Consider the following 57,671-nt stretch of genomic DNA (forward strand, 5'->3'; position numbering starts at 1 on the left):
TGAACGACACCAAACCGTTCAACAGCGGGCAGGACAAAAGCATGCTCACCACCGCAGTGGATGCTATCGTAGCGTTCTAACGCTAAAACAGACCAATGAAGCTGCCCGTAACAACACGGGCAGCTTTTTTTGTTTAAGCGCCGCTATCGCTAGGAGGCGGCTGCGACCGGCACAGCAGAAGCCGCAACTTTGCATCTGCTTACCGCACTAATGAGAGCCTTAATGGAAGCGGTAATAATATTGCTGTCAATGCCTGCACCATACACACCGCTTTTCCCGGACATCGGGAGAACCTCCACAAACGCGCATGCCTGCGCATCGCCACCATGCTTACTCGCATTGATCGAGCGCTCTTCATAACTGCCTACACGAACAGCAATTCCCAAGTGCGACAGCGCATTTACAGCAGCATCGATCGGGCCGTTACCGGCACCCGCCAAGCGGTGATGATGACCATTATACGTCACGAACAATTCGATTCCCTGAACATCGTCTTTCTGGAAAAGCGTATGCGCGTGATAACGTAATACCGACTGCGCCTCCAGATAGGTGCGATCAAAGAGCTCTCTGATAACTGCCGCACTCACCTCACCGCCTTGTGTATCCGCGTGAGCCTGAACGACAGAAGCAAAATCAATCTGCATACGGCGCGGAAGCACAATGCCACTTTCCGCTTCAAGCAAATACGCTACACCGCCCTTGCCTGACTGGCTGTTAACACGGATGATGGATTCATAGCTGCGCCCGAGATCGGAAGGATCGACAGGTAAGTAAGGTACATTCCATAAAGCGTCAGGCTTCTGCACCGCAAATCCTTTTTTGATCGCATCCTGATGCGAACCGGAAAAAGCGGTGAATACAAGGTCACCCGCATAAGGATGGCGAGGATGAACCGGAAGCTGCGTATAATGCTCCACCGTGCGACGGATATTATCGATATCGGAAAAATCGAGTTCAGGCGAAACTCCCTGCGTGTAGAGATTGAACGCCAGCGTCACGAGATCGACATTACCCGTGCGCTCACCATTGCCGAAAAGACATCCTTCCACGCGTTGCGCACCTGCCATCATTGCGAGCTCTGCCGCCGCAACCGCAGTGCCCCGGTCATTATGAGGGTGGACACTCAGAATGACACTATCGCGGTTCTGCAAATGCATATGCATCCATTCAATCTGGTCGGCATAGATATTCGGAGTCGCCACTTCCACGGTAGCGGGAAGATTCAGGATGATCGGATTCTCAGGCGTTACCCCCCAGGCATTCGTCACTGCATTGCAGATGTCCAATGCGAAATCTAGCTCTGTCGCCGTGAACGTTTCCGGGCTATACTCAAGCACCCACTCTGTCTGCGGCATCGTAGCAGCAATCTCCTTCACCAGCTGCACACTGGCAACCGCCATGCCGATCACTTCCTCCCTGTTCATACCGAGCACCATGTCACGGAACGGTTTAGAGGTAGCATTGTATACATGCACAATAGCGCGGCGCGCGCCCCGCAACGATTCCATCGTGCGGCGGATCAGATGCTCGCGCGCCTGGGTCAGCACGGCAATCGTGACATCTTCCGGGATATGATTATTTTCAATCAAAGTGCGTACGAAATCGAAATCCGTCTGCGAGGCCGACGGGAAAGCGACTTCAATTTCCTTGAAACCGATCTCGCAGAGCATGGTGAACATGCGCAACTTCTGCTCCGGTGAAAGCGGCTCGAAAAGCGCCTGATTGCCGTCACGCAAATCCGTGGACTGCCAGATAGGGGGATGAGTGATGGTCTTGTCCGGCCAGGTGCGGTTGATCAATGCCACTGGGGTAAAAGCGTGGTATTTGAATGAAGGCTGCGATAACATAACGAATCTCCTGTATTTAACGATGAGAAGACTTTAGCTCATATCGCGCGCTATTTCTGTGCGTATTCAGCGTATATTTTAATATACATGGCATTATATGCCATATTATATATAAATAATGGAATAATATTTCTTATGGATACATAATGAAAATAGATCGCATTGACCGGAAAATTTTGAAAGTGCTGCAGGAAAATGGTCGCATCAGCAATCAGGAGCTGGCTGAAAAGGTTGGCCTCTCGCCATCGCCTTGCCTGAGAAGATTAAAGGCGCTGGAAGAATCCGGCATCATCACCGGCTATAAGGCGCTGCTGGATGCCAAAGCATTGGGCTTTACGCTCGCCGCCCTGATTCATATTTCTATGGATAAACACACACCCGAGCGCTTCGAGCATTTTGAATCCGAGATACGCAAAATCCCTGAGGTGGTGGAGTGCCTCCTGATCACCGGCCAGCAGGCGGATTTCTGCCTGAAAGTCTATGTCCGGGATATGGAGGATTACCAGGAACTGCTGCTCAAACGTATCACCCGCATCGAGGGCGTGAGCGGCGTGCATACCAGCTTCATACTGCGCCAGCCGAAACACACGAACATGGTTCCGGTGGAAGCATTATAGGGGATACTCTGCAGAATCTCTTACACATTAAAACGGAAATGTAATACATCACCGTCTTGTACCACATATTCCTTGCCTTCCAGGCGCAGTTTGCCAGCCTCTTTCGCACCCTGCTCGCCATTAAGCGAAATATAATCGTTGCAGGCAATCGTTTCAGAGCGAATGAACCCCTTTTCAAAGTCCGTATGGATGACACCGGCTGCCTGCGGTGCGAAACTTCCGCGCGCAACTGTCCAGGCCCTCGCCTCTTTCGGCCCTATCGTGAAGAAGGTAATCATATTGAGCAGCGAATATCCTGCGCGGATGAGCTGCGCGAGTCCTGTTTCCTTGAGCCCCAGCGCTTCGAGAAATTCACGCTTATCTTCTTCGCTCGGCAGCTGCGCGACTTCGGATTCGATCTTGGCCGAAATCACTACCACCGGGGCATCCACCTTTTCCATCACGGCTTTGGAGTAATGATTGCCGGTCGCAGCGCTGGCCTCTTCAACGTTGCAGACATACAGCACCGGTTTCGCCGTCAGCAGCTGCATGTTGCGGATGATCCTGCGTTCCACATCATTCGCCGGAACCACCGTGCGTGCGGGCTTACCTTCGGAGACCGCTTTCAGCAGCTTTTCCATGATCTCCACCTGTTCTTTCGCGTCCTTATCGCCCTTGGCTTTCTTCTGCAGCGCAGGCAGGCGCTTCTCCAGGCTTTCCATATCGGCAAGCACGAGCTCGGTCTCGATGATTTCCGCATCGTCCAGCGGCGAAATACGGCCTTCTACGTGCGTAATATCGCCATCGTCAAAACAACGCAGCATATAGATGATCGCATCCACTTCGCGTATATGCGAAAGGAACTGGTTACCAAGCCCTTCGCCTTTGCTCGCACCGCGCACGATGCCTGCGATATCGACAAATTCAAGCTGAGTCGGAATGATCTGCGCGGAGCCTGCGATTTTCGCAAGCTTGTCCAAACGCTCATCCGGCACGGCAACTCGGCCTACATTCGGCTCGATAGTACAGAACGGATAATTTGCCGCTTCCGCCGCCTGCGTTGCCAGCAGTGCGTTGAACAAGGTTGATTTGCCGACGTTAGGCAGGCCGACAATGCCGCAATTGAAACCCATGGGAAATCCGCTCGATAATTGATGTTATGCAAGGTGTAATAGTGAGAATTCGCTAAAAAGCAATAAAAACCGCCGTCAGGCCGCCTTATCCTGCTGCTCTTGCGCTTCATTCTTGGTGCAATGCGCCTTAAGCAGTTGCTCTATCTTTTCGAGCGGAACGCCGCGATATTCCAGTCCCCACGTGCAAAGCGCCGCAAGGATAGGCTCAAGCCGCTTGCCGATCGGCGTGATACTGTATTCCACGCGCGGCGGCACTTCCGGGTAAACCGTGCGCGTAATCAGGCCGTCACTTTCCAACTCGCGCAACTGCTGCGTCAGCATTTTCTGCGTCACGCCCGCAAGCGACTTGCGGATCTCGCTGAAACGCAAAGTCTTACTGCGCAACTGGAACAAAATCGGCAATTTCCACTTCCCACCGATGATCGCAATGGCGGAAACCATCGGACAGTTGGCCGGATTCTGCACAGGGTCAAATACGGGCATATCGTTTAAAGTCATAGAATTCCTCAATAGTATATTTTTGGGTACTATATAACTTAATAGTGCCTACTTGTCAAAAATATAGCAGGCATATAAATCACACCATGAGTGCGCACTCATATTTGTTCATTTTAACAGGCTACTTTAAGGAGACTAACTCATGACGCAGTGTACGAACGAAAATACGTGCAGCACTGAAAACAACCCGAAATCCAATGAAAATTGTACGATCGCAGAAGACATTCTTTGCCTTGCCAAAAGCGCAAAGCATGAGTTGCTGAAAGAGAAGATGAAAAAAAGCTTCGAAGCAAAGATCGGCAAGAAATTGGATAAGGTTGCCGAAGTCGCCGTGGATGCGGTGCTTGCCTGCCTGCAGCAGAAAATGGCTGCGAAACAGGCATGCGAACAGTATCGTGAAGACCTGATGGCTGCTTTCAAAAGCTAAGCTGTAAGAAAAACGCCTGCTCAACCTCCCCCGGATGGGCAGGCGTTAACTTAAGATTTCCACTCCGTAAATCCGCATTTACCAAATTCTTTGGGGCACTGACGGCCAAGTGAATTGGAGCAGTTTGGATAAAGCTTCGTCGCTTCCACGAGCCATGCGAGCGCCTGAATGAATTCAGGATGCGTACCGAGCGCCGGAACGCGCGTATAGCTGACGACATTGCTCTTGCTCGCCACACGGCGATATTCGATATCGAGCTCCACGAGCGTCTCTGAATGCTCGGAGACAAACGCAATCGGCACCACGACCACCGGCACGCCGTCCAGCCCTGCCCGCTCAATTTCATCCGTAGTGGAAGGTCCAAGCCATTTCTGCGTGCCTACGCGGCTCTGATAGCACAAGGCATAATCTATCGATTCAAGTTTGCGCATGATCGCAGCAACGGTTTTTTCCACCTGCCATTGATACGGATCCCCCTTGTCAATGACACGCTGAGGAAGCCCATGCGCGGAAAAAAGAATGCGCGGCTTGCCGAAACGCTCCGCCTCCTGGCAGGCTTGCCGGATAAGCTGGATATGTGCGCCTATAAACTGGTTATCGAAAGGATAGCAGCATATCGGGTGATGCTCCGCCAGCAGTCCCTGCTGTCTGGCCTGCACATACCATTCAGCAAACGCGCTGCCGGTCGTTGTCGAAGAGAATTGCGGATAGAGCGGCAGCAGCACGACTTTATCCGGATCATATTCTTTTACTTCCGCCACCACTTCCTTCACAAAAGGGTGCCAATAGCGCATCGCCACAAAAACCTTATAATTACCGCGCAGCTCAAGCTCTTCCTGTAGGGCGTAGGCCTGGTCCTGCGTGTGGGCGAGCAGCGGCGACCTGCCGTCTATCTCTTCATAGATTTCCTTGGCTGCGGGCGCGCGGCCGGAAGCAATAAACTGCGCCACAAGGTAACGCAGCGGCTGCGGCAGCGGGATAATGGCCTTATCATTAAACAGGTTGAACAGGAACGGTTTCACCGACTCCAGTGAATCCGGGCCTCCCAGATTAAATAATACGACCGCCGTTTTCATTGCTTTCTCTCTGACAAATTCCTTGTATATATAAACATGATTGGCGTATAAAACCACCCAAATATTCAATGAGGTTGATATGAAAGTATGGCAGAAAGTATTAGTTGCGATGGTGCTCGCGGCCATTGTCGGCTACCTGACAAACAAGAGCGGCCCACTGCATTATGACGGCAAGGAAGTCATGACTTCCTATATCCTGCCATTCGGCAACGCATTCATGAACCTCATCAAGCTCGTTGTGGTTCCGCTGATCTTTTTCGTCATCGTTACCGGCGTCACCAGCATCAATGACGGCGGCTCTTTCAAACGCATTGGCAGCAAGGCAGCCATCTTCTTTATCGCCACCGCATTGATCGCCGTCGTTATCGGCGTGGTATTCGGCGTGCTCTTCCAGCCGGGCCAGGGCGTAGATCTCAACCAGCTGATCTCGCGCGCAGCTCCCCAGCATCATACGGAAGGCGATACCGGGTTCGGCCTCTCCAAATTCATCTCCATCTTCATCGCCGACAATATCGTCGGTGCAATGGCAACGAACGAACATCTCGTGCAGGTCGTCTTCTTTGCGATCTTCATGGGCATCACGATCAATTCGTTCGGCGCAAAAATGCAGCCGATTAAAGATTTCTGCAAACTGGCCTCACAGATATTCTTCAAGATGATCGGCTATATCATGGATCTCGCTCCCTACGGCGTATTCGCGCTGCTCGCGCCGATGGTCAGCACGCAGGGGATCGACCTGCTGCGCGATCTGGCCTATCTCGTGCTGGTAGTGCTGAGCGCGTTCGTGCTGCAATACGCGCTGTTCGCCGTCATACTGATTGTGGTCGGCAAACTCTCCCCCTGGCCGTTCTTCCGCAAGATGGTGGAAGTGCAGCTCGTGGCATTCTCTACCAGCAGCAGCAAAGCGACTCTGCCGACCGCCATGCGCGTGCTCAATGAACGTATGGGCGTGAGCGAAACCAGCACGGATTTTGTCCTGCCGCTGGCTGCTTCCGTCAACATGGTGGGCATCTCCATCTATCTCAGCATCTGCTCGCTGTTCGTGGCCCAGGCTTGTGGCATCCACCTCGCCCCGCACCAGTATATCATTCTGATGGTGACAGCCACGCTCGGCGCTATCGGCGGCGCAGGCATCCCGGGCGGCTCGATCGTGATGATGGGCATGGTGTTCAACTCCATCGGCCTGCCGCTCGGCGGCATTGCGGTAATCCTTGGAATCGACCGCATTCTGGACATGCTGCGCACCGTGCTGAACCTGACCTGCGACTGCTTGATGACCCTGGTCATCGACAAGTCGGAAGGTACGTTCGACATCGTGAAATACAACGATCCGAATCTGTAATCACGGACATCGGATAACAAAAAGGGGATGCATTTGCATCCCCTTTTTTATGCTCAAAACTTGGCAGCGTTACGCAGCAAGGCTTTCACCCTTCAGCACCTTGCTGATCAGATCGGCCGTCTGCTCACGTCCGTAAAGCGCAATGAACGAACCCATGCGCGGCCCCGTGCTCTGGCCGAGCAGGATTTCATACAGCGCACCGAACCAGAGTTTCAAGTCGGTGAACGGGTGGTTCTTGCCGATCTCATAGATCTTGTTCTGCACGTTAGCCGCAAATTCATCCGTCACTTCCACGCAGAGCAGGTAGTCATGCAGTTCCTGAAGTGCAGCGCGTTCCGTGGCATCCGGCGCCCGGTAATGCTTCGTAGGCTTAATGAAGTCATGATAATAAGTGACCGCATAAGCAGCCAGCCTGTCAAGGAACGGACAGGTTGCTGGCGTCGCCTGCGGTATATAACGCGAGATGAATCCCCACAGCACGGATTTATCATGCGGATTGCACACGCTCGCCAGGTTCAGCAGCAGGCTGAATTTCAGGCCGCTTTCCGGCTTAGGCGGATTGCCGTTATGAATGTGCCAGACCGGATTATCAAGCTTCTTGGCTTCGTCCGTTTCCGCTGCAAACTTTTCAAGGAATGTCAGGTAATCGTCCACCTGCTGTGGAATCACGTCGAAATAAAGCCGCTTGGCCTTACGTGGCGACTGGAACATGTAATAAGCGAGGCTTTCCTGCGGCGCATAACGCAGCCACTCATCAATCGTGATGCCGTTGCCCTTGGATTTGGATATCTTCTGTCCCTTCTCGTCGAGGAACAATTCATAGCAGAACTGATTGGGGGGATTGCCACCCGCAATACGGCAAATAGCGCTGTAAAGCTCGGCAGAAGCCAGATGGTCCTTGCCATACATTTCATAATCCACGCTGAGCGCGGCCCAGCGCATGCCCATATCCGGCTTCCATTGCAGCTTGCAATGCCCGCCAGTGACTGGCACCTCTTCCTTGCTGCCGTCTTCTTCCAGATAAACAATGGTGCCCTTTTTAGGGTTCGTCTCAACGACCTTGGCCAGCAGCACCTTGCCGGAACGCGGTGAGACTGGCAGGAACGGGCTGTAAGTCTGCTGGCGTTCTTCGCCGAGCGTCGGCAACATGAGGTCCATCACCTGCTGGTAACGCTCCAGCAGGATCAGCAATGTCGCATCGAATTCACCGCTCTTATACGTCTCCGTAGAGCTTTTGAATTCATACTCAAACCCGAAATGGTCGAGAAACTCGCACAGCCGGTTATTCATATGCGCGCCGAAACTCGCATGCGTGCCGAACGGATCGGGAACAGAGGTGAGCGGCTTGCCCAGATTAGCGGCAATCATTTCCGGGTTCGGAAGGTTTTCCGGCACCTTGCGCAATCCATCCATATCGTCTGAAAACGCGATCAGGCGGGTCGGAATATCCGAAATACGCTGGAATGCATGACGCACCATGCTTGTGCGCGCCACTTCCCCGAACGTGCCGATATGCGGCAAACCCGAGGGACCATAACCGGTCTCAAACAGCACATAGCCTTTGGCGGGCGGAGCTTTTTCATAACGCTTCACCAGCGCTACTGCTTCCTGGAACGCCCATGATTTTGCCTGCTCTGCCAGTGCCTTATCTATCGTCATCGCTTTTCTTTCTTACGTAAAACTATGTAACACGCCCGGAATATAGCTGATTCTCGCGGTTTTTACATATTTTTTTATCATACATCCAGAAACGGCTGTATGTGGTCAGCAGGCTAGTCGCCGGAGGCGTTAGACTCATTGCAAAAGCCAGCTGGCTTTTGCAGGAGTGATATAATAACTAAAAAAAATACCCCGCCGAAGCGGGGTATCCAGGAATTTAGTTAATTACGCCAGATATTAGTTAAAGCGCCAGCGCATCGTGCAAAGCGGGCTATTGCCACCACTGCCTGTATTGACATTATAAGTGTCAGACAATGTGGTAGAGTTAGTGCCCACTGTGCAAGCTGTTGATGACGAGGACGTGGAAGAAGCAGCTGCGTTACCAGAAACAAGTGCTGCAATGATGTCACCCGTGGAACCGCGAGCCTGATTGCTGCCCGTATTCGGCATGCCGTCATCCACCTTCTTGTCCATATTATACGCTTCAAGCGGAGTAATATTGGCTGCCCTGGTCGTATATGCCGCCGTACCTGCAGCACCACCTGTAACCGTCGTCAAACCGGTCATACCATAGTAGTTAATACCGCTATCCGAACCCACGGTAATGTAATTGCCACGCCCTAACTTTGCAGCGGGAAATTCATTAGCGATAGTGATAGTTGCAGCCTGACCGGTCGTAAGCGTAATGTCGCTACCGTAAGAACCATCCATCAGGCTTGCCTGCGAAAGCTGGTACCAGAAAAGCAATGGTTCACCTACAGGAGTATTAGCGCTGTTAGGATCCTGAACTAAACCGTTGCCATCCCCAAGACCGGTAGTACCCGCTGTACCTGCGGTACCGCCGACAAGACCGAAGCTAACGGCTGAAGCCGCGGTAAGGTCACCCGGAATGCCGCTGAACTTGTTACGGAAAGTATTGACCGCCGTATTATATTTTTCGATCTGGGCAATCGTAGCACGCTGTTCAGCCGCTTTGATAAGATCCTGCCCGGTCAGAATACCGCCAACAATAAGGCCAATAATGACTAGCACGATCGAAAGTTCGATCAGCGTAAAACCGCTTTCCGCTTCACGCATCTCTGTGTTGTAATGTAATCCGGCTTTAGTCATAAAATCTCCCTGGTTGAGACTGAAAATTAATTAAAACGAACACGAAGCGAACATGCGGGATTGGTCGCCGTCAAATCATAAGCGGTCGGAGTCGTGGCACTGTTTACACAACCCGCTGTCGAACTGGTATATACAAGCGATCCGGTTGTAAAGCCGCCTGCCGCGTTAAGAGCGGTAGTGGCTGCATCAAGAGCAAAGACAGAACCTGTTGTGGGAATACCGTCATCCGTCTTTTTATCAATATTGTAGGATTCCTGTGCGTTCATGTTGTTCGTTGCAGTATAAACACCCGCAGCAGTAATGCTGGTAATGCCCGCAATAGCGTAGTAATTGATCCCGTTCGCGGAACCAACCGTGATATAATTGCCCCTGCCGAGCTTAGCGAGCGGCAAATAAGTGCTGACCGGAACAGAACCGGAAGTGGCTGTAGTTACACCCGCATTCGTAATATTAGCTGCTGGGACAAATGAACCATCCACCAGACTGGCTTGGGACATTTCCAGCCAGAACATTGCTGGTTCACCTATAAATTTCGTAGCACCGCTACCGCCTGAACCTTCAATTAAGCCATTGCCGTCGCCAATACCGGCAGCGCCTGTAAAGCCAACAGCCCCATCAATTCCGAAGCTGGTCGCACTAGCCGCGGTCAAATCCCCCGGAATGCCCCCGAACTTGTTACGGAAGGTATTGACCGCAGTATTATATTTTTCGATCTGGGCGATTGTAGCGCGCTGTTCTGCCGCCTTAATAAGATCCTGCCCTGTCAGAATACCGCCAACGATAAGGCCGATGATAACCAGCACGATGGAAAGTTCGATAAGGGTAAAACCTTCCTCATTAGCCTGGTTAAAACTCTTTGTATTGTTATGGGATACTGGCATGGGCACTCCTTCACATGAATTGTTCGTTTTCAGAGCATACTGCCGACAGGTAAAGAATTCGTTAATTCATCGCCAGGTTGCAATAATATACCCTCAGATTATAATTGTCTAACGTGCAACACATCTCAAAATCAAATAAAAAACGTTATGAGAAGCCCTCCAATGGGCCGTTTTCGCCACAAGGCTGATTAATAAGCAACAGTCGTCAAATACAACCCTTGCGGAGGCGCGGTCTCTCCACCGGCCCTGCGATCCTTTGCTGCCAGTGCATCCAGTAATTTAACGCTGTCCCATTTTGCGTTGCCTATAAGCCTGAGCGTGCCTACCAGGTTGCGCACCTGATTGTGCAAAAATGAGCGTGCCTGCACATAAATGTGAATTTCTTCACCTATTTTTACCACGTCCAGACGATCGAGTGTCTTAAGAGGGCTCTTAGCCTGGCATATACTGCTGCGAAATGTAGTGAAATCATGATGCCCGAGCAGCAATTGCGCTGCCTCATGCATCGCCCCCACATTGAGCGGCTCGGCAATATGCCATGCACGCGTCAGATCGAGTGCAAGCCGGGACTGCCTATTGATAATCCTGTAAAAATAGCTGCGCGACTTCGCACTGAATCGGGCATGGAAATCAGGATCCGCCTCTTCCGCCGCCACAACAGCCACTTGTGAGGTAAGAGGCTGTAAATGATAATTGATTCCATGCATAACATGGTAACCGGTGAGAGAACGCGTAATATCGACATGCGCCACCTGCCCGGTCGCATGCACCCCGGCATCCGTGCGCCCGGCGCCAGTTACTTCCTGGAATTCTCCGGATAATTTCGCGACCGCTTCTTCCAGATAGCCCTGAATGCTCGGACGGTCCTTCTGCTTCTGCCAGCCGGCAAGGCCCGTGCCGTCATATTCGATCGTCAGCTTAAAGCGCGGCATGTTTCGCGGCGTTTTCCGCTAACAATTTCACTTCACGGGCTTTTTTCATCTCTTCAAAATCTTCGCCGGCATGGTAGGAAGAACGCGTAAGCGGGCTGGAAGCCACCATCAGGAAGCCTTTGGCACGCGCCACACGCGCATAATATTCGAATTCTTCCAACGTCACATACGCTTTGACCGGCGCGTGCTCAGGAGTGGGACGAAGATACTGACCAATCGTAATAAAATCGACATCAGCAGCACGCAAGTCATCCATCACCTGCAGCACCTCATCCTTCTCCTCGCCTAAGCCCACCATAAGACCCGATTTGGTGAAAATGGAAGGATCGATCTCCTTCACCGTCTTGAGCAGATGCAGAGAATTGAAGTAACGAGCACCGGGACGAATAGTCTTGTAAAGCCTTGGAACCGTCTCGATATTGTGATTATACACATCCGGCCGCGCCTTCGCGACCACCGCAATGGAGTCTGATTTGCGCAGGAAATCAGGTGTCAGCACTTCAATCGTGGTTCCGGGCGATTTTGCACGGATTTTTCCGATACATTCCGCAAAATGGGTAGCGCCGCCATCGGCCAGGTCATCGCGGTCTACCGAGGTTACCACCACATGGCTTAATCCCAGTTTTGCTATAGCTTCCGCAAGGTTATCCGGTTCATGCGGGTTCAATGCCCCCGGAACACCGGTCTTGATATTGCAGAACGCACAGGCGCGCGTGCAGGTATCACCCATGATCATTACGGTCGCATGCTTCTTGCTCCAGCATTCGCCGATATTCGGGCACGCCGCTTCCTCGCATACCGTATTGAGTTTGAGGTTATGGATCACCTCGCGCGTAGCATTATATTCATTGGATGTTGGCGCTTTTACCTTGATCCAATTGGGTCTTACGAGCTTTTCTTCGGTCTGTTGCATTTCAGTCATAGGTGCATTCTAGCCACAATTAAGCAAATGTACAGTATTATGGCCGAAACCCTGTGGCAACCACAAAGGTTTCCGCCGAATCCTGCCGCGAAGCCTTCGGCTTGGCGTGCTTCACCGAAACAAAGTGTTTCTTCATACGTTCCAGCAACTTATTTTCCGTACCGCCCTGCCATACCTTGGCAACGAATACCCCACCCGGTTTCAGCACTTCCATGGCAAATTCAAACGCCGCTTCGACCAGCAGCACGATCCGCAAATGATCCAGGCTCGGCTGACCGGACGCGTTCGGAGCCATATCGGACAACACAATATCCGCCTCCCCCATCAGATCTTTCAACGCCTGCGGGGCTGCATCGTCCATGAAATCCATCTGCAGCAGCGTCGCCCCAGGGACAGGCGAAATCTCCAGCAGGTCGATCCCCACCACATTACCTTCCCCGCATTTGGCAACCGCCACCTGCGACCATCCGCCCGGCGCGGCCCCCAGATCCACAACCTGCTTTCCGGCCTTCAGGAACTGGAATTTCTCATCAAGTTCAGTAAGTTTATAAGCCGCGCGTGAACGATACCCGTCCTTTTTAGCCTGCGCCACATACGGATCGTTCAGCTGGCGCTGCAGCCACCGCGAAGACGAAACACTCCGGCCGCGTGCCGTTTTAACGCGCACCGATAGGCCACGGGAAGATTTATCGGATGGTTTCTTGGTCATAGGCTTTATTCATAACATTATTAATCCGGCTTCACAAACCTATCGTTAAGCCGGAGGAGCGAAGCGACGACCCCGCTTTAGCGAGGGGGGCAGCGTAAGCGAAGGGGATGATTTCATCCCCCTTTAGCCAAAAAAAGTCTCACACCTACATTCCTCTTATATCGACAAACGCTTCCCTACGCAGGTTGCGCATATATTTCTGTGCTTCCAGTTCGAGCTTCTCACTAAATATCGCCTGTCGTATCGCCTCATCCGAAGCGGAAGGAACTTCCTCATTATTTTCAGCCTGTTGCTTGGAAACAGGAGCTTCCGCACGTTCGCACAAAGCATAAATCCGCACACCGCTTTCGGTGGCAATAGGAGCGGAAACACCGCCTACTTTAAGCCCCAGCAGAACGTCGCGCACATTCGCTGGCATATCGTTCGACATGCGGCGCATGAACGTAGTGCCCACTTCTATATTACGTGCATCCCCCGCATTAATATTCTTGGCTACGCAAAGATTCGGGGTCTGGGCTGCCGATTTACTGGCCTTCATCAACTGGGCCCGCCAGTTTCCTGCTTTCTGCCTGGCGCTGAGGATAATCTGCCGGAACGCCAACTCAACATTAGATAAAGGCTTGGCAGGAGCGCTCGCAACCGGCGCCGGTTTTGCCTCTTCCTGTTTTTTATCCACATCTACCAGCCGGATAATCTGGTAACCGCTTTCCGTCTTCACAGGTCCACTTACACCGCCTTTTTTAAGTTTAGCAAGTGCGGTGCCGATAGCCGGATCGAGCTGTGAAGCCTCCACCCAGAAAGGCTCCGTTGAACGCGCACCGCGCGCACCCGAGGAGAACTGAGACGCAATCGCATCGAAACTTGCGCCGGCATGAATTTCCTCTGCCAGCTTTTCCGCCGCACGGCGCACGGAAACTTCATTCTTGGGAGAATCGATCGGGAGCAGAATCGTCGCGATCATAACCTGCCCAACCTTGGGGCCTTCCCCATTACCGGCAAGCTCGCCGCTGTTATGGTCACTGCCACTATTCTCCGCCGAGGTTTTGCGCTGCGTATAATGGGCAACTTCCTGGTCACTGATACGGATACCCGGGCGGACTTTCTTCATCACGATCTCTGCCCACGCTGCCTGTGCCTTGATCTGTGCCACAAAAGAGGCCTTGGGAGCGTGCTTATCATCCAGGAACTGCTCCAGACTGCCTGGTGCTTTACCGTTCTGCTTTTCAATACGTGCAATCGTATCGTTCACCTTGGCGTCATCCACGGTGACCCCTTCGGTAGCCGCATCCTGCAACTGCAGTTTCTCGTCCACCAGCTGACGCAGAATCTGCGGGGCAAGACGGGCACGGTTTTCATCCGTATCCGCGATGCCGGTCATCGCCATGACAAGCCGGATACGGTCGTCAAGGTCGATGGAAGAGATAATCTGGTCGTTCACGATAGCAACAACTTTAACGCCGCCACTGGGCTCGCTCCAGGCTGCGGTAGCCGAAAGACCGGCAGCCAGCAAAACCGCCAGGGCTGCAAAGCGCCTCATCTTATGAACAGCGGCATCTTGGGAAAATCCGGACAGGGTAACAGCACGCATAGGATCGCCTCAATTGAGTTGGGGTGGAGTCGTATCGTTAAACAGGGTTTTATCATTAATATCGGAAACAGGCGCAGGTTCATTCACGGGAATGATGCTGCCCGCGCCGGGAGTATAGCTGGGTGTAGAGCCGCCGCCGAAGCTTTGCAGCACCACCATGACCGAGAAGGTTGTGGAAGGCTTGACATCCTGTACGGTGATATAGCTGCGGCCGATGGAAGTATTAACCGTCATGCATTCATTATGGAAAATCAGCCCCGTACCCAGACCGACCGTCCCCTGCGAAGGATTAAGCAGGTTGAAAGCGGAACTGTTCGCGGTGGTTGCGGTTGACGTTGTTGCGTTACTGCCAAGATCCTTACGGCCAGAAACACTCCATGTCCAGTGCTTTGTCAGATCGACGGAAGTATCGCCGAAAATCGATTTACGGTCACCGAACAACGGCTCGTTATGCAGAGAGATAAACGTTGCATTCACGGTAACGGGGGCAAGGGAAAGGCTGGAAACGATTTCGTTGCTGATGGGGCTCAGCGTTTCGCGGTCAAGCCGGAAACTGTATGCCGCGTCGAACCCGCCATATTTCAGCGCAAGCCTTCCCACATAATCGGAATAATGCGCCCGCGTCGAGCTGGCGATCGGGAAAGGATTCTGCGGGTTATCCTCATAAGCCTGGCCGGCCAGCCATTGGATATATTCATCATCTGCAAATTGCAGCTGCCCGCGCGTGCCGTAGGTTCCGCGCATGCCGGATTCAAGCTGGTCCAGCCCGGTAAAACGGTTATTGGAGAACAGATTGATATCGCTCAATTCAGATATCTGGCTATCCTCGTTGGGAATCGTGGTCGGCATATGCCGGTTAGGGCTTGCGGCCGCTTCCACGATCGGAGCGATCATAAGGCTCTTGCCATCCCCGAGCCGGTTAATAAACGGATAGCGCCAGTCGAAATCCACTTCCGGAATCACGCGTGCCTGCGTACCGCTGAAAGTCTCACCTGTCGTGGGATTTACCGTCTGATTCACAATGTTATAGGCATCCCCGCGCACGGACGCTCCAAGATCCATTACTTGCCCATCACGTGTGACGTAAGGCAGTTTCCAGCTTGCCGTGCTGGAGACTCGCTGGTCGCTGTCGCCCACCTGGCGTTCCAGCACGAGCGCACTGCTATCCAGCATCAGCCTGGAATGATTGGAAAACGGCGCGCTTTCAACATGCATTTCGGCCTGAGGCAAGATATAGGGCGATTGGTTGGAGATATCCTGCGGCTGCAGTCCCTGGAACGCCAGACTCTCCACAAGAGCATAATCGCGGTCGTTAATCCGCTCCGCATACAGACGTGAAGTCAGCATGTCCTGCCAGCCGATACCGTATAACGCCAGGAATGTATTATCGCTCGTGCGCTCCATGTCGATGCCGGAATTCCAGTGCTCGCTGAGCTTCATGGTACCGTGCGCGTCGATATAATCGCGTACTTCCGTCCCGGAAACGATATTGCCCGCGGAATCGCGGTTATAGGCGTTAATGATAGCACCGTGGATTTCATAATAGGCGTTCTCGGTCATATGACGGAACTCCGCCTGCAGCATGGGACCGTTTTCGCCGCCGATATACCAGGGCGTGAGCGTCATATCCATATTCGGCTCAAGGCTCAGGTAAACCGGCTGCTTGACGACGTTGCCGATCGTGCTGTCATGGTAGTATTGCGGCATGAGCAGCCCTGACTGGCCGGGAGCGTCCGGTGTCGGGTGCGAGAAATACGGCGTATAAAGCACAGGAACGCCATATACATCCATAAACGCATTATGATACTTCACGCGCTTGATATTCTCATCGATCGTGACATCCTGCGCGGACATCTGCCATAACGGTGACTGCGGCGGCTCTCCGGGCTTGACGGCGCAGACCTGGCAGGGGGAATAAACCGCGTCCTTGAGTTTGGTGACATTCTTGCTGATTTTCTGCGCCTCGCGCGCGGCAAACAGCGAATTATCTTTCAGGCGTGCGCGGAATTCCTTGACGACACCCTTCTCCAGCGATTGTTTGAGCGCCAGTTCCTTGGCAAACAGCACATCGCCGCCTGGCTCCAGCACACTGACATGCCCGGTCGCATAAACCGTGTCCGTGCGCTGATTGTAGGAAACCTTGTCCGCAAGGATAATCGTATCCCCCTGCACCACTTCCACATGCCCGGCCGCCACCGCCGTGCCTGTATGCTCGTCATAGCCTATGGCCTGCGCCGTCAGCATTACCGGCTGTTTATTGGAAACTCCGTAACTCTCAAGTGCACGCGCAGAAACGCTGCCGAAAACGGCAAGGGCAAGAACACAAGCGGATACTACATATTTCTGGCCGACCGACACGCTCAATTTACCGTAGAAACACCCTCAATTTCAGTATGATGACCAGCCGCGTACAAAACGCCGCCACACCCAAGTAAACGTACCATATCGCATGCAGGCTAAATTGCAACAGTAACGCTAAAATAATGGCTTAGCCTGTCAAAACGCTCAGCAGTCACAAAACCGTCACAATTCCCAAATTGTGAGCCATTGCGGGAACTGGTAAAATGAAGCTGTCTTGCTTGCGTTTCTCTGTCCTGGAAACCTATCCGGAAGAAACAATGGCTGAAGCCAGCATAACTGAGTCACTTGCTGGCCCGTATATGCTGGTCGAAAAAGACACGACCTGTCCCACGCTTCGGTGTGGGCGGAAAGCAGGTTACAGTGAAGTCCATCCCGCAGGAATGGAGGCGGCACCTCAGGACGGCGCGAGACGTCGGCCTCTGGCTCCTCCTCGCCGCCAGCGGAGCGGTCGGAATCTACCTCGTGCACCGCAACGACGCCAGGACGATGAGCGACTACGTCGTCATCGCGCTGCTCGTCGGTATGACGGCGCTCGTGGTAAACGTCCCCGGCCTGTTCACGCGGCCCACCAGCAAGCTCGAACCCATTCCCGTCACCTGGGTGTGGATCGGCATCCGCTCGAAGCGAGTGCTGTTCGTGTGCTGGCTGTTCCTGATGCTCATCGGCACGTTCGCCGCCATCCCCGTCGTCGCAGCCTTCATCGGTCTGTGGTGGTGGCTGCGGCGCAAGGAGATCGTCGCGACCATGCCCCCCCTGACCATCTGGCTCAAGGACGGGCAGCCGCACAACTACACCTACGGCGGCAGGGTCGACGGCATGCCGAAGGTCTGCCCCCGGGGCACGATCGTGATGGTTACGGGTGAGGGCGACTACGCCGTCTTCCACCCGGCCAGGCCCCTGGATCTGCCGAAGTCGCTGACTCCGGCGGAACCGACGGCGCAGCAGTAACCGCGCCAGCGGCCCGGTCCTCGTCCCTCCCGCGTGGGGGACAGGGCTGGGCCGCAAGCGATTGCCATTTAATCACACAAATCCCCCCGAATAATTTACAGGAATATACGCTAACTCGTCACAAAACCGTCACAAACCCACGGTTGTGAGCTATTGCGGGAACTGGTAGAATGAAACGGTCTGCCACATTCTACGCTTGGGAAAAATTCCTGAGGAGAATACGGCTAAGGCCAACATACAACTGACTTCGTGTTGGCTTGTCACTGTTGTCGCCTGAAAAAGACAACTATGCCTCACCTAATCGAGATTCAGGTGCAGGCAGAGGAGGAGTTACATCGTGAGCACCACTGAGTCCACGAACGTGGACACGGGCACGGTCGCAACCGACGTGGCGAAGGCGAAGAGGCACCGGATCCTGGCGGCCATCTACTGGGTCGGCGCGATCATCGGCGGCAACCTCGCCATCTACTTCTGGTCCGTCGTGTCGAGCGCCTCGTCCGGCGTCAGCTACGACCCGAACACGGGTGCGCCCATGCTCACCGACGGCAACTCGGCCGGCCCGAACATCACGGCGAACTTCGTGTACAGCATCCTGGGCACCGTGTTCTTCGCCCTGGGCTTCATCGTCCGGTCCGGCTGGTTCCGCAACAAGCCGCGCAACGGCCGGTTCGGCGCCGTCCTCAACCTGGCGCAGACGCTCGGTGTCCGGCGGTTCTACCTCGTCGTCGCGCTGTGCCTGACCATCGTCACGAGCTACGGCTGGCGCGGTCTGACCATGTTCGTCCTGATCGTGGCCGTGTACCACCTGTACAACCGTCTCACGGCGGCCAAGGTGGAGGCGGCGAACACGATCAAGGCGAAGGAGCTGGAGATCGCGGGCGCCAACCTCGTCGTCAAGGGGCTGGACGGCACGCCGACCGGCTACACCTTCCAGGGGAACTTCCCCATGGAGACGGTGCAGAAGTTCGGTCTGACCACCGGGCACGTGTTCGTCCCGCAGGTCAACGGCAGCGTCAACGTCTACGAGCTGCCGAAGACCGGCAAGGTCGGCTGACCGACAGCACTGAGTAACATCCGCTAGCGTGCCGGGCCCCCGTCCCCTCCCCCTCGGTGGAGAACGGGGGCCCGGTCCGCGCACTGTCTATTAAGACTAAGCTCGCTTCACCGCGAGCAGGAAGGAGTACCTGTCATGAGTGACGAGGACCCTCGCAAAGAGCTTTACGGCGACAACATACAGGGAATCGCACCTTGGCAAAACATCTCGGGCGGTTCCGACAGTTATGCCGCAGCGCACGACTTCCGTCCGGCAGAGCCTTACGTCGGAGACCCAAGAATGGGCGGAAACGCTCCCTACGCAAGCGCCCCTTACCGCGCACCGCGGCCGAGGCGCTCGTGGAAGCAGAGGGGACAGTCGTTCCTCGAATGGCTGCTCACTCTCGTGTTTCTGGGAGTCGTGGCTATCATCGGCTCCATTAACATCTGGGCCGGTGTGGTAGCTTTCGTCGCATGGATCGTTATCGCTGCCATCATCAGGCAGCGTGTGAGGAAGGGACGCAAGTGAACACAATCACTTTCACCCAACTTCCTCGCGGCACGCCGGAATCCTCTCGTCCTTCGGGGCGGAGGGTTCCGGTCTGTGTCGCAAATCTGCATTCTGGAACCTCTTAGAGGTCCAGCCAAAATTTAGGATTTTCGGATTCTACCTGTACGGCGCGTCTGCTTCGATATTGGCACGGATCGCCGGTTCCCAGCGCTCACCATTGCCAATCAGCTTATCCTTATCATAGAACAATTCTTCGCGCGTCTCGGTGGCGAATTCGAAGTTCGGGCCTTCCACAATCGCATCCACCGGGCAAGCTTCCTGGCAGAAACCGCAATAGATGCACTTGGTCATGTCGATATCGTAACGCGTCGTGCGGCGCGAACCGTCATCACGCACTTCCGCTTCAATCGTGATGGCCTGCGCCGGGCAGATCGCTTCGCACAATTTGCAGGCGATGCAGCGTTCTTCACCGTTTTCATACCGGCGCAGCGCATGCTCGCCGCGAAAGCGCGGGCTAAGCGGGCCTTTTTCATACGGGTAGTTGATCGTGACCGGGCGGCGGAAGAAATAACGCAGCGTCATCGCTAAGCCGGAGATCATCTCAAACAGGAAAAAACTGCGTATCCTTCTATATGCTGTTAGCATTGGCTTCCCCTCCGGTTTCTTTACGGGCCTTATGGCGTCTTATATACAATATAATCATTACCGCAACCACTATCAACACCGTCGCCGTGGCGTAAGGCGTGTAATGCTTGACCAGCGCTTTATTGCCGCCGATCAGATAGCCGATCATGATCAGTATTGCCATCCACACGCCCGCTCCCACGGCGGTGTAAAGGCTGAATTTCTTAACATTCATCCTGCCAAGCCCTGCCGGGAATGAAATAAAATGACGCAAGCCCGGCACCAGACGGCCTGTCAGCGTGGAGATTTCGCCGTGGCGGGCGAAGAAGCCGTCGAGCTTCTCCATTCTTTCATGGCTGAAGAACATGTATTTGCCATAAGCATACAGGAATCTTCTGCCGTAATGGTAGGCAATATAATAATTGGCAAGCGAACCGGCAAGCGAGCCCAGAATCGCCGTGAGCAGCACAACAATGCCGTTCATTTCTCCCTGGCTTGCCAGATACCCTGCCGGGATCATCGTGACTTCAGCCGGAAGAGGCACGAACGTGCTCTCCAGAAACGTCATGATAAAAACGCCGGTGTACCCAAGGCTTCCGACAAAATCAACCAGCCATGATGCAATCGCTTCCACTGTCAGCCTTTCTGTTTGCGCCGGCTTAAACGTGATGGCCGTAGACGATGCAACCCGAAACGATCGCAACCCAGACAAGCGAGAACGGCAGGAACACTTTCCACCCCAGACGCATCAGCTGGTCGTAGCGGTAACGCGGCAGCGTGGCGCGCACCCAGATAAATACGAACAGCAGGATCAGTATCTTCAGCACGAACCAGAGTACGCCCGGAATCGCGTTGCAGATCGCATTATCCACCGGCGACCACCAGCCGCCGAGGAAAAAGATGCTCGTCATGCCGCTCATCAGGATCATGTTGATATATTCACCCAGGAAGAACAGACCGAACGTCATCGAGGAATATTCAACGTTATACCCGGCAACGAGTTCGCCTTCGGCTTCCGGCAGGTCGAACGGGTGGCGGTTGGTTTCCGCAAGCGCCGAAATGAAGAAGATAATGCACATCGGGAAGAGGATGGAAGCGACATGCCAGTGGCTGATACCGCCTTTTTGTGCGTTAACGATATCCGTCAGGTTCAGCGAACCCACCTGCAGCAACACCGTCACGATCACGAAACCGATGGAAACTTCATAGGAAACCATCTGCGCCGCGCTACGGATCGCGCCCAGGAACGCATATTTAGAATTGCTCGCCCAACCGGCCATGATGATGCCGTAAATACCGAGCGAAGAAATGGCGAACAGATATAGCACGCCGACATTGATATTCGCAATGACGAAGGAAGGCGAAAGCGGAATCACGGCCCAGCCAAGCAGCGCCAGCATGAATGTGAGCATCGGCGCAATGACGAAAACCAGCTTGTTGGCTTTGGTCGGCAGGATCGTTTCCTTGAACATCAGCTTGAAACCGTCCGCAAACGGCTGCAGAATCCCTAAAAGCCCCACCACGTTCGGCCCCTTGCGCAGCTGCATCGCACCGATGACTTTACGCTCAAGCAGGGTCAGCAGCGACATCGCAATGATAAGCGGCACCACGACCAGAAGAATCTTGCCGATAATCCACAACGCCGGGACGATATAAAGACTAAGTATTTCCTGCATCAGTCGTTTCCTGAAATTGACACTCACCCGATAACTAATGCAAGAGAGCGCCTACGTCAATCAACTAGTGGAAATAGTGCCGGATTCGCCCTGTATAGGCTTCCTACGCATGAACTTCTCTGCTAACCGGCTGAATTCAAGATAGATAACCGGTGTCGTAAAGAGCGTAATCAGCTGCGACAGCAATAGTCCACCCACCATAGTGATTCCGAGCGGATGGCGCAGTTCCGCCCCTACCCCGGTGCCAATCATCAGCGGCAGCGCACCGAGTAATGCCGACATCGTCGTCATCAGGATCGGACGGAAGCGCAGCAGGCAGGCCTGATAAATTGCATCACGCGGCGCCATACCATGCTCACGCTCCGCATCGAGCGCGAAATCGATAATCATGATGGCGTTTTTCTTTACGATACCGATCAGCAGGATAATACCGATAATACCGATGATGCCCAGATCCGTTCCCGAAATCGCAAGTGCGAGCAGCGCCCCAACGCCTGCAGAAGGTAAGGTGGAAAGAATCGTCACCGGATGGATATAGCTTTCATAGAGTACACCCAGCACGATATACATCGTCACAATCGCCGCCAGAATCAGCAGCAGCGTGTTATTCAGCGAAGCCTGGAACGCGAGCGCCGCCCCCTGGAAGCTGGTTTCCATGCCCGGCGGCAGGTGCATTTTTCTTTCTACTTTGTTGATTGCCTTCACCGCATCCCCGAGCGAAGCCCCATGCGCAAGGTTGAACGAGACCGTCGCAGACGGAAACTGCCCCAGATGATTGATGGAAAGCGGTGCCTGTCCCTCTTTAAATGTAGCAATCACAGAGAGCGGCACAGGAACACCGGTATTGCTTGGCACATAAATATCCTTGAGCGATTCCGGTCCCATCTGGAATTTCGGCTGCACCTCCAGCACAACGCGATACTGGTTGGCTTGCGTAAAAATGGTGGAAATCAGCCGCTGCCCGAACGCATCGTAAAGCGCATTATCCACTGCTGCCGCCGTAATCCCCATACGCATGGCCGTAGCGCGATCAATTGTTACATACACTTGCAGCCCATGCATCTGCAGATCACTTGTCACATCGGTCAGCTGCGGCAGCTGCGCAAGCTTATCGACAAGCTGGGGCACGTATTTCTCCAGATCGCTCAGGCTCGGTGTCTGCACGCTGAACTGATATTGCGTTCTGCTAATCTGGCTTTCAATGGTAATGTCCTGCACCGGCTGCATATAAAGTTTAATGCCGCCAAGCTGTTCAAGCTTGTCCTGCAGACGCCGCATGACCACCTGCACACCATCGCGCTGGCTGTGTTCTTTCAGGTTGATAAGCATGCGCCCGCTATTGAGCGTGGCATTCGTACCATCCACGCCGATGAAGGAGGAAAGACTGTCTACATCCTTATCATCCATAATAATATCGGCCAGTGCCTGCTGGCGCTTCGCCATTTCCGCAAACGAGACCGACTCCGGTGCCTGCGTAATCGCCTGAATCGCACCTGTATCCTGTACGGGAAAGAATCCTTTGGGAACGAACGCATAAAGCAGCACCGTCAGCACGAGCGTGGCAATGGCCACCAGCAGCGTAAGTTTCTGCCGGTCGAGCACCCAGTTGAGCATGACGCCGTAACGCGCGATCAGTCGGTCAAAAAACGCTCCCATATCATGGTAAAACTTTGTCTGCTCGGCTTCCGGAATATGGCGCAGCAGGCGCGCGCACATCATCGGCGTGAGCGTGAGGGATACAAAAGCCGAAATAAGAATGGAGACCGCGAGCGTAATTGCAAACTCATGAAACATGCGCCCAACCACATCCCCCATGAACAGCAGCGGAATCAGCACCGCAATGAGCGAGAACGTAAGCGAAATAATCGTAAAACCGATCTGCCTTGAACCCTCAAGCGCCGCCTCAAGCGGGCTCTCTCCTTCTTCAATGTAACGAGCGATATTCTCGATCATCACAATGGCGTCGTCCACGACAAACCCCGTTGCAATCGTGAGCGCCATAAGCGTGAGATTGTTGATGCTGAAACCTGCCAGATACATGATGCCGAACGTTCCCACAAGCGACAGCGGCACCACGATAGCCGGAATGATCGTCGCAGGCAGGTTGCGCAGGAACAGGTAAATCACCATCACCACAAGCGCCACCGAAAGGAACAGCTCAAACTGCACGTCATCCACCGAAGCGCGGATTGTTGTCGTCCGGTCGGTAAGCAGCGTCACATCCATCGCTCCCGGCAGGGTTTGCTGCAGTTTTGGCAACAGCTGTTTAATGCGGTCCACCACCGTAATCACATTCGCGCCCGGCTGGCGCTGGATGTTCAGAATAATTGCGGGCGTCTTGTTGGCCCAGGCCTGGAGCTTGGTATTCTCCGCTCCTTGAATCACATCGGCGATATCGCTTAACCGGATCGGTGCGTTGTTTTTATACCCGACGATCAGTTTCGCATACTCCTCTGCGGAAGCAATCTGGTCGTTGGCATCCACAGTCGAAGCGCGTGTCTGGCCGTCAAAACTGCCCTTGGGAGTGTTGACATTGGCATTGGCAATGGAAGTACGCAGCGTCTCAAGATCAAGTCCATACCCGGCCAGCGCCGTGGGATTAACGCGGATACGCACGGCCGGGCGCTGTCCGCCACTGATGCTGACAAGCCCCACGCCGGAAAGCTGGGATATTTTCTGGGCGAGCCTCGTATCCACCAGATCTTCGATATCCGGTAGCGTCAGGGTCTTGGAAGTAACCGCCAGCGTTACGATCGGCGCATCGGCCGGATTCACTTTATTGTAAATCGGCGGCGAAGGCAGATCCGTTGGCAGGAAAGAAGTCGCCGCATTAATAGCCGCCTGCACTTCCTGCTCGGCCACATCAAGACTGAGATTCAGCGAAAACTGAAGCGTAATGACGGATGCGCCGCCAGAGCTGGAAGAGGTCATCTGGCTCAAACCCGGCATCTGGCCGAACTGCGCTTCCAGCGGCGCCGTCACGGAAGAGGTCATCACATCCGGGCTCGCACCGGGATAAAGCGTCACAACCTGTATCGTCGGGTAATCCACTTCCGGCAGGGCCGCAATCGGTAGCAATTTATAAGCAAACGCACCGGACAGCAAAATGGCCAGCATCAGAAGCGATGTCGCGATAGGCCGAAGAATAAATATCCGGGACGGATTCATGGAAAGAATGGCTTATTAATCATTGCGGTAAAACAGCGATAGCTCGTATTGATACGCAATATAGAAGGGTTTTCCTTCGCCATACAGCAAAAAAGAAAATCCTTCAGCGTACAACCTCACGCAAAAATCAACAATTAACCAGAAAGAGGAGGATATTAACGCTTCTCAAGCGCGGCCACACCCGGCAGCACTTTGCCTTCCAGCCATTCCAGGAATGCGCCACCCGCAGTGGAAAGATAGCTGAAACGTTCAGCAAGACCGGAATAGGTCATGGCCGCGACTGTATCGCCACCGCCTGCAACGCTCTTAAGCGCTCCTTTGCGCGTAAGCGCTGCTGCCACACGCGCGAGGCTAACGGTAGAAACATCGAACGGGCTTGTCTCAAATGCCCCGAGCGGACCGTTCCAGAGCAAAGTCTTGGCACCTTTAAGCACTTCGGCAAACTGGTTGACCGACTCCGGACCAACATCGAGAATCATACTGTCGGAAGGAATTTCTTCCATTCCGGTGACATCGCTTGCAGCATGGGCAGCAAACTTATCTGCAACAATCGCATCCTGCGGCAGATGGATTGTGCAGCCGCGCTGTTTCGCCTGCTCCAAAATGCGCAACGCCGTCTCTTTCAGATCCTGTTCGCACAGGGATTTACCGACAGGAAGTCCTTGCGCAAATGCGAACGTATTGGCCATCGCACCGCCGATGATCAGATGGTCTACCTTTTCAATCAGGCTCTCCAGAAGCTGCAGCTTCGTGGAGACTTTCGCCCCGCCGACCACAGCCGCGAACGGGCGTTCCACCTGGCCGAAATATCTCTCGATATTGTTAAGCTCGTCTTCCATGAGCCTGCCCGCCGCTGCCGGAAGATATTCCGTGATACCGACCACAGAAGCATGCGCGCGGTGCGAGCTGGAAAACGCATCGTTGATATAAATATCGCCGTGTGCAGCAAGCGCTTTGGCAAATACGGGGTCGTTCTTTTCTTCACCGGCATGGAAGCGCAGATTTTCCAGTAGCAAAATTTCACCCGGCTGCAGCGAAGCAACCGAGGCATCCGCCTCCGGTCCGACGCAATCCACACCGAATTTGATCACCGCTTCCGGCAGCACTTTTGCCAGCGCATCCACAAGCGGTGCAAGCGACATGTCCGTGATGAACTTACCCTTGGGCCTTCCAAAATGCGACATCACTATGATGCGCGCTTTCTTCGCAATCAGCTCTTTCAGCGTCGGCAGCAAACGCACGATGCGCGTATTATCCGTCACTCTGCCCGCCGCCATCGGCACGTTCAAATCCATGCGCACCACGACGCGCTTACCGCCTACGTCGATATCGTCCAGCGTCAGGAATTTTTTGGTGCCGTCAGCCACTAGCAACCTGCTACTAATTTCGCCATATCGAGCATACGGCAGGAGAAGCCCCACTCATTGTCATACCAGCTGACAACGCGGCAGAAGCGCTTACCCGTGACAGAGGTTCCCGTCGTATCGAAGATAGAGCTTGCCGGATGGTGATTGAAATCGATCGAAACCAGCGGCTCGGAAGAAATCGCTAGCACACCTTTGAGCGCGCCCTGTGCAGCTTCAGCAATTGCAGCGTTGAGCTCGTCCTTGTTCGTGTCACGGCCCGCCTGAAAGGTGAGATCCACGAGCGAAACATTCGGCGTCGGCACGCGCACGGCCGTACCGCCCAGCTTGCCATCCAGTTCCGGCAGTACAAGACCAATCGCCTTCGCCGCACCGGTGGAAGTCGGGATGATGGACTGAGCCGCAGCGCGCGCACGGCGCAGATCCTTATGGCTGCCATCCACGATGTTCTGGTCGCCCGTATAGGAATGGATCGTCGTCATGAAACCATGCTCGATGCCGACCGTATCGTTCAGCACCTTAGCCACCGGCGCAAGGCAGTTCGTCGTGCAGGAACCGATGGAAACCACCTGATGTTCCGGCTTCAGCACGGCATTATTGACACCGTACACAATCGTCGCATCCGCATCGGGAGACGGAGCGGAAACCAGTACCTTCTTCGCGCCACGCGCAAGATGCTGCGCGGCATCGGCGCGTTTGGTGAATTTGCCGGAGCATTCCATCACAATATCAATGCCCGACCAGTCGAGCTTGGAAAGATCGCGCTCATGCGTGAGCTTCATTACGCCGCGGCCCACATCGATGCCGCCGTCTACCGCTTTCACATCGCCGCGGAAATGGCCATGGATGGAATCATATTTCAGCAGGTGCACATGGGTTTCTACCGGAGCCGGACCATTAACTGCCACGATTTCAATATCGTTGCGTCCACTTTCCACCAGCGCCCGGATCACACAACGTCCGATACGCCCTAACCCATTAATTGCAACCTTTACTGTCATAAGCGTTCCACTACTTTTTTAACAATATCTTCCGCCGTAATACCAAAATGCCGGTACAGATCCGGTGCCGGGCCGGAAGCGCCGAAGCCTTCCATGCCGACGAACATGCCGTATTTGCCCGTATATTTTTCCCATCCGAATCCGGATGCAGCTTCCACGGCAATCACGATTGTACCGTCCTGGATAACTTTCTTGCGGTAAGCTTCCGGCTGCGCGTCGAACATCTCACGGCACGGCATGGAGACCACCGTGGCCGAGATGTTGCGCGCCGCGAGCAGCTTCTGCGCTTCCACCGCGATGCTCACTTCCGAGCCCGTGGCAAGCAGCGTCACCTGCACCGTACCGCGTATATGGCTGGATTCGTCACGAATGAGATACCCGCCGCGAGCCGAGCAATTCTCCTGCGAATATTCAAGACGCAGCAGCGGCAGGTTCTGGCGCGTAAGGCACAGCAAGGACGGTTTGTCTTTAGTAGCCAGCGCCAGCGCCCAGCATTCCGCCGTTTCCACCGCATCGCACGGGCGGAATACATTGAGATTCGGAATTGCGCGTAAGGATGCGATATGCTCGACCGGCTGATGCGTAGGACCGTCTTCCCCGACGCCAATGGAGTCGTGCGTCATGACGAAGATAACATGTAATCCCATCAGGGCTGCAAGACGAATAGCGGGACGGCAGTAATCGCTGAATACGAGGAACGTGCCGCCATACGGAATGAACCCGCCATGCAGCGCCATGCCGTTCATGATCGCACCCATCGCATGCTCGCGCACGCCGTAATGGATATAACGGCCGCTGAAATCATTCGCGTTGATTGCAGCAAGCGCTTTGGTTTTGGTGTTATTGGAACCGGATAAATCCGCTGAGCCGCCGATCAGTTCGGGAATCAGGGGATTAAGCACTTCCAGCACTTCCTGGGAGGATTTACGCGTTGCTTCATTCGGCGTTTTTACGAAAAGCTGCTTCTTGAATTCCTGGAATTTTTCCTGCCAGCCGTCCGGCAGTTCGCCCACCAGCATGCGCTCGAATTCAGCTGTACCGCTCTGTGCTTCACGCGCCGACCAGTCTTTATAAGCAGCCGCACCGCGCTCACCGGCAGCACGCCAGCGGCCAAGCACCGCTTCCGGAATTTCGAACGGCGCATGTTTCCAGCCGAGCTTTGCGCGCGTGCCTTCAATTTCATCTTTACCCAGCGGCGAACCATGGCTGGAAGCTTTACCCGCCTTAGAAGGCGCACCGTAACCGATTGTCGTCTTGCAGGCGATCAGCACGGGTTTGTCGGAGTTCTGAGCTTTCGCAATCGCCTGATGGATCTGCGCTTCATCATGCCCGTCGACAGCATCCGTGTTCCAGCCGCAGGCCTTGAAACGCATCAGCGTATCTTCAGAAACCGAAAGGCTTGTCGGTCCGTCAATCGAGATGCTGTTATCGTCGAACAGTACGATCAGCTTGTTCAGTTTCAAATGCCCCGCAAGCGAGATCGCTTCCTGTGAGATGCCTTCCATGAGGCAACCGTCACCGGCAATGACATAAACTTTATGATCAACGATTTTATCGCCGAAACGCGCGGCCATCATACGTTCTGCAAGCGCCATACCCACGGCATTCGCAAGCCCCTGGCCGAGCGGGCCGGTTGTGGTTTCAATGCCGCTCGCATGGCCGTATTCAGGGTGGCCTGCCGTCTTGGAACCAAGCTGGCGGAAGTTCTTGAGATCTTCCAGCGTCATGTCTTCATAACCGGTCAGATACAGAAGCGCATATTGCAGCATGGAACCATGGCCAGCCGACAGCACGAAGCGGTCGCGGTCGGGCCACTGCGGATGCTTCGGATCGAACTTCAGGAAATCGCGGAACAGGACCGTTGCTACGTCCGCCATGCCCATCGGCATACCGGGATGGCCGGAATTGGCCCTTTCTACCGCATCCATCGCCAACGCGCGAATCGCGTTCGCCATGTCCTGATGGGTTGCAGCGCCGCTGCCTGCGGGCCGTTCAATCGTGGAGTGTTCGTTCTGCATGTTGTGTTCCGTATTTTTACGCCAGCTTCTTTTTCAGCAACTCATTCACCATCTGCGGATTCGCCTTGCCGGCCGAGAGCTTCATTACCTGCCCTACGAAAAACGCAAACAGTTTATCCTTACCAGAGCGGTATTCGCTCACTTTATCCGGGTTGGCTGTCATCACATCGTCGATGATCTTTTCTATCGCCCCCGTATCGGTTACCTGCCGTAACCCTTCTTCCTCGACTATCTGCGCGGCGTTTTTGCCTGTTTCGAACATTTTGTCAAATACTACTTTGGCAATTTTACCGGATATTGTGTTATCTTCAATCAATGCGAGCAGTCCGCTCAACTTATCCGTGTCAATCGGGGACGCATCAATCTCGAGTCCGGCCTTGTTAAGCTTGCCGAACAATTCTGCCGTAATCCAGTTAGAAGCAAGCTTTGCGCTGTGTTTGGCCGCCACCGTTTCAAAGTAACTGGTTACTGCCTGATCGGCCACGAGCACGCTCGCATCGTAAGTGGAAAGACCCATATCATTGATATAGCGTGCTTTCTTGTCATCCGGCAGTTCCGGAAGGCTTGCTTTGATCTTATCCACGAATGCCTGGCTGAATTCCAGCGGCAGCAAATCAGGATCGGGGAAATAACGGTAATCATGCGCGTCTTCCTTGCTGCGCATCGTGCGAGTTTCGCCCGTGGAAGCATCGAAAAGACGAGTTTCCTGATCCACCACGCCACCATTTTCCAGGATTTCCACCTGACGCGAGGCTTCAAATTCAATCGCCTTCATCATGAAACGTACGGAATTGACGTTCTTGATTTCGCAGCGCGTGCCGAGCTGAGCGCCGGGCTTGCGCACGGAAACATTTACGTCGCAACGCATGCTGCCTTTTTCCATATCGCCATCGCACGTGCCGAGGTAGCGCAGGATAGAACGCAGCTTCTTCAAATAAAGCCCCGCCTCTTCCGGAGAACGCAGATCCGGCTCGGAAACGATTTCCATCAGCGCAATGCCTGCGCGGTTCAGATCGATGAGGCTGTATTTATTGCTATTCTCATGCAGCGACTTGCCCGCATCCTGCTCAAGGTGAAGACGCGTAATGCCGATCTCGCGCGTGCTGCCATCCGGCAGGTCGATGATCATTACCCCCTTGCCGACAATCGGCTCCAGGAATTGCGAGATCTGGTACCCCTGTGGAAGATCGGGGTAAAAATAATTCTTGCGATCGAACACGGAACGCAGGTTAATCTGCGCCTTGAGGCCAAGCCCTGTGCGCACCGCCTGCTCAACGCAATATTCATTGATCACCGGCAGCATGCCCGGCATTCCGGCATCGACCAGCGAAACATTTTCATTCGGCTCTGCACCGAAATCGTTCGGCGCGCCGGAAAACAGCTTGGATTTGGATTTCACCTGCGCATGCACTTCCAACCCCAGGATCACTTCCCATTCACCCGTATTGCCCTTGATACGATAATCGCTCATGCTGCCACTCCTTCAGGAACCGCCGTAAACTGCGCCGCTTCCTCCATCACGCCCGCTACGCGGAACACTGTTTCTTCATCAAACGCTTTACCGATGATCTGCAGACCAAGCGGCAAGCCGTTACCGGAAAGCCCCGCCGGAAGCGCAATCGCCGGAAGGCCCGCAAGGCTCGTAGGCACGGTAAACACGTCGTTCAGATACATCGCAATCGGATCGTCGCTATTCTCGCCGATAGCAAATGCCGCGCTCGGTGCGGTCGGCGTGAGAATCGCATCAACTTTCGTAAACGCATCCTTGAAATCCTGCGCGATCAGGTAGCGCACGCGCTGGGCTTTCTTATAATACGCATCATAGTAACCTGCTGAAAGCACATAGGTCCCGATCATAATGCGGCGCTTGACTTCCGCACCAAACCCGGCCGCACGCGTCTTGCAGTAAAGATCGTTGAGCGCTCCGCTCTCCGGCTGCACACGCAGGCCGTAACGAATGCCGTCATAACGCGCGAGATTCGAGGAAGCTTCCGCCGGGGCGATGATATAATAGGTCGCGAGCGCATATTTTGTATGCGGCAGGCTGATATCCACTACTTCCGCGCCCGCTGCCTTAAGCCATGCGATGCCTTTGTCCCACAGCGCCGCGATTTCCGCGTTCATGCCGTCGGGACGATATTCTTTCGGAATACCGATCTTCAGGCCTTTCACATTACCGGTCAGTGCTTTCTCAAAATCCGGCACGGCCTGCTGCGAAGAGGTGGAATCTTTCGGATCATGCCCGGAAATCACGGTCTGCGCAATGGCAGCGTCACGCACATTGCGCGCAAACATACCTGCCTGGTCGAGCGAGCTGGCAAACGCCACCGTTCCCCAGCGTGAGCAGCGCCCATAGGTTGGCTTAATCCCCACAATACCGCAGAACGCCGCAGGCTGGCGGATGGAACCGCCCGTATCCGTACCCGTAGCAGCAAGGCAAAGACGCGCGGAAACCGCCGCCGCCGAGCCACCGGAAGAACCGCCCGGCACAAGCTGTTTATCAGTGCCCTTGGCTTTCCAGGGATTGATCACATTGCCGAAATAGCTGGTCGTGTTGGAAGACCCCATCGCGAATTCGTCAAGATTCGTCTTACCGAGCATCACCGCCCCGGCATCCCATAATTTCTGGGTTACGGTAGATTCGTAAGGCGGTGTAAACCCGTCGAGAATTTTTGAAGCCGCCGTCGTGTTTACATCTTTCACACAGAAAAGATCCTTGATCGCCAGCGGAATGCCTTCCAACGCTCCCGCCTTGCCTTCAGCGATACGCGCATCCGCTGCTTTCGCAGCATCCACAGCCTTTTCAAAAGTAAGCGTAATAAACGCGTTCAGTGTCGGATTATGCTTTTCCACCTGACGGATATAAGCAGTCGTCAGTTCTTTTGCGGAGATTTTCTTCGCCTTCAGCGCATCACGCGCTTCAGCAAGAGTAAGGTTCGTTAATTCACTCATCGTTGATTACCTTCGGAACGAGGAAACAGCCATATTCGCTCGCAGGCGCATTGGCAATAATATCGGCGCGTTTATGGCCATCGGTGATTTCGTCCTTGCGCCAGGGCAATTTGGTATCGGATACACTGGCGAGCGGCGGCACATTGTCGGTGTTGACTTCGTTAAGCTGCTCGATCCAGTTCATGATGCCGGAGAGCTCCTTGGCAAAATGCGCCTTTTCCGCGTCGCTCACCTCGATATGCGCAAGCTTCGCGATCTTCGCGACCGTTTTGGTATCAATGGACATATTTTATAATTAATATTTGGGTTTGAGGGGTTGGAAGCCCATCTTTATAAAAACTATACAAAATAGTAAACCACTTTATATTACGGGCATTCGCCCCCTGAAACCGGACAACCACCTGCTATGCTGCTTTCCGCCCCCGCCGAACTGAACCAGACCAAAGGCCGCCTGCTCGGCCTCGATGTCGGCGAAAAGACCATCGGCATTGCGCTTAGCGATATCAGCCGCATGATCGCCACGCCTTATAAAACCATCTCACGCGGCAAATTCAGCAAGGACGCAGCAGAAATCACTACCATCGTGAAAGAACAGGGCGTAAGCGCGTTTGTCATTGGCTACCCTATTAATATGGACGGCTCTGAAGGCCCGCGCTGTCAGTCTATCCGCCAGTTTGCCCGCAATCTGGCCGAGAAAACCTCGCTGCCCATGCTGCTTTCCGACGAACGCATGAGCACGATGGCCGTCACGCGCACCATGCTGGATGCGGATCTTTCCCGCGCCCGTCGTGCGGAACTGGTTGACAAAATGGCCGCAAGCTACATTCTACAAAATGTTTTGGATATTTTAAGCAATCTATAGCATCACCTTATGACGATCTTACTCGCAATCAGCTTCTCCCTCCTTCCTTACCTGATCGGTTCAATCCCCTTCGGCCTCCTCCTGACCCGCATGGCCGGTCATGGAGATATCCGCAAGATTGGCTCCGGCAATATCGGCGCGACGAACGTCATGCGCACAGGCAACAAGAAACTCGCCGCAGCCACTTTACTGCTGGACGGGCTGAAAGGTTTTTTCGCTGTCGCTATCGCACTGCATGCCGTTACGCATTTTGCGCAAGGTGAACGCGCCTCAGCGCTTATTTTCTTGGCCAGCATCTGCGCCCTGATGGGCCATATTTTCCCGGTCTGGCTGCAGTTCAAGGGCGGCAAGGGCGTTGCTACCGCCATCGGCATCGCTTTCGCGCTCTCTCCGAAACTCGCGCTCGCCATTATGGCGCTCTGGCTTGGCATCTTTCTGCAATGGCGCATATCATCGCTCTCAGCGTTGTCGGCTTTCCTGATCGCGACACTCTGCTCCTTCCTTCTGGCGCCAGGCATTGCCCAGCTGATGGCCGTCATCACGCTGATCATCTTCATCACACACCGGCAGAATATCGGTCGTTTGATGCGCGGTGAAGAATATGTGTGGAGCAAAAAGAAATGACTTCCGCGCAATCCTGGAAAAACATGCGTAAATTCCTGCAGAAGGAATCGCTTGTGGATGTGCTGCGCCTGATCCGCAGCGAAAATGTCGGCCCTGTCACCTTTTTCAATCTCGTGAACCAGTTCGGCTCGGCAAAAGCCGCTCTTGAAGCCATTCCCGATCTTGCCTCGCGCGGCGGCAAGCGCACACCAGCCTTGTACTACACAAAGCAAGATGCAGAGCGCGAAATTGATCAGGTGGAAAAGCTCGGCGGCAGAATGCTGTGCTTCGGCGATGAAGATTATCCCGAACTTCTTCTCACTACTTACGATCCGCCGCCCGTGCTCACCATGCTCGGCTCACCACACTTATGGAAAAGCAAACGCACTCTGGCCATCGTCGGCTCACGCAACGCCTCCGCCACGGGGTATCAGTTCGCAAAGAAACTGGGAAGCGACGCAGGCAGCCGCAGTCTCACCGTGGTTTCCGGCTTAGCCCGCGGCATCGACACCGCCGCACACACAGGCTCGCTCGCAAGCGGTACGGTCGCCGTGATGGCCAGTGGCATCAACCATATCTACCCGCCGGAAAACAAACCGCTTTACGAACAGATGGCAAAGCAAGGCGCTATCATTACCGAACAGCCTTTCGGCATGGCGCCACATGCGCGCAGTTTCCCGGGTCGCAACCGCATTATTTCGGGCATGTCGCTCGGCACCGTCATCGTGGAAGCGTCGCTGAAATCCGGCTCGCTCATCACAGCCCGCTTTGCGCTCGAACAGGGGCGTGATGTCTTCGCCGTTCCCGGTTCTCCGCTCGACCCGCGCTGCAAAGGCACAAACGGCCTGATCAAACAAGGCGCAATGGTCTGCGAATCGATTGACGATGTCATGCAGGGCCTTTCCGCCATGCCGGACATGCTGCGTGAGCAAGGGGCGCCGGACTTCGCAAGCGAACAGCAAGGCAACCGCCCGGACGATGCCGAACTCGCCGAAGCCCGCAAACTCGTCAGTGCGAAACTCGGCTACGCACCTGTCTGCGTCGATGAAATCCTCATACAGTGCCAGATTAAACCGAACATGCTGTCACTCATCCTGCTGGAACTGGAACTCGCTGGTAAGCTGCAGCGCCACTCCGGCCACAAAGTTTCGTTAGTACCGGACATCGCCGCGCAAGCCGCACTGGAAATCGCATGACCGCACCGCTTCAGATTCTCGCTATCGATACCTCGCTCGGAACCTGCTCCGTAGCATTATGGCAAGGCGATAAAGTCACACATAGCCAGCAGGAGGAAAAAACCGGAACGCAGTCACGTCGCTTGATTCCGATGATTGAAGAACTGCTGAAAGCAGGAAACACATTCTATCAGGAACTCGACGCCCTCGCCTGCACCATCGGCCCGGGCGGCTTCACCGGCATCCGCGTAGGCCTCACTACCGCACGCGCATTGCGCCTCGCCACCGGAAAACCGCTCATCGGTCTTACCACGCTGGAAGTCATGGCCCATGCTAGCGACATGCAGGGCGACATGCTTTCCATTATCGACGCCTATCGCGGCCAGTTCTACGTCCAGCGTTTCCGCCGCACGGACAGCCTGCGCCCACTCTCGGACGCTCTGCTGGTAGAGGAAAAAATGATCTCCGCCCTCGCACACGGCGCCAAGAAAATAACCACTCCGCCGGATGCCGCTGGTCTTGCCTCCCTCGCCACGGCTAAATGGCTCGCGGGCGAACGCACCTTCCCCGACGCCCCGCTCTACATCCGCGAACCGGATGCAAAACTGCCTGCGGCTAAATAAATACGGGAATATCCCCTTAGCAAATATTCCAAATGCTGTTAAGATGTTCCAGGGCGGCACGCAAGACTACCAACGTCCGGATGGTTATATCGCAGCACAATTTGGTGATCGCGCCATGCAATATCGCGCCACTACAAACTATAATTACGGCGTTATTGCAGCTGTCATGGGATATAATAAGGAAGAAACCTTGAGAACAGCCGGACTCCACAATCGCATTGTCGGAAACACGAACCAGACTAATATGACTACCTACGGTATCCAGCAAGAATCCGTTGACAATATCACGCATGGATATGATGACTATATGAATGGCAAGTGGAAATAGGCTTTTGATATGAACATTCGCAAAGTCATATACCGTACTGGGATATGCCTGCTTCTTTCCACTATTCCTGCTTATTTCATTCTTCCCCAATACATCCCGCAAGTGCAGGTACTGAGCCATAGTGCTTCACCGAATGGAGAATGGGAGGCCGTTGTACAAAACGAAGATTACGGCATTACTATTTTTGATCCGCAGTATAATGCCGTCATATTGAAACCATTGCATGGTATAATGCGTTTTCTCCAAACGCAGAAAGTACTGATGATACCAGTTGCTGGCGACACCACCACACCGCACGTGCAATGGAATGGCAACAACGAACTCAACATCACTCTAGATAAATTTGACATCACCTATGTAGACACCGCAACCGCAAGCACATATGCTAAAAAACCGCTCGGTATATGCTTGCAAACCATAAGCCGCTCTCCGTCGCCCGACAAACGCCACATGGCCGTTCTCGAAGACTGGAACCACAAGGATTCAGCATATTACAATCTCAGGCTTATATCGCAGGATGTGGCACATCAAAAACAGGAGATTACCCTCCATGAGGGCACACACAGCCCGAATGCCACGCATCCGCAAATAGCGTGGCAGGACAATAATAATCTTGTACTCAAGCGGGAACAGAAAGACTATCTCAACAAGCTGGTGGATAATTATAAGGGAATTAAAATATCCCTGCACTGGAATGAGAACTAAATTCTCTACATCCCACCCGCGAGCGAAATTACCTGCCCTGTAAACGAAGGCGCACCCAGAATATACCGCACCGTATCGCATACTTCCTGCGGGCTGCTGGTGCGGGCGAGCGGGATGATCTTGCGCAGTTTCGCATAGGTATCGGGTTTGTCCTGCTTGCCCTCCAGCGTCGGCCCGAGCGCAATCGCGTTGATGCGGATGCGCGGCGCAAGTTCACGCGAGAGCATACGCGTTGCTTCGGCAAGTCCCGATTTGCTGAGCGCATAGGAAAGAAACCCGGAAGAAACGCTCCAGCCCACGAGTCCGTCCGTGAGGTTGATCACATTGCCGCTGCTGCCGGAATACTGGGCTGCAAAGTCGCGTGTCAACTGGAGCGGCGCGAACAGATTCACATCCATATGGAGCTTCCAGCTTTCGGGGGTTAGCCCAGTGAGGTTATCCTTCTCGAACACGGAAGCGTTATTGATCAGGCAATCAACAGAAGCACCTTGCTTTGCAAGCGCCGGAAATATATTGGCTACCTGCTCGGGGTTACATAAATCCGCCTGCACGGTGAAAGCCGTACGCCCCTTATCGCGTATAAGCTTTGCCAGTTCCTCGGCCTGCGTCTTCGATTTGTGATAATGGATCGCCACGTTCCAACCATCCGAAGCGAGCGCCAGCGCTATTTCCCGGCCCACGCGCACTGCCGCGCCCGTAATCAGCACTGTCTGCTGAGCCCTTTCCTCCTTCACCTGAAACCTCACTCCATATTGAATTTCACATTTCCCTCTATATCTGATAACCTCACGCAAAACAAATTCATTCGCCATGCCGCCGGAAACCGAACATTTGCCCATAGTCATCATACTGCTGGCCGCTGCCGTGCTGGCGGTCTCGCTGTTTCGCAAGCTGCGCATCAGCCCGGTGCTGGGCTATCTGGCGGCAGGCTGCATCATCGGCCCCGGTGGCATCCGCATCATTCCCGACATCGAAGGCACGAGTGCGATTGCGGAACTCGGCGTCGTGTTCCTGCTGTTCATGATCGGGTTGGAACTCTCATGGGAACGCCTCAAAACTATCAGCAAGCAGGCCTTCCTGCTCGGGGCATTGCAGATCGTTGTCACGACTTCCGTAATCGCCCTGGCGCTGAACCTCTGGGGATTGAAAACAGAAACCGCGATCATCATCGGCAGCGGGCTTGCCATGTCTTCCACTGCTATGGTCATGCAGCTGCTGACCGAATATAACCGCAAGGCCTCACAGCTTGGGCGCGTCGCGCTGGCCGTGCTGCTGGTGCAGGATCTGGCCGTCGTTCCCCTGCTCGTACTCGTGCCGGCACTCGCACAGGGCCATAGTTCGGTTACACTGGAACTGCTGATCGTTGCTGCAAAAGCCGCCGTGGCGCTTGCAGCGATTTTTGTGCTTGGCCGCATTCTGCTGCGCCCGCTTTACCGTCTCATCGCTTCGCTGGACCATGGTGAAATCTTCACCGCACTCACCTTGCTGGTCGTACTGGGCACAGGCTGGCTGACCTACCGCGCCGGGCTTTCGCTTGCGCTCGGCGCATTCATCGCCGGGCTGCTGATGGCCGAAACCGAATACCGTCATCAGGTAGAAGCCGACGTAATGCCCTATAAAGGATTATTACTCGGGTTGTTCTTCATGTCGGTCGGTATGTCGGCCGATCTGGAAATTATCTGGAAGCATCTGCCTTTCATCCTGGGAGCTGCAATTGCGCTCATCGCTGTTAAAGCCTTGTTGATTATGGGCGCAAGCCGTCTGCTCGGCTTCGGCACAGCCACCTCCATTCAGGCAGGCTGCCTGCTTGCACAGGGCGGCGAATTCAGCTTCATCCTGTTCAGGATCGCCGCAGAAACCAAATTCATGACAAGCGCCACGGCTGAAATCCTCACGCTGATTGTCATCACTTCAATGGCGCTAACGCCGCTCTCAGCATGGATCGGCAAACTCCTTTCCAGCAAGGCGGAACGCCAGCGCAAACGCAAGGCGGAAGATGCCACATCCGAAATGGCTGATATACGCGACCACGTTGTCATTCTCGGGTTCGGGCGTGTCGGTCAGACAATTGCGAAACTGCTCTCAGCCGAAAACATCAACTACATCGCGATCGACATGCAGATCAGTACCGTCGCCAAAGCCAAGAAGATCGGCCTGCCCGTTTATTACGGCGACGGCTCACGCCGCGAAGTGCTGCAGGCCATCGGCGCAGAACGCGCAAGCGCCGCCATTGTAACTTATAAATCTGCTGCCTTCGCGGAGAAAGCTGTGCATGGCATCCGCAGCGTCAATGCAAGACTTCCGATCATCGCACGCGCAGTCGATGTTAATGCGATCGTCTCTCTGGAAGCCGCGGGCGCAAACGTGGCAATTTCCGAAATGTTTGAAACCAGCCTGCAGTTGGGCGGCGCACTGCTCAAATCCATCGGTATTTCCGAACAGGAAATTTCGCGCATCGTAACCATCTTCCGTGACCGCGACTATGCGCTGGCACAGGGAGCGATCGACGTGAACGTTGCAAATACCCAGACACCGTATAATAAGATGCTGGCGTTTCAGAACGCGGTCATCAGCGGCGCGCCGGTAAAAGAAGAATGAGGAAAGGATAACAAACAAACTATGACGAATATAGCTTACGTGAATGGCCGCTACGTGCCGCTGCAGGAAGCGCAAGTCTCCATAGAAGATCGCGGATACCAGTTCGCCGACGGCGTTTACGAAGTAATCGCATTTTACAATCGCCGCCTGCTGGATGAGAAACTCCATATGCAGCGCCTCACCCGCTCGCTGAAAGAATTGCGCATTGCCGCCCCCATGAGCGATGCCGCGTTCCGCCTCGTCATACGCGAATTGATTGAACGCAATAACCGCGAACACGGTACGCTGTATGTGCAGATTACGCGCGGTACAGCACGGCGCGATCACACATTCCCGAAGCATGCCCGCCCGAATCTCGTCATGGCAGTAACCGGTCCCAAAATGCCGAAAGCCAAAGATGTGGATAAAGGCATCAGCGTCATTACGCTGCCGGATATACGCTGGGAACGGCGCGACATTAAATCCATCTCGCTGCTGCCCAATATCCTGGCCAAGCAAAGCGCCATGGAAGCAGGCGCAAAAGAAGCGTGGCTTTATGACGGCAAAGGTGTCATCAACGAAGGCTCTTCTTCCAACAATGCCATCGTGACCGCTAAAGGCGAGATCATGACCAGCCCGACGAGCAATCTGATCCTCGGTGGCATCACGCGCGCAGTGCTGCTCGACATTGCTCGCAAGAACGGTTTCAAGGTTGTGGAAAAATCCTTCAGCGTCAAACAGGCGAAGGAAGCCAAAGAAGCTTTCATGCTGAGCACCACTTCCAACGTTCTGCCTGTCACCAGCATTGACGGAGTCAAAGTCGGCAACGGCAAGCCGGGCGCAACGACGCTTAAATTGCTGGCGCTCTATCACGAACATATTTACCGCGAAACAGGATACCAATGGCAATAACGACGATGAACAACCTCCCCATTCCCCGCGCTATCATCTTCGATTGGGACAACACACTTGTCGATACCTGGCCGACCATACAGGAAGCGCTGAACAAGACTTTCGCGCATATGGGCTATGAGCCCTGGGATATGGAAACCGTAAAACAGCGCGTGGCGCGTTCCATGCGCGATTCGTTCCCGGATATTTTCGGCGAAAACTGGCAGGACGCAGCGACTTATTACCAGAACAGCTTCCGCGCCATCCATCTGGAACGGCTGACGGCACTACCCGGCGCTGCCGATATACTGGCGTATTTAAGCGGCAAACCGGTCTACCTCGCGATCGCCAGCAACAAGAAAGGACCGAACCTGCGGATCGAAACGGCACATATCGGCTGGGACAAGTATTTCGGCAATATTGTCGGCGCGGATGACACACCGAAAGACAAACCCGCACCGGAACCTGTGCATGCGGCGCTCAAAGACAGCGGCATCGTCCCGGGACGGGACGTGTGGTTCATAGGCGACAGCCCTATTGACATGGAGTGCGCCCACAGGAGCGGCTGTACGCCAGTATTTTATGGCGAACTGCCCCAAAAACCGCTAGCCTATCCATTCAGCAAACATGTCGAAAACCATGCCCAGTTGCAGGAGTTACTGGACAGTCTATTGAAATAAGATAAAATATTAAGATATTTTTAACAGTTTTATGGTCTAATAACCGGAATAACCAACTGATAAGAGGGTTCACGTGAAGGAAGTATATCTGGAAACCATCTTGCTCATCGAGCGTCTTCACCGTCGTTTTCTCGACGTGATCAAGACCGAGCTTGATCGGCTGAAGATTGAGGAAATCAACAACGTTCAGACGCTGATCCTCTACAACATCAATAACGAGCAGATCACCATCGGTGAATTGACCAACCGCGGCTATTACCTGGGTTCAAACGTCTCCTATAACGTGAAGGATCTCGTGGAAAAAGGTTTCCTGATCAAGGAACGTTCTCCGCATGACAAACGCTCCACCCGCGTGAAGCTGTCTGAGAAGGGTCTTGCGCTGTGCGAAAAGATCGACGAGCTTTATAAACGCCACCTCGAAGCGCTCAAAACCGGAACGCCGAATCTCGCTTCCCTGCCGGAAATCAACACCGGCCTGCATCAGCTGGAGCAATTCTGGACCAGCTACATCAATAATGTCTTCCGGGGAATGTAATTCAGGAAAGTAAAAGCCACACGGAGGGCGGGCCATGCCGATTGCCTTAAGGGATAACGATGCAGACCATGAAATCCGCTCCATTATTACTGAACTCAATGACTACACCAGAACCAGCGCTACTGCCCATGGCTTACTAAAGCCAAATGACGACTGGTTCTTTAATCTGCAGCCGGCGGATACGGCTTCAGGCTTCATGCAAACAGCAACAGAAATGGCGCAGCATACAAACGATCCCGACTCATGCCTGAGGGTAGCGGAGTATATGGGCGCAAACAGAATCGTGCTGAATGCGCTGGGTTATTTCTACCGCGCAAGCGTAACACCGTCTCCCCAAGAGCGCTTTGAAACATTTATCCGGGAAGGATTAAGAAATCCGGACACGCGCGACAGCTTTCTCGATACGCTCGAAGCTGCAAGAGATAAGATGATTATCAGCATCGTACAGACGATGCACCCTACCATTTATCATACCAAATTCGCACGCGAGCGGGAAACCGCGCTGACAGCGACGCTTGAGCAGATATCGGAAACGATTTCCAGCGGGGGCGATACGCTTCCTCTTATAGCGCAGGCGAAATCCCATATTGACGCCCTGACAACAGGCATGGTGGCTGGCGAACAGATCACGCCGGATAAACCGGTTACGGTAGCGGAAGAAAATACGCTGGACCGTGAGAATCACGAAAAAATGAGAACGACATTTGAGAACGTGATTCAGGATTTCAACACCGCCGTACAAACAGTTGCTGCAACATCGGAAAGGCGACTGACAGAAGACCAGGCAGAACGGCTTCGAAATGTAAAGATCGATCCGAAACAGTTAGAGTACCGTACCTGGGCTTATGCAGCGGACGCCGATGGCCGTGACAAAGCCACTTCCATCGAGCTCTACCGCGGCATTTACCGCCAGGTAAAAGAAGGTGATACAGAGTATAAAAGCCGCAAGCGCGATCCGCGCGAAAACGCAAAAGATCATATGAATGCCGTTAGCTGCTTGTTGCAGGTGGCTGGGCAGGATAATCCGGCAATGGAGGGTTACCTTGGGGAGTTCGGCCTTTCCGATACGCGTATATTGCAGGAGCTGGATAAGCAAAAGCAGCAGGAACTGCTTAGAGAGTTAGTGGCCACTGACAACCACTTCAGCTCCGACTTCCATGACGACATGGAAACGATTAAGGCAGGCACCATCGCTTTCAATCGTATGTTTGCAGAAAAATACCCGCAATTTTTGGAGGAAAATGGATTATCTCCTTATACGGATCTCGAAGCACTGAAGACAATGAAGATCAAAAATCCTTCTCCGTCCGAACCGCGCTTCATGCTGCAGAAGCTCTGCAATTTTATCGCTGATCAGGAAGTCACCGTAACCGAAGGGGAAGAACCGGCCAGATTCAGAATATCGCCCCACTCGCTTACCTATGAACGGGATCGTTATCATCGTCATAGCCAGTTCTTCAGCAATAAGCTCATCAAAGACGGTAGTAATATACGGGATCTCACGGACTCGGAGCGGCGCAAATTGCTCGACGTTATCAAGCGCCTGCAGGTACTGGACCATGCGATTGATCAGTTCGGCAACAAAGTAGCCGATCGTTATCAGATAGCTAATTTCGCTGGAGCAGAAGACTTTTACTCCACGCTCCTGCTGTTCAAACAGACGGGCATCATTGCCGTGGAAAACGGACAGGTTACCTCTCCCAAGCTTTCCATCCAGCCGCTGCTTGAAACGGCAGAAGATCAGGCAATGGCTCCCGCCATGTTCGAGAAACTGCTCGAAGATCCGCTGGTCGTCAGTTACTACCGGGCTCTGGGTAACAAAGCCGATATCATGTTCGGTTACAGTGACGGCGCAAAGAGTGCGGGCAATTTTGCTTCCGAATGGAGCATCCGTCAGAATGCCCGCAAGCTCTACGACATTTTTGCTGCGCATGGTATAGAGCTGCAGGTATTTCATGGACGCGGGCGCGGAGATAGCCGCGGCGGTCAGTTCGATCTGGGGCAGGATCAGCGCATGATGGACCCGGCGCTGGCCAGAGGCATGCGGTATGACGAAACCCAGCAAAGCGATCTGCCCCTGGCTGGTGCAACATCACAAAGATTTGAACAGGATATGTGCGCAAGTACCCTGACCGGCATTACCACAGCCGGGTGGGAAGCGCGCAGGTCAGGTGACAATCCCCCCTATCGCCAAGACGATCGGATTATAGACGAACTCGCAGCCACCTCCGAACAGACATACAAGACATTGATATATAACTCGGAGGAAACACGTAAACTCCTTGGCGTCATTCATGATAATCCCTACAAATCCTCACGCGCCGCTGCACGGAACACTCAACCGGACAGCCTCGATAAGATCCGTGCCATTACGGTGGAATACGGCTTTAATATGGTGGATGCACCATTGCATTATATAGGTACAAAGGCAGCGCTGGAAAAATATATCAATGACCACCCGGATGGCATCGAAACGCTCAAGGAACTGTACCATACACACCCGTTTTTCCAAGGAATGATGGACAAGACAGCCCAAGGGCTTATTGACTACAACCCACAGGTATTTCATGCTTATGCGGAAGCGATCGGCATTACCCAATGGGCAGATAAATGTATTGCGGAGCTTGACGGAATGCGCGACCTGGTTCAGCAGGTACGGGAGCAAACGCAGGTACAAAAGCTCGCACAGGGACCAAGAGCGAATCCGCGGCAGAACTCTTCCGATACGATAACTTCGCAGGCAGCCCTTCTGGAACAGACTCCGCTACGGGAAGAAGAAAAGAAGTTCGACAAAATGGTGCACGCACTTCCCATTGCCTATACAATAAAAAACGGCCATATACAGCCTATTACAGAAGAGCATAATCCATTTAGATCGAACGACCCCAAAACGGCTAAGACCATGCTTCTTGCCACCTTCGGGGCCGCATGCCGCCTGCCGGCAAAGATGCTCCAGACACCGGCACAGACAAGGGCAAGAGTTGACGGCATGTCTGTGGTGGGGTAATGGTACGCAAACCGTTACCTGTGATACATAGCTCATGAACAAATCCGCTATAGCGTTAATTGTCGCCGCCGGGGAAAGCAGACGCGCCGGGGGCACCCTTCCCAAACAATACCAGATGCTGGAAGGCAAAAGCCTGCTGCGCAGAAGCGCGGAAGCATTCCTGCGCCACCCGGGCATCTCCGGCGTGCGGGTTGTCATCAATCCTGCCCATCTGGCCTATTATCAGGCCCATACGGCAGGCCTCGATCTGCTGCCTCCGATTAATGGCGGGGCCACGCGTCAGCAATCGGTTGCGCTGGGACTAGCAAGCCTTGCGGATAATCCGCCCGAATATGTGTTGGTGCACGACGCCGCGCGACCGAACGTCTCCGGTGCAGTCATTACGCGAATACTGAGCGCCCTGGCGGAAACGCCTGCGGCCATCCCTGCCCTGCCGGTCTTCGATACGCTTAAACATGTCGAGGAAAACCGTATTATCGGCACGGTTGAACGCCAGAAACTGTTCCGCGCGCAAACACCGCAGGGTTTTCACTACAAAGAGATATACGCCGCGCACCGCGAATGCGAAGGCTACGAATGCACGGATGACGCTGCCGTGGCGGAACATGCGGGAGTGGAAGTGAAGATCGTGCCCGGTTCGGAGCATAACTATAAGGTGACGACGAAGGAAGATCTGGAAGACGCGCGCATCCTGCTCGCAGCAGCGTCGGAAACCCGTATTGGCACTGGGTTTGACGCACATCGTCTCACCGCAGACGAGAGCAAGAAATACGTCACGTTGTGCGGCATTCAGATTGCATCCGAACTGGCGCTGGCAGGTCACTCCGATGCAGATGTCGGCTTGCATGCGCTGGTGGACGCCATTCTGGGCAGCATTGGCGCAGGCGATATCGGTCAGCATTTTCCGCCCTCCGACCCGAAATGGAAAGGTGCGGATTCATCGCAATTCGTCACCCATGCTTGCAGCCTGCTAAAACAGAAACACGGCCGCATCATCAACGCAGATATCACCCTGATCTGCGAACGCCCGCATATTTCGCCTCATCGCGCTGCTATGGTTACGCATGTCGCAAAACTGCTGGAAGTAGAAGAATCTAGAATCAGCATCAAAGCAACGACTACAGAGAAAATGGGATTCACCGGACGCGGCGAAGGCATTGCGGCACAGGCTGCAGTGAGTGTTAAACTGCCCACCGCACAGGACCGCGAATGAGCGGGCCGCTCCCTTTATCGCATCCCGCCAAGCTGCTTGGCACCTGGTTCGGTGCTGGACTTTCGCCCAAAGCTCCCGGCACATGTGGCTCTATCGCTGCTCTGCCCTTTGCCTGGCTCATTCAGGTTTATTTCGGTAATACTGGCTTGTTCGCAGCGGCCAGCAGCGCTTTCATGGTCGGCTGGTGGGTCTGTCATGTTTACCTGAAACATACGGACACGAAAGATCCGCAGGAAATGGTAATTGACGAAGTATCCGGCCAATGGCTACTGCTGTCTTTCATGCCGCATACCGTTATCGCATATGCGGTGGGACTGGCACTGTTTCGCTTTTTCGATGCACTAAAGCCATGGCCTATACGCGTAGCAGACCGCAAAATCGGCGGCGGCTTCGGCGTGATGTTCGATGACATACTCGCCGCTCTTTATCCACTAGCCATCTTTTTCATCATTCAACAAGCAGGCTACGGAGACCGCATCTTGCAGCTAATTGAAAGATAAAGATTTATTAATAAAGATATATTAATATTTTATTAATGCTCTCTTGTTATACTTTAGCCGAACGGTAAAGTTATGATGGAAACAGCATGGCTAACATTTCCGATACTCCTGATATTGCTCGCACAGTAGAAGCAGCCTATGATGCTTATATAAACCAATATTACGCTACTCAAAAAGGTATTCCCAGCATCCCGGGTTATCGTCAAACATTTGGGGATACACGCTACAGCATTGAATCTCCTTATCCACGACGCGAAGAAGGAAACTCTGCACCGGTCGCCAACTTAAGCATGCTTAGAAATGCTGTTATCGGAAGTATTTCCGGAGGCCAGCCAGTACCGGAAGGAGCTTTTTGGGATATGCTGAAGTCAAGCGAAGAAGCTGGTGAATTAAGCAGCACGCAGGCTTCCACTCTTGCTACAGCCTTTATGCAATGGAGCTATGACCATACCTCGGATACCCATGCTGCGCTGGTGAATCTGCTTACCGAAACGTTTCCCGACAGTCGGTATAACGCATCTGAGCGCTTACGAATAGAGATAGAAAGACTCCTGATACCCGGCGTACCGCAGGAAACTGCCCCATATAATAATACGATAGCAGTAAATATCGATGGCTCCTCACCAACTATCCAAGCCGTTGCATTAGAACATATCACTCCCAACACGAATGTAATTCTCCCCGTACCGTTTTATTTCGGTTATCCACTGGTCGCAGACTATCTCAATGCCCCCTTATTAACAATTGATACGCAAGACAGTCATTACAAACTCACCCCACAAGCATTGGAGGAAACGATTAAGGCTGGCAATGTAAAGCCGGGAGATTGGCTGATCTTTACCAATCCGGACAATCTCACCATGTCTCCCTATTCACAGGAAGAACTACAGGCACTTGCCGTCATCATGGCAAAATACGAGCTGAATATTCTGTCGGATGAGTTATATGCTAATGTAGGCACCGGCGAACATTGCTCACTGACAAGCATTCAGGCACACGACCCTAACGGCTACAAATTGGCCGACCATATCATTACAGTAAGCGGTAATTCAAAACAGATAGATAGCAATCATAAATTCGGGGTTGCCTGTGGCCCCCCTCATATGATGGGAAATATTCAGCGGCATTTAGACCAGTCACAGTTTATGATAGACGAACGCTCTGCCGATATACACGCCAATACCCTCGCTTTAATTACTCCCGAAGTACGCCGCAAAGAGCAGGAAGCCATTGCAGCATCCTATCGCGTTACAGCTCAAACCATTGAAGAAATCAATGCAGCTTTAGGGCAAGATGCACTCGTATTAAACGGCTCCTCTAACGGACACCTGGCCACCCTTTCACTCTCACCTAAACTCCTTGCCAGAAGCGGAATTACCAATAGCGCGGATCTACAGCAGTATATACTTGCAACAACAGGAATTTCCACGCACCCTTTAGATATGATGGGCATCGAAGCACCGATCGTACGCATCAACACAACTCAATTTGCTAGAAATCCTGAAGCTATAAAACAAAGGCTATCCAATATGGCAAGAGAGATAGAAAATGATGAAGGGCCGCCAATAGGAACGGTGCGAGCAGCATTTGCAAATCTTGTCCGCCAGCAAGGAAGGACATATTCATGACCGTTATTCACGCCTTATATAAAACAAAAACACTTGAAGCGTTTCTGCGCTTCAAGCACAAGGCATATATATCTGAGCATCCAGCATCTGCACAGGAACTGCTCAAAATCGCTGATCTGCTGCAAAGCGCACGTACGATCATTGAAGAAGATATTCGAAAAGCGCTTCTCGAACAGCAGAACTCATATGGAAAATCCGGCACATCCCCGGCAGGCACTGCCTACCTATCGCCTCTGGAAAAAGCAGAATCACTTGCAAATAGCTCCAGTTTACGTGCACTGGATATTCAGCTGGCCAATATACATGAGGAAATCCGGGAACTGCGAGAACAAATACAGCCATATAAACTGCGAAAACCCATCGAATTGCAAACCTTACTGAAAGACCGCATTGCCGTTGCCGCGTTTCTTGCAGCCCCCTTGGACGAGCGCTAGTCCATCGAATAAATTATTCATTCAGTGCTGTCTGTTTTTCTTCTGCAACGGGTTCTTTCTTAACTGCAGAAACCGGCGGTTGTTGTGTTTGCTTCGCAAGCTCTTCCTCGCAATGCAGATTCACGGCTACACCGCGTAAAAAAGCCCGGTGCAGCTTGCCCGCTTCATAAGCCTCCGCCACACGCTTGGCATGGGCATCCGCGCCGCTGACCCAGCGCAGCCAACTGCGGTAAGGAATAAGATCCACATGCGTGCGCACCTCGTCGGCCACTTTTTCCTGGATGAAAGAGGAACCGCTATCGATATATTTATCCTTATCCTTCCAGCTGATATTATGCGCATGGTCCCAGGCCTTCACCAGCGAGTCGTTAGCACCCTTGTCATTAAATACCCTCTCCGGCCCGAGCACACCGTTAAGCTGCACAATTCCATCCACTACAGTACTGCAGTTCAAAGGTGTGGGAAGGGCATAAGGATTGTTAGTCATCTGCTTGAGATGATCGGGAATGGACTGGCGCTTGAGATTGGCGTCTTCGAGCGGTGCCTGAACGGCCTGTACGGCTCCGCGCAAACTGCCTACGAATGTGTCTCCAATGACCCGGAAGAACGAACGCGACGGTTTCTGGGCAGTTTTTTCCGCAGGCGGGCTGCTACCTGAACAACAGGAAAGAAAAATCGCCGCTAACGGCACCATCAGGCATCTGAAATAAAGCCTGTTCCGGTTTTTCGCAGGCGAAAAACAAACAGACATGTATCATTAACTCATTTCTATATCGCATAGAATTATTACTACTTTCTATCAGGCAGTGACCCGATCCATGACCTATGCGATTCTGACTCATAATAGCACAAATCCAAGCTTCGCGCCAGCGTTATGTTGCACCGCAACATGAGCGACATCCTCTCATTATGAGACAACGAAAGATTATTAAAATAATTATTTTACAGCGCAAAAATTGTGCTGCATAATGTCGGTTCGCAGTCGCACGCAATCATTTGCCATAGGACAATACTTATGAAAAATCTGCGGATAAGCAAAAAAATAGCCCTTTTAATGGGAGTGCTCATCCTCATGAATGTGGGGCTGGTCATCAAACTCATTTACGCCATGGATGCCGTGAACGCCCAAAGCACGGACATTGTGACGAACTGGCTTCCCAGCATCCGTATTTTAGGACAGATTAACGCCGATACGCGCGAAGTTCGCATATTGCAACTGCGCCACGCAGGCACAACGGACAACGCAGCCATGCAGGCAACTGAAAATGAAATGGCGCAGAATACCTCAAAGCTGAGCCAGCATCTGGCCGACTACGAGAAAACCATAAACAGCAAGGAAGAACAGGAGCTTTATAACAGTTTCAAAGCGAAGTGGGCTGCCTATATGCAACAGCAGGATGCCTTCCTTGCTCTTTCCAGAAGCAACAAGAATGAAGAGGCGCACGCATTACTTATGGGCACAATGCGAAAAGATTTCCGGGATGCCTTAGATTCATTGGAGAAGGATATCGAACTGAATAATAAGGGAGCAAGCGAAGCAAGCGCACAAGGGGATCGCATATTCGATAAGGAAAAACTGGACTCCGAAATTATCTCTGTTATTGCCCTGGCCATTGCAGCTCTCATTACCTATGCCTTAACCAGCAACATCGCGACCCCCATCGTGAGTCTGCAAAAATACATGCAATTGCTGCAGCAGGGTGACTATGACAAGGAAGTCCCCTTAAGTGACCGCAGGGATGAAGTCGGCGCTATGGCCACTTCCATAGAAGATTTCCGCAAAAGCCTGATTGCGAACCGTGAAATGACGCGGCAGCAGCAGGAGGAAGCAAAACGCAAACTTGAGCGCCAGGCGCGCGTGGAAACTCTAGTCAAAGAATTCGACACGAATGCCTCCAATGCCGTAGCCACCGTAGCTTCGGCTGCTACGGAATTATCGCAGGTGGCAACGGACATGGCCGCTATGGCTTCGCAGACCAACACTCAGGCCAAAAACGTCGCTACCGCTTCCAATCAGACTTCGGGTACAGTCCAGTCTGTGGCAACAGCCACGGAAGAGCTCTCCGCCTCTGTGAAGGATATTTCCAAACAGGTAGCCTTTTCGGCCACCATGATACGTGATGCCACTTCAGAAGCGCAGAATGCAAATATCATCTCGAAAGAGCTGGTGGATGCCGCACACTCCATCAGCGCCGTAACGGAGATGATCGAAAATATCGCCGGACAGATCAATCTGCTTGCATTGAATGCCACCATTGAGTCCGCACGCGCCGGCGAAGCCGGAAAGGGATTCGCTGTCGTCGCAAGCGAAGTAAAGAACCTCGCCACACAGACAGGCAAGGCAACGGAAGATATTCACAGCAAGCTTGGCAATATGCGGCAGATGACCGAAAATGTCGCGAGCGCACTGCTCAAGCTGACCGGCTCCATTGAGAAAGTGAACGATGTCTCCGGCAATATCGCGGCGGCGGTAGAAGAACAAACTGCCGTAACCCATGAGATAGCCACTAATATGAATACCACTGCAGCGGCCGTGGAACAGATCAATAACAATATCGGTGGCATCCGGCAATCCGCGGAAACCAATTCCGCTACTACACAGCAAATCCTCTCTGCTTCCGGATTGCTTTCCAAACAGGCGGAGAATCTTAGCACACAGGTCCGCCTGTTCCTCGATGGCATCAAAGCGGCCTGAAGACCGCCAGCTAAACGTCAATACGTTGCATAGCTGCCATATTTCAACCGGCATACTTTCTGCAGTATCTCCCGCATTTGCGCCCTATCGCACGGTTTCTTGATGTAAGACATCACATATAGCGGGTAACAGCTTCGGATATATTCAAACTGACGGTGTGCCGTGAGAATGACGATTGGAATGGAGCGCAAGGAAGCCGCGCTTTTCGCAAGCTCTTCCAATATCTCAAATCCATCCATTCCCGGCAGCTCCAGGTCAAGCAATATGAGATCCGGAAGTTCTGCCGGGCGGCAGACACGATTGACGCAAAGCCGTGACAGAGCTTCATCGCCGCGCGTCACTTTGGTCAGCAGAAACGGAATATCGGTGGAATCGAGCGCTATGCGAGTCAGCAATGCATCCGAACGTACATCTTCGACCAGAAAAATATTCAGGATATCTTCCTGCGGCAGAGTATGGAAATGGGTATAAGCGGTCGTATTGGTTTCAGGCGTGGCGGTATGAGATTCCTGTAGCATAAAGCCTCCCTCTAAGCGTTTTCCAACGCCTGTTGAATACGTAACCTGAACGATAACGGACTTTCCTTGTCTTTGATAAGGAACTGGCGCGCACCGCACATAATTGCCTCTTCCTTCGCTTTCATGCTCTGCGTCCCCGTATGGACAATGACAGGCACAGACCGGGCATATGCGCTGAGCGCGGCCACGCTTGCACTGCCTTCGATATCAGGCAGGCTCAGGTCCAGTATGATAAGATCGAAAGCTTTTTCCTTGATTTGCTCGAGTGCATCGGCCATACGCGGCACATCGATAACCTCAATCGGTTCGCCAAATAAAGCATTACGGAGATTTCTCTTAATGAGCAGAACATCGCTCTTACTGTCTTCAACGAGCAGTATACGCTTAAGCGGAATGCCTGTCATACAATCTCCTTTCAGCCGGATAGGCTCTGATTAGGACATTCTAAAGGCAATCTTGCTTAACATTCGTTAACGAGGATACGTTTGATTGTTATTTAAGTAGTTTTGACGCCTATCATGTCGCTTTCTTAATACGTGCTCTGGCTTCTCCCGAATAAACCCGCCATGCGCTTCCGGCCTCTGCCTTGGCTTCATACATGGCGCTGTCTGCCTGGGCTATAAGCGAGCGGCCTTTCTGAAGATGCGTTTTATCGCATACCGCAATGCCGATGCTGATTCCGATATCGACTGCGCTTCCTGAAAGGGAAAAAGGTTTGTCGATCTGCGCGATAATTTTCTGCGCCACTGTTTCGCTATGCTCGGGATGCGGCAGGTTTTCCAGCAATACGGCAAATTCATCCCCGCCGAAACGCGCAGCCGTGTCATATTCGCGTAAACCCGAGGCAATGCGCCTTCCAACTTCCCGCAGCAGCAGGTCACCCACAGCATGACCCAGCCTGTCATTGACCTGCTTGAACCCATCCAAATCCAGGAACATGACTGCAACATATCCGCCGTGACGTTTCATCCTCGCCAGCGCCATGTCCAACCTGCTTTCAAACAGCGTCCGGTTGGCAAGCCCCGTCAGCGCATCGAAATTGGCGCGCGTAATCAGGACGCTCTCGAATTTCTTACGCATAAGCGCATATTGAATCGCCCGCTTGATGGAGTGCCCATCCATGGAGTCCTTGAACAGGTAATCCTGTGCTCCGTTTTCGATGGCTTCCAGCGCGCTCTTTTCATCCTTGTAGGCAGTTAGGAAAATGATCGGCAGCTGCGGTGCCATATTCTGCAGGCTTTTTAAGCCATCAAACTCTTCTGTATCCGGCAGGGAACGATCCAACAGGGCCACGTCGAAATCCTGCGCAGCAAGGATATCCAGCGCCTCTCCCAGATAGGAAGCCTTCGCTATTTTCGCAATCTCCGGCAAGGCGCGTTTCAGGCTACGCTCAATCAATACAGCATCGCCCTTGGAATCTTCAATCAGCAATACTTTCAATTTATCCGTCAGTTTGTCGACATGCATAATCTACCCTTGGCCAGTGTTAGCAATAGCAGGAAACAAAACATAAAAAGCAGCGCCCGGCGAATAATCCGGTACGCAGGCGATATCGCCGCAATGCCGCTGCATAATCTTATGCGCCAGCGCAAGCCCCATGCCGACTCCAGGATATTCTTCATCCGTATGCAGCCGCTGGAAGAAGCGAAAAATCCTTTGCTGATGCCTGGCTGCAATCCCGATGCCGTTATCGGCTACGGTTATTTTCCATTGTTCCCCCACCCGCTCCGCCGAAACGGAAATCTGCAGGGCACTATCTCTGCGCCGGTAAGTCAAAGCATTATCCAGCAATACCGTGAACAGTTGAACGAGCTGTGTTTCATCGCCGGAGAAAGAAGGAAGATGTGCAATATTTATTTCCGCACCTGCCGCTTTTATCTTACTCGCTAAAGCACTGACGCTCTCTGCCAGAACGTAATTGCAATCCACCATGGCAAACGGCCGGGCGGCCGTATTAAGCCGCGAGTAGGCAAGCAAACCATCCATCATAGCCTGCAGCTTTTTTCCATTATCGATAATGATCGAAAGATACTCCTTCGCATTTGCGCTTAATCCTGCAGTATGTTCCGTAGACAGGATATGGGAAAATTCAACCATGGCTCGAACCGGCGCGCTCAGATCATGCGAGACGCTATAGGCATAATCCTTGAATTCGGCGGCAACGGCTTCCGCATCACGCGGCGAAGTCATCAGACGTTCCATAGCATCTACCCGGCTTTCTCAATATTATTCTGGCCGGCTGAAAACCTGTGCCAGAACTGTTCCAGCTGCTTTGCCGCTTTATCAAAACCATCCTGGTTGGCAGGTTTCGCCAGATAGCCGCTAACATGCTTGCGCAATGTTTTTTTGCTTTCTGTTATCTCGCTGGTAAAAATGAGCACAGGGATATCCCGCCATCTTCTATGATTCATGACCTCGTCGAGAAACTCTTCTCCCGTCATTTGCGGCAGGCTGAGATCCAGCATAATAAAGTCCGGTCTGGCTTCCGTCTGCAGCATGGAAAGCGCCGCTTCTGCTGTATTCGCAATAGCAATATCATCGGCAAGATGAGTTTTACGGCACATGCGGCGCACAAGCACCGCGTCTCCTGCATTATCCTCCACCAGAAGAATCCGTGCGGGATGTGTTTCGTGATCGCTCACATTACCACTCATGCATTCTCCTTTCCCGGAAGGGCGCGCGGCAATGTAAAGCTGAAAACACTACCTTCCCCCGGCACCGAACTGGCCTGAATCTGGCCGCCATGCCTTTCCACGATTCTTTTGCAGATGGCAAGCCCCAGCCCGCTGCCCTGATATTCTTCCCAGGTATGCAGGCGACGGAAAGGCTCGAAAATCTGATCCAGGAACTGCTCGCGAATGCCGATACCGTTATCGCTGATCGCGATGCGCCAATATTCTTCCTCTGCCACGCAGCTGATATCAATTTCAGGCACTTTGCCCGGAGCCTGGTATTTGATGCCGTTGCCGACAAGATTCTGCAACAGGCGCATGATCTGCACAGGATTGCCATACAGAATCGGCAGTGGATCGCAAATCACATGCGCCTTGGTTGCGGAAATTAACCCGCGCAGATTCTCAAGCGCACCTTCCAGCATATCCGTCCCGTTAAAAACGCTCTTTCGGTCTTCGCCGTCGATACGGGAGTAGATCAGCAGATCCTCCACCATGTCATGCATGCGCCTGCCCGAATCCGTAATGAGCCGCAGGAATTCTTTGCCTTCTGCGCTCAACAGCTGCTGATGCTCCTTAGTGATGATCTCACTGAAATTGGTAACGATACGTATCGGCTCCTGCATATCGTGCGAGGCGACATAGGCAAAACGTTCAAGCTCGGCATTGGAGGCAAGAATTTTCGCGATCATCTCGTCGCGCTCCTGATCGCTGGCTTTGCGCCAGCTGATATCTTCAACAGCGCCTACCATACGGATCGCAGTTCCGTCTTCATCCCATTGCGCCTGCCCCAGCATGCGCAGCCAGATATAGCTGTCATCCTCATGCCGCACTCTGCATTCCGCGCTGAATGCCGTGTGGGATTGAAGATGATCCCGCAGCGCATTCAACATTTCCGTTTTATCCTCCGGATGCAGACGGGCCTCAAACTCCGCGTAGCTTAACTCGCTCTCCTGCTCGACACCCAGCATCGCTTTGAATTGCCGGGAAGCATAAAACCTATCGCCCGCCACATCCCAATCCCAGATGCCAAGGCCGAATCCTCGTGCCGCCAGCCTGTAACGCTCGTTATTTTCCTCAAGACGTTTGCGCGCCGTAATATCCCGCACGGTGCTTACAAACATCTTCTCGCCCTGGAAATGCATACTGTTCATGCCAAGTTCCAGCGCAACCAGCTCTCCGCTCTTGCGCCTGCCATAGACTTCACGAACAGCAGCTGTTTCTTCCGCGCCCATGGAATAATGACGTTGATACTCACCCTGCATGCCAAGATAGAATTCTGGCAGTAGCATGCTGACATTGCAGCCAAGCGCTTCCTCGTAAGAATAACCGAAGATATTTTCCGCTGCCGGATTGTAGGAGCGGATGATACCGCTCTCATCCGTAATGATAAGCCCGTCCGGCAATGCATGCATGACAGCCTGCCAGTCCACGCCGGAATCCATATGCAGTCTGTTGGCAGACAGGGAACCCGAATACGTGGAAATATTCATGCAATCTTCTCCCGGTTATGATGCGATACGCCTGACTGCGTCATCCACAGCCCCGCAAAGTAATTCCCGGCTAAGCGCCTGTTTGGGAAGATAGGCGCTGACCCCCTGCGATTTAGCATTTTCCTGCAAAATATCGTTATGCATAGCGGTGACGAACACCACCGGCGGCAGCTTGGCGTGCTCGCGCTTGAGCGACGCCAGCAGCTGGAACCCGTCCGCACCGTACATCATGAAATCCAGAATGAGGCATTGCGGCCGCCATTCGACAAACGCATCGAATCCGGCGCGCGCATTATCGGCTTCCACAACACGGTATTTACGGCTGAGATTCCGCCCCAGCCATGTCTTGTAAAGCGTACGGTCAGCCTTATTGTCGTCGACAATCAGCACCGTCACGCTGTCGCTACCCTTGCGTTGCGGCTTGAGACTCACGCCAACGCCACCTAACGCATCCGCAGTAAATTCTATTCCCTCGCGCTCCAGCGCCTGCTGGATGGATTTCATCGTGCTGATTTTTGGGTCGGTCTGCACTCCACGCTCAATGTTATTGAGCGTCGCCAGCGATATACCCGCTTTCTTTGCCAAATCCACCTGCTTGAGGTTCAGCATCATCCGCGCGGCCTTGATCTGTTCTATCGATATCACGGCATGCATAACAATAACCCGGATATAAATTGTATATACTTATGGTAGTAAGAATATTTTTTATGTCAATTGAAGATTGTTTCATCTGTTCTGGAAAAGGATACCCTTTTCAGAATCCCGCAAAGTAAATAAAAATACCATACGTCATCTGAGGAACGTTCTTCTCCAGCAAGGTAAGGAAGGTTCAAGAGCGAGGAAAAAGGCCGTTGCCCTATAGAAACTGGGAATGATCACTATTTTCATTTCCAGTATCTTTTTTGTCCCACAGCTTCAATGAAGATGTACCATGCTGACTCCATGGCAATACAGTGCAGCCTATAAAAGATTAATTGCCGAAAAAAGCCTGGATAAAACGAAGGAGCCATGGGCGTGCCTTCTTACGTTCCTCAGAATAAACCTTCATTCCATCAACCATTTGATACTGCCAGTTCTGCTCTGGATTTTTAATAAGTCCACCATTCATACTGCAATAAATGAGCTGTGCATTAGTTCGGTGACCACCACCAGTAACAGATTGGTTTATAAAATCGATGGTATAGGTTTCAGAGGCGCACATCTGCTCGTTCACAAATACGAGTGCGTCCTGTGTCCAGCTTTTAATATCAAAAATGTCCGTATCAACAGACATTAAGTTATTGAAGACATAGGCTCTCGATTCGATACAATGACCGGTTTCACGCCTGCAGGTAATTTTTGAACGTTGGAGAGGAAATGCTATAGCAGAATCATCATCCCTGCCAGACCGAGTCCATGTTCCTTCTATAACAGCATAATTATTAGCGGTATCTCTATAGATGTTTACCCCACCCCCAATCGTCACGGGAACGCGCGTATCAGTAATAAGATTCAAATAATCGCTTATCCAGAAAAGCAGGACAATACCTGTAAAAATCCATGTAAAGACAACAAAAGATTTTTTGCCTCTGCCGTAGTTAGACCAATTAACGACACTGCGGTATCCAGCTCTTTGTATGCGGTAGATGTATAATAAAACAACGCCAGCCATCCATAAGAATGGCAGAGGGATAATACCTGCCATTATAGAACTAAGGGTTTCTTGTTTAGTATATAATTCAAGGCTTTCTTGACGCTTCAGTATACAACTCGAAATATCCGTATTATGATGCACCATTTTGGTGTCTTTACATACACCTTCGGCAAAATCAGCAGCGCTATTCGCCCTTTTCATTAAATCATTATGGGTTTGCATTGCCATTCCGATGGCAAATAAAACAGATATGACAATCGCAATTTGCGTGATTTTGCCAAGTCGCATAAATCGTTTCATACAGTTTTCACATTAAACGCCTCTATATAGGCTATTAACTCATTGTCGGTAAAGTTAAAAGTTTTTACCACCAATAGCGCACAGGCATGTGCTCACGCGAGAACCATAGCAGAAACATGGTGACCCCTACGGGACTTGAACCCGTGTTACCACCTTGAGAGGGTGATGTCCTAACCGCTAGACGAAGGGGTCATGGGGAAATATATACAGCACAGCGCAGTGCC

General features: G+C 53.0%; 54 protein-coding genes and 1 tRNA gene. 22 read left to right on the top strand and 33 right to left on the bottom strand.

Annotated features, from left to right (window positions below; all coding sequences use genetic code 11):
• Positions 1-149: 149 nt before the first annotated feature.
• On the bottom strand, positions 150-1,847 hold the full coding sequence (leuA, locus tag VFT64_05880) for a 2-isopropylmalate synthase (GenBank protein HEU5047359.1): 1,698 nt from the start codon (positions 1,845-1,847) through the stop codon (positions 150-152).
• A gap of 146 nt (positions 1,848-1,993) precedes the next feature.
• Here leuA and VFT64_05885 point away from each other — a divergent pair, with 146 nt between their 5' ends.
• Complete coding sequence (locus tag VFT64_05885) at positions 1,994-2,464, top strand: Lrp/AsnC family transcriptional regulator (GenBank protein ID HEU5047360.1); 471 nt, start codon at positions 1,994-1,996, stop codon at positions 2,462-2,464.
• A gap of 20 nt (positions 2,465-2,484) precedes the next feature.
• On the opposite strand, the gene ychF is transcribed toward VFT64_05885, so the two are convergent.
• Positions 2,485-3,576: a redox-regulated ATPase YchF gene (gene ychF, locus VFT64_05890; GenBank protein HEU5047361.1), complete on the bottom strand. Its 1,092-nt coding sequence runs from the start codon at positions 3,574-3,576 to the stop codon at positions 2,485-2,487.
• Between the two features lie 75 nt (positions 3,577-3,651).
• Complete coding sequence (locus VFT64_05895; protein ID HEU5047362.1) at positions 3,652-4,074, bottom strand: helix-turn-helix domain-containing protein; 423 nt, start codon at positions 4,072-4,074, stop codon at positions 3,652-3,654.
• A 142-nt stretch (positions 4,075-4,216) separates the two neighbouring features.
• Between VFT64_05895 and VFT64_05900 the strand changes: the two genes are divergently transcribed.
• The gene (locus VFT64_05900) at positions 4,217-4,501 is read left to right on the top strand and encodes a hypothetical protein (protein HEU5047363.1); all 285 of its coding nucleotides are present in this window, start codon (positions 4,217-4,219) and stop codon (positions 4,499-4,501) included.
• Between the two features lie 50 nt (positions 4,502-4,551).
• Here the strand turns inward: VFT64_05900 and hemH are convergent, their stop codons facing one another.
• The gene (gene hemH, locus VFT64_05905; GenBank protein ID HEU5047364.1) at positions 4,552-5,577 is read right to left on the bottom strand and encodes a ferrochelatase; all 1,026 of its coding nucleotides are present in this window, start codon (positions 5,575-5,577) and stop codon (positions 4,552-4,554) included.
• Positions 5,578-5,656: 79 nt separating this feature from the next.
• Here hemH and VFT64_05910 point away from each other — a divergent pair, with 79 nt between their 5' ends.
• Complete coding sequence (locus VFT64_05910) at positions 5,657-6,919, top strand: dicarboxylate/amino acid:cation symporter (GenBank protein ID HEU5047365.1); 1,263 nt, start codon at positions 5,657-5,659, stop codon at positions 6,917-6,919.
• A 69-nt stretch (positions 6,920-6,988) separates the two neighbouring features.
• On the opposite strand, the gene VFT64_05915 is transcribed toward VFT64_05910, so the two are convergent.
• The 8 genes from VFT64_05915 to lptD form a co-directional block, all read right to left on the bottom strand.
• Positions 6,989-8,578, bottom strand: a complete 1,590-nt coding sequence (locus VFT64_05915) for a lysine--tRNA ligase (protein ID HEU5047366.1) — start codon at positions 8,576-8,578, stop codon at positions 6,989-6,991.
• A 237-nt stretch (positions 8,579-8,815) separates the two neighbouring features.
• Positions 8,816-9,688 (bottom strand): prepilin-type N-terminal cleavage/methylation domain-containing protein, encoded by an 873-nt coding sequence (locus VFT64_05920; protein HEU5047367.1) that lies wholly within the window; start codon positions 9,686-9,688, stop codon positions 8,816-8,818.
• A 26-nt stretch (positions 9,689-9,714) separates the two neighbouring features.
• Entirely contained in the window at positions 9,715-10,569 is an 855-nt protein-coding gene (locus VFT64_05925; GenBank protein ID HEU5047368.1) for a prepilin-type N-terminal cleavage/methylation domain-containing protein, read from the bottom strand.
• A 188-nt stretch (positions 10,570-10,757) separates the two neighbouring features.
• The gene (gene truA / locus VFT64_05930) at positions 10,758-11,501 is read right to left on the bottom strand and encodes a tRNA pseudouridine(38-40) synthase TruA (protein ID HEU5047369.1); all 744 of its coding nucleotides are present in this window, start codon (positions 11,499-11,501) and stop codon (positions 10,758-10,760) included.
• On the bottom strand, positions 11,488-12,423 hold the full coding sequence (lipA, locus tag VFT64_05935; protein HEU5047370.1) for a lipoyl synthase: 936 nt from the start codon (positions 12,421-12,423) through the stop codon (positions 11,488-11,490). Before lipA ends, truA begins: the two co-directional genes overlap by 14 nt.
• Positions 12,424-12,460: 37 nt before the next feature.
• Positions 12,461-13,132 carry an RlmE family RNA methyltransferase gene (locus VFT64_05940; protein ID HEU5047371.1) on the bottom strand — a complete coding sequence of 224 codons (672 nt, stop codon included), beginning with the start codon at positions 13,130-13,132 and terminating at the stop codon, positions 12,461-12,463.
• Positions 13,133-13,277: 145 nt separating this feature from the next.
• Positions 13,278-14,720 (bottom strand): peptidylprolyl isomerase, encoded by a 1,443-nt coding sequence (locus VFT64_05945; GenBank protein ID HEU5047372.1) that lies wholly within the window; start codon positions 14,718-14,720, stop codon positions 13,278-13,280.
• 9 nt (positions 14,721-14,729) lie between these two features.
• Positions 14,730-17,078 carry an LPS assembly protein LptD gene (gene lptD, locus VFT64_05950; protein ID HEU5047373.1) on the bottom strand — a complete coding sequence of 783 codons (2,349 nt, stop codon included), beginning with the start codon at positions 17,076-17,078 and terminating at the stop codon, positions 14,730-14,732.
• 363 nt (positions 17,079-17,441) lie between these two features.
• On the opposite strand from lptD, the gene VFT64_05955 reads away from it, so the two are divergent.
• From VFT64_05955 to VFT64_05965, 3 genes are all read left to right on the top strand, one after another.
• Positions 17,442-18,029 carry a hypothetical protein gene (locus tag VFT64_05955; GenBank protein HEU5047374.1) on the top strand — a complete coding sequence of 196 codons (588 nt, stop codon included), beginning with the start codon at positions 17,442-17,444 and terminating at the stop codon, positions 18,027-18,029.
• A 337-nt stretch (positions 18,030-18,366) separates the two neighbouring features.
• Positions 18,367-19,083, top strand: a complete 717-nt coding sequence (locus VFT64_05960; protein HEU5047375.1) for a hypothetical protein — start codon at positions 18,367-18,369, stop codon at positions 19,081-19,083.
• Positions 19,084-19,218: 135 nt separating this feature from the next.
• A complete protein-coding gene (locus tag VFT64_05965) occupies positions 19,219-19,590 on the top strand; it encodes a hypothetical protein (protein ID HEU5047376.1) in 372 nt (123 codons plus the stop codon).
• 138 nt (positions 19,591-19,728) lie between these two features.
• Here VFT64_05965 and nuoI read toward each other — a convergent pair whose 3' ends face one another.
• The 10 genes from nuoI to gatC form a co-directional block, all read right to left on the bottom strand.
• On the bottom strand, positions 19,729-20,217 hold the full coding sequence (gene nuoI / locus VFT64_05970; protein HEU5047377.1) for an NADH-quinone oxidoreductase subunit NuoI: 489 nt from the start codon (positions 20,215-20,217) through the stop codon (positions 19,729-19,731).
• A complete protein-coding gene (locus VFT64_05975) occupies positions 20,201-20,830 on the bottom strand; it encodes a DedA family protein (GenBank protein HEU5047378.1) in 630 nt (209 codons plus the stop codon). The genes nuoI and VFT64_05975 overlap by 17 nt, the downstream gene beginning before the upstream one ends.
• A 25-nt stretch (positions 20,831-20,855) precedes the next feature.
• Positions 20,856-21,872 (bottom strand): NADH-quinone oxidoreductase subunit NuoH, encoded by a 1,017-nt coding sequence (nuoH, locus tag VFT64_05980; GenBank protein ID HEU5047379.1) that lies wholly within the window; start codon positions 21,870-21,872, stop codon positions 20,856-20,858.
• Between the two features lie 60 nt (positions 21,873-21,932).
• The gene (locus VFT64_05985; GenBank protein HEU5047380.1) at positions 21,933-25,040 is read right to left on the bottom strand and encodes an MdtB/MuxB family multidrug efflux RND transporter permease subunit; all 3,108 of its coding nucleotides are present in this window, start codon (positions 25,038-25,040) and stop codon (positions 21,933-21,935) included.
• Between the two features lie 155 nt (positions 25,041-25,195).
• Positions 25,196-26,407, bottom strand: a complete 1,212-nt coding sequence (locus tag VFT64_05990; protein ID HEU5047381.1) for a phosphoglycerate kinase — start codon at positions 26,405-26,407, stop codon at positions 25,196-25,198.
• Positions 26,407-27,405, bottom strand: a complete 999-nt coding sequence (gene gap / locus VFT64_05995) for a type I glyceraldehyde-3-phosphate dehydrogenase (GenBank protein HEU5047382.1) — start codon at positions 27,403-27,405, stop codon at positions 26,407-26,409. The genes VFT64_05990 and gap overlap by 1 nt, the downstream gene beginning before the upstream one ends.
• Positions 27,402-29,423 carry a transketolase gene (tkt, locus tag VFT64_06000; GenBank protein HEU5047383.1) on the bottom strand — a complete coding sequence of 674 codons (2,022 nt, stop codon included), beginning with the start codon at positions 29,421-29,423 and terminating at the stop codon, positions 27,402-27,404. The genes gap and tkt overlap by 4 nt, the downstream gene beginning before the upstream one ends.
• Positions 29,424-29,439: 16 nt before the next feature.
• A complete protein-coding gene (gene gatB, locus VFT64_06005; GenBank protein HEU5047384.1) occupies positions 29,440-30,894 on the bottom strand; it encodes an Asp-tRNA(Asn)/Glu-tRNA(Gln) amidotransferase subunit GatB in 1,455 nt (484 codons plus the stop codon).
• Entirely contained in the window at positions 30,891-32,375 is a 1,485-nt protein-coding gene (gene gatA, locus VFT64_06010; protein ID HEU5047385.1) for an Asp-tRNA(Asn)/Glu-tRNA(Gln) amidotransferase subunit GatA, read from the bottom strand. The genes gatB and gatA overlap by 4 nt, the downstream gene beginning before the upstream one ends.
• Positions 32,368-32,661, bottom strand: a complete 294-nt coding sequence (gene gatC, locus VFT64_06015) for an Asp-tRNA(Asn)/Glu-tRNA(Gln) amidotransferase subunit GatC (GenBank protein HEU5047386.1) — start codon at positions 32,659-32,661, stop codon at positions 32,368-32,370. Before gatC ends, gatA begins: the two co-directional genes overlap by 8 nt.
• A 120-nt stretch (positions 32,662-32,781) precedes the next feature.
• Between gatC and ruvX the strand changes: the two genes are divergently transcribed.
• From ruvX to VFT64_06045, 6 genes are read left to right on the top strand one after another with little or no spacing between them, the layout of a single operon-like run.
• Positions 32,782-33,237 (top strand): Holliday junction resolvase RuvX, encoded by a 456-nt coding sequence (ruvX, locus tag VFT64_06020; GenBank protein HEU5047387.1) that lies wholly within the window; start codon positions 32,782-32,784, stop codon positions 33,235-33,237.
• 9 nt (positions 33,238-33,246) lie between these two features.
• Positions 33,247-33,861 (top strand): glycerol-3-phosphate 1-O-acyltransferase PlsY, encoded by a 615-nt coding sequence (gene plsY / locus VFT64_06025; GenBank protein ID HEU5047388.1) that lies wholly within the window; start codon positions 33,247-33,249, stop codon positions 33,859-33,861.
• Positions 33,858-35,036 carry a DNA-processing protein DprA gene (gene dprA, locus VFT64_06030; GenBank protein HEU5047389.1) on the top strand — a complete coding sequence of 393 codons (1,179 nt, stop codon included), beginning with the start codon at positions 33,858-33,860 and terminating at the stop codon, positions 35,034-35,036. Before plsY ends, dprA begins: the two co-directional genes overlap by 4 nt.
• Positions 35,033-35,638: a tRNA (adenosine(37)-N6)-threonylcarbamoyltransferase complex dimerization subunit type 1 TsaB gene (gene tsaB, locus VFT64_06035; protein HEU5047390.1), complete on the top strand. Its 606-nt coding sequence runs from the start codon at positions 35,033-35,035 to the stop codon at positions 35,636-35,638. Before dprA ends, tsaB begins: the two co-directional genes overlap by 4 nt.
• Complete coding sequence (locus tag VFT64_06040) at positions 35,613-35,966, top strand: hypothetical protein (GenBank protein HEU5047391.1); 354 nt, start codon at positions 35,613-35,615, stop codon at positions 35,964-35,966. The genes tsaB and VFT64_06040 overlap by 26 nt, the downstream gene beginning before the upstream one ends.
• A gap of 9 nt (positions 35,967-35,975) precedes the next feature.
• On the top strand, positions 35,976-36,671 hold the full coding sequence (locus tag VFT64_06045) for a hypothetical protein (protein ID HEU5047392.1): 696 nt from the start codon (positions 35,976-35,978) through the stop codon (positions 36,669-36,671).
• 5 nt (positions 36,672-36,676) lie between these two features.
• Here the strand turns inward: VFT64_06045 and VFT64_06050 are convergent, their stop codons facing one another.
• Positions 36,677-37,405 (bottom strand): SDR family oxidoreductase, encoded by a 729-nt coding sequence (locus VFT64_06050; GenBank protein HEU5047393.1) that lies wholly within the window; start codon positions 37,403-37,405, stop codon positions 36,677-36,679.
• Positions 37,406-37,481: 76 nt separating this feature from the next.
• Between VFT64_06050 and VFT64_06055 the strand changes: the two genes are divergently transcribed.
• From VFT64_06055 to VFT64_06095, 9 genes are all read left to right on the top strand, one after another.
• Entirely contained in the window at positions 37,482-39,269 is a 1,788-nt protein-coding gene (locus VFT64_06055) for a monovalent cation:proton antiporter-2 (CPA2) family protein (protein ID HEU5047394.1), read from the top strand.
• A gap of 21 nt (positions 39,270-39,290) precedes the next feature.
• Complete coding sequence (locus VFT64_06060; GenBank protein ID HEU5047395.1) at positions 39,291-40,160, top strand: D-amino-acid transaminase; 870 nt, start codon at positions 39,291-39,293, stop codon at positions 40,158-40,160.
• Positions 40,151-40,819 (top strand): HAD family hydrolase, encoded by a 669-nt coding sequence (locus VFT64_06065; GenBank protein HEU5047396.1) that lies wholly within the window; start codon positions 40,151-40,153, stop codon positions 40,817-40,819. The genes VFT64_06060 and VFT64_06065 overlap by 10 nt, the downstream gene beginning before the upstream one ends.
• Positions 40,820-40,892: 73 nt before the next feature.
• A complete protein-coding gene (locus VFT64_06070) occupies positions 40,893-41,354 on the top strand; it encodes a winged helix DNA-binding protein (GenBank protein HEU5047397.1) in 462 nt (153 codons plus the stop codon).
• A gap of 34 nt (positions 41,355-41,388) precedes the next feature.
• Positions 41,389-44,361, top strand: coding sequence for a phosphoenolpyruvate carboxylase (locus tag VFT64_06075; GenBank protein HEU5047398.1), 2,973 nt, complete (start codon positions 41,389-41,391; stop codon positions 44,359-44,361).
• A gap of 34 nt (positions 44,362-44,395) precedes the next feature.
• Entirely contained in the window at positions 44,396-45,574 is a 1,179-nt protein-coding gene (locus VFT64_06080) for a bifunctional 2-C-methyl-D-erythritol 4-phosphate cytidylyltransferase/2-C-methyl-D-erythritol 2,4-cyclodiphosphate synthase (protein ID HEU5047399.1), read from the top strand.
• Entirely contained in the window at positions 45,571-46,074 is a 504-nt protein-coding gene (locus VFT64_06085) for a phosphatidylglycerophosphatase A (protein ID HEU5047400.1), read from the top strand. The genes VFT64_06080 and VFT64_06085 overlap by 4 nt, the downstream gene beginning before the upstream one ends.
• A gap of 86 nt (positions 46,075-46,160) precedes the next feature.
• A complete protein-coding gene (locus VFT64_06090) occupies positions 46,161-47,702 on the top strand; it encodes an aminotransferase class I/II-fold pyridoxal phosphate-dependent enzyme (GenBank protein ID HEU5047401.1) in 1,542 nt (513 codons plus the stop codon).
• Positions 47,699-48,136 carry a hypothetical protein gene (locus tag VFT64_06095; GenBank protein HEU5047402.1) on the top strand — a complete coding sequence of 146 codons (438 nt, stop codon included), beginning with the start codon at positions 47,699-47,701 and terminating at the stop codon, positions 48,134-48,136. The genes VFT64_06090 and VFT64_06095 overlap by 4 nt, the downstream gene beginning before the upstream one ends.
• Before the next feature lie 13 nt (positions 48,137-48,149).
• On the opposite strand, the gene VFT64_06100 is transcribed toward VFT64_06095, so the two are convergent.
• A complete protein-coding gene (locus VFT64_06100) occupies positions 48,150-48,887 on the bottom strand; it encodes a hypothetical protein (GenBank protein ID HEU5047403.1) in 738 nt (245 codons plus the stop codon).
• Between the two features lie 264 nt (positions 48,888-49,151).
• Here VFT64_06100 and VFT64_06105 point away from each other — a divergent pair, with 264 nt between their 5' ends.
• Complete coding sequence (locus tag VFT64_06105; protein ID HEU5047404.1) at positions 49,152-50,831, top strand: MCP four helix bundle domain-containing protein; 1,680 nt, start codon at positions 49,152-49,154, stop codon at positions 50,829-50,831.
• A 17-nt stretch (positions 50,832-50,848) separates the two neighbouring features.
• Here the strand turns inward: VFT64_06105 and VFT64_06110 are convergent, their stop codons facing one another.
• From VFT64_06110 to VFT64_06150, 9 genes are all read right to left on the bottom strand, one after another.
• On the bottom strand, positions 50,849-51,349 hold the full coding sequence (locus VFT64_06110; protein HEU5047405.1) for a response regulator: 501 nt from the start codon (positions 51,347-51,349) through the stop codon (positions 50,849-50,851).
• An 11-nt stretch (positions 51,350-51,360) separates the two neighbouring features.
• A complete protein-coding gene (locus tag VFT64_06115) occupies positions 51,361-51,753 on the bottom strand; it encodes a response regulator (GenBank protein ID HEU5047406.1) in 393 nt (130 codons plus the stop codon).
• Positions 51,754-51,865: 112 nt separating this feature from the next.
• A complete protein-coding gene (locus VFT64_06120) occupies positions 51,866-52,816 on the bottom strand; it encodes a diguanylate cyclase response regulator (GenBank protein ID HEU5047407.1) in 951 nt (316 codons plus the stop codon).
• Positions 52,817-52,819: 3 nt separating this feature from the next.
• A complete protein-coding gene (locus VFT64_06125; GenBank protein ID HEU5047408.1) occupies positions 52,820-53,551 on the bottom strand; it encodes an ATP-binding protein in 732 nt (243 codons plus the stop codon).
• Between the two features lie 5 nt (positions 53,552-53,556).
• Positions 53,557-54,003 (bottom strand): response regulator, encoded by a 447-nt coding sequence (locus VFT64_06130; protein ID HEU5047409.1) that lies wholly within the window; start codon positions 54,001-54,003, stop codon positions 53,557-53,559.
• Positions 54,000-55,514: a PAS domain S-box protein gene (locus VFT64_06135; GenBank protein HEU5047410.1), complete on the bottom strand. Its 1,515-nt coding sequence runs from the start codon at positions 55,512-55,514 to the stop codon at positions 54,000-54,002. Before VFT64_06135 ends, VFT64_06130 begins: the two co-directional genes overlap by 4 nt.
• A gap of 15 nt (positions 55,515-55,529) precedes the next feature.
• Positions 55,530-56,168: a response regulator gene (locus tag VFT64_06140; GenBank protein ID HEU5047411.1), complete on the bottom strand. Its 639-nt coding sequence runs from the start codon at positions 56,166-56,168 to the stop codon at positions 55,530-55,532.
• A gap of 316 nt (positions 56,169-56,484) precedes the next feature.
• Positions 56,485-57,447 (bottom strand): hypothetical protein, encoded by a 963-nt coding sequence (locus VFT64_06145; protein HEU5047412.1) that lies wholly within the window; start codon positions 57,445-57,447, stop codon positions 56,485-56,487.
• A gap of 117 nt (positions 57,448-57,564) precedes the next feature.
• Positions 57,565-57,639, bottom strand: a tRNA-Glu gene (locus tag VFT64_06150).
• Positions 57,640-57,671: the final 32 nt, after the last annotated feature.

This window comes from Rickettsiales bacterium (genome assembly GCA_035765535.1).
Lineage (GTDB): Bacteria > Pseudomonadota > Alphaproteobacteria > Rickettsiales > JABCZZ01 > JABCZZ01.

Coding starts and splice junctions, on each gene's coding strand:
- leuA (HEU5047359.1), bottom strand. CDS start 1,847: ATGTTATCGCAGCCTTCATTCAAATACCACGCTTTTACCCCAGTGGCA.
- VFT64_05885 (HEU5047360.1), top strand. CDS start 1,994: ATGAAAATAGATCGCATTGACCGGAAAATTTTGAAAGTGCTGCAGGAA.
- ychF (HEU5047361.1), bottom strand. CDS start 3,576: ATGGGTTTCAATTGCGGCATTGTCGGCCTGCCTAACGTCGGCAAATCA.
- VFT64_05895 (HEU5047362.1), bottom strand. CDS start 4,074: ATGACTTTAAACGATATGCCCGTATTTGACCCTGTGCAGAATCCGGCC.
- VFT64_05900 (HEU5047363.1), top strand. CDS start 4,217: ATGACGCAGTGTACGAACGAAAATACGTGCAGCACTGAAAACAACCCG.
- hemH (HEU5047364.1), bottom strand. CDS start 5,577: ATGAAAACGGCGGTCGTATTATTTAATCTGGGAGGCCCGGATTCACTG.
- VFT64_05910 (HEU5047365.1), top strand. CDS start 5,657: ATGAAAGTATGGCAGAAAGTATTAGTTGCGATGGTGCTCGCGGCCATT.
- VFT64_05915 (HEU5047366.1), bottom strand. CDS start 8,578: ATGACGATAGATAAGGCACTGGCAGAGCAGGCAAAATCATGGGCGTTC.
- VFT64_05920 (HEU5047367.1), bottom strand. CDS start 9,688: ATGACTAAAGCCGGATTACATTACAACACAGAGATGCGTGAAGCGGAA.
- VFT64_05925 (HEU5047368.1), bottom strand. CDS start 10,569: ATGCCAGTATCCCATAACAATACAAAGAGTTTTAACCAGGCTAATGAG.
- truA (HEU5047369.1), bottom strand. CDS start 11,501: ATGCCGCGCTTTAAGCTGACGATCGAATATGACGGCACGGGCCTTGCC.
- lipA (HEU5047370.1), bottom strand. CDS start 12,423: ATGACTGAAATGCAACAGACCGAAGAAAAGCTCGTAAGACCCAATTGG.
- VFT64_05940 (HEU5047371.1), bottom strand. CDS start 13,132: ATGACCAAGAAACCATCCGATAAATCTTCCCGTGGCCTATCGGTGCGC.
- VFT64_05945 (HEU5047372.1), bottom strand. CDS start 14,720: ATGCGTGCTGTTACCCTGTCCGGATTTTCCCAAGATGCCGCTGTTCAT.
- VFT64_05965 (HEU5047376.1), top strand. CDS start 19,219: ATGAGTGACGAGGACCCTCGCAAAGAGCTTTACGGCGACAACATACAG.
- nuoI (HEU5047377.1), bottom strand. CDS start 20,217: ATGCTAACAGCATATAGAAGGATACGCAGTTTTTTCCTGTTTGAGATG.
- nuoH (HEU5047379.1), bottom strand. CDS start 21,872: ATGCAGGAAATACTTAGTCTTTATATCGTCCCGGCGTTGTGGATTATC.
- VFT64_05985 (HEU5047380.1), bottom strand. CDS start 25,040: ATGAATCCGTCCCGGATATTTATTCTTCGGCCTATCGCGACATCGCTT.
- gap (HEU5047382.1), bottom strand. CDS start 27,405: ATGACAGTAAAGGTTGCAATTAATGGGTTAGGGCGTATCGGACGTTGT.
- tkt (HEU5047383.1), bottom strand. CDS start 29,423: ATGCAGAACGAACACTCCACGATTGAACGGCCCGCAGGCAGCGGCGCT.
- gatB (HEU5047384.1), bottom strand. CDS start 30,894: ATGAGCGATTATCGTATCAAGGGCAATACGGGTGAATGGGAAGTGATC.
- gatA (HEU5047385.1), bottom strand. CDS start 32,375: ATGAGTGAATTAACGAACCTTACTCTTGCTGAAGCGCGTGATGCGCTG.
- gatC (HEU5047386.1), bottom strand. CDS start 32,661: ATGTCCATTGATACCAAAACGGTCGCGAAGATCGCGAAGCTTGCGCAT.
- ruvX (HEU5047387.1), top strand. CDS start 32,782: ATGCTGCTTTCCGCCCCCGCCGAACTGAACCAGACCAAAGGCCGCCTG.
- plsY (HEU5047388.1), top strand. CDS start 33,247: ATGACGATCTTACTCGCAATCAGCTTCTCCCTCCTTCCTTACCTGATC.
- dprA (HEU5047389.1), top strand. CDS start 33,858: ATGACTTCCGCGCAATCCTGGAAAAACATGCGTAAATTCCTGCAGAAG.
- tsaB (HEU5047390.1), top strand. CDS start 35,033: ATGACCGCACCGCTTCAGATTCTCGCTATCGATACCTCGCTCGGAACC.
- VFT64_06040 (HEU5047391.1), top strand. CDS start 35,613: ATGCAAAACTGCCTGCGGCTAAATAAATACGGGAATATCCCCTTAGCA.
- VFT64_06045 (HEU5047392.1), top strand. CDS start 35,976: ATGAACATTCGCAAAGTCATATACCGTACTGGGATATGCCTGCTTCTT.
- VFT64_06055 (HEU5047394.1), top strand. CDS start 37,482: ATGCCGCCGGAAACCGAACATTTGCCCATAGTCATCATACTGCTGGCC.
- VFT64_06060 (HEU5047395.1), top strand. CDS start 39,291: ATGACGAATATAGCTTACGTGAATGGCCGCTACGTGCCGCTGCAGGAA.
- VFT64_06065 (HEU5047396.1), top strand. CDS start 40,151: ATGGCAATAACGACGATGAACAACCTCCCCATTCCCCGCGCTATCATC.
- VFT64_06075 (HEU5047398.1), top strand. CDS start 41,389: ATGCCGATTGCCTTAAGGGATAACGATGCAGACCATGAAATCCGCTCC.
- VFT64_06080 (HEU5047399.1), top strand. CDS start 44,396: ATGAACAAATCCGCTATAGCGTTAATTGTCGCCGCCGGGGAAAGCAGA.
- VFT64_06085 (HEU5047400.1), top strand. CDS start 45,571: ATGAGCGGGCCGCTCCCTTTATCGCATCCCGCCAAGCTGCTTGGCACC.
- VFT64_06090 (HEU5047401.1), top strand. CDS start 46,161: ATGGCTAACATTTCCGATACTCCTGATATTGCTCGCACAGTAGAAGCA.
- VFT64_06095 (HEU5047402.1), top strand. CDS start 47,699: ATGACCGTTATTCACGCCTTATATAAAACAAAAACACTTGAAGCGTTT.
- VFT64_06100 (HEU5047403.1), bottom strand. CDS start 48,887: ATGTCTGTTTGTTTTTCGCCTGCGAAAAACCGGAACAGGCTTTATTTC.
- VFT64_06105 (HEU5047404.1), top strand. CDS start 49,152: ATGAAAAATCTGCGGATAAGCAAAAAAATAGCCCTTTTAATGGGAGTG.
- VFT64_06110 (HEU5047405.1), bottom strand. CDS start 51,349: ATGCTACAGGAATCTCATACCGCCACGCCTGAAACCAATACGACCGCT.
- VFT64_06115 (HEU5047406.1), bottom strand. CDS start 51,753: ATGACAGGCATTCCGCTTAAGCGTATACTGCTCGTTGAAGACAGTAAG.
- VFT64_06120 (HEU5047407.1), bottom strand. CDS start 52,816: ATGCATGTCGACAAACTGACGGATAAATTGAAAGTATTGCTGATTGAA.
- VFT64_06125 (HEU5047408.1), bottom strand. CDS start 53,551: ATGGAACGTCTGATGACTTCGCCGCGTGATGCGGAAGCCGTTGCCGCC.
- VFT64_06130 (HEU5047409.1), bottom strand. CDS start 54,003: ATGAGTGGTAATGTGAGCGATCACGAAACACATCCCGCACGGATTCTT.
- VFT64_06135 (HEU5047410.1), bottom strand. CDS start 55,514: ATGAATATTTCCACGTATTCGGGTTCCCTGTCTGCCAACAGACTGCAT.
- VFT64_06140 (HEU5047411.1), bottom strand. CDS start 56,168: ATGCATGCCGTGATATCGATAGAACAGATCAAGGCCGCGCGGATGATG.
- VFT64_06145 (HEU5047412.1), bottom strand. CDS start 57,447: ATGAAACGATTTATGCGACTTGGCAAAATCACGCAAATTGCGATTGTC.